Below are 53875 nucleotides of genomic sequence, written 5' to 3' on the forward strand. Positions count from 1 at the left end.
AGGCAAGCCGCCCTGTGAGCACGTTCTGGAGTGCGGTGTGCCGTTCGATGAGTTGGTGATGCTGGAACACCATTGCGGTTCTGCACCGGTGTTGGCGTACCATCCTGGAGGTATTGAGAGTGCCGAATTCGGCCGAGATCACCTTGCCGGTGGTGGGCAGCACCAGATGATTGAGCGAGCGCAGCAGTGTGGATTTACCCGCACCGGAAAGGCCGAGTAAAACCGTAAACTCGCCCTTGTGGAACTCAACGGTGGTGGGCCGGAGTGCGAGGACGTTCCGGGGGTAGGTCACCCCCATATCCTCTATGCGAAGCATCATGTCACGGGATTGCACAGACGCCATGGAATCACCTTTTGCAATAAATAAGCGCGCTTGATTGCGACTTACAATGCAACGGTAATCCGTGTGAGTGACAAAACCGTGTCAACCAGGTGACAAGTTAATGACCTGGCCTGTAGGCCAAGTTTACAGGTATCCGTTCATCTTCTAGTCTTAAAGGTGAGAACCTGAACTATCTGGAGGGTAGTCCGATGAGCAAAGCGCTGAATGGAAACTTCACCTCGAAGGATCAGGCCAGGAACGTTCGGGACGACCTTATCGCGACGGGCATTCCTCAGGATAATATTTATATTGAGGATGAACTGCAGGTGATCAGGGTTATGATCCCGATGGAAGAACGCAGGGAAATTGAGGAAATCTTTGATCGCCACGGGGTGACATACTAGCTTCTGCCCGTAACTGTGGAGCTATAAAAAAAGGCAGCCGAAGCTGCCTTTTTCAAACGTGCTGACTGTTATTTAAACAGCAACTACGTTTTCAGCCTGCGGGCCTTTCTGGCCGTCGGTCACGGTGAACTCAACCTGCTGGCCTTCTGCCAGGGTCTTGAAACCGCCACCTTGAATTGCGCTGTAGTGAACGAAGACGTCCGGGCCGCTTTCGCGAGTGATAAAGCCGAAACCTTTTGCTTCGTTGAAAAACTTAACAGTACCGGTAGTTGTAGACATAATCATAATCCTGAAATCGATAATTTAATGTGCCGCCAGACCATCTGAAACGATGACTGGTCAGCGTTGTGCGGAAACAAAAAACGCGCGGAATCAAAAACAGGACGGACAACTACCAAAAAACAGAGATGCGTCTTATTCGTGAACTGCTGTGCTAAATCTTTCCTACGAAACGCACTGTACTCTTAAGTGCTTGGGATTGCCAAGTATATTTTCATACGCACTTACCGATGCGGTCCCGAATCAGAACAACTACTCTGAAGGCAATGGGATCGTAATTCGGCAACACAGAGGTTTGAAAGGGTGGGTTGATGAAATACATCTTTGAGGTTCGCATCCGGGAAGGACACACGGCAGAGGAATACGCCGACGCCTGGGTGCGTGCCAGCGAGATTATCCAGCAGGCCCCGGGAGCGCGGGGAACGGAGCTGCATCGGAAGATTGGCGACCCGAATGTGTTGATTGCCATTGCCAGTTGGGACAGCAAGGCGGACCGGGATGCAATGGAAGGGCAGCACAATCCGGAGGTTGCCCGCATCATCCGCAGTGCCGCACCGTTCTGCGATATTACGCCGCTGGGCGAATTTGAAGACCCCGAGTGGGTGGTCATGCCGCCAGGCAAGAGCGATAGCTGAGTGGATACCGCTGGCAGGCGCCCGCAGATTTCGTCCCGTGCGGCGTTGATGTTCCAGGGCGGCATCGGCGTGGTAGGGCTGGTGGCGATTGTTTTGTTCGGGATTCCCGTCCGGTACGACGGGGTGGGCCCGGGTGTTGCCGTTTTCTGGGGCATAGCCGGCAGTGTGGCGACCTACGTCGTGATCATGATGCTGGCCCGGCTGCCAGGCCTGTTCCGTGACTCCCTGGGAGTCCAGTTGGAGCAATTGCATCGGTTTGCGTGTGATTATTCATGGCCTGTTCTGATTGCCCTTTCAGTTTTCGCCGGTGTGGGAGAGGAGTTGCTGTTCCGGGGCGCGATTCAGGGCTGGCTGGCCCAGCATGTGCACGACGCGGTCGCGATTGTGGCGGCTTCGGTGTTGTTCGGGTTGGTGCACTATCTTTCTTTTAGCTATTTCATACTGGCGACCGGGCTGGGGTTGGTGCTGGGAACCGCCTATGCGCTGACAGACAGTCTGGTGTTGGTGATGATCTGGCATGGCGTGTACGACATGATTGCACTGTATTGCCTGCGCCGGTTTCCGCGACTGTTCGGGGTGCATGTTGGATAGGGCAGAAACGCTTCGCCTTTTCTTCGGGCTGGAAATTCCGGAATCGGTCAAACAACAATTGTTGTTGATTCAACGCCCGGTGGCCGGAGCACGCTGGCAGCGAGCGGATCAGTTGCACCTTACCCTGGTGTTTCTCGGCAATGTGGAAGTGCAGCAGCTTCCCGGCGTTCGTGATGCAGCCCGGAATTTGCCAGTCACACCGTTTGATCTGGCTATTAGTGGCATCGGCTGCTTTGGCGAGCCAGATCACCCACGGAATCTCTGGGCCGGGGTTCAGCCGGTGGAAGAACTGGCTGAATTGCATGATGCGCTCAATCAAAGGCTGGCATCCTGCGGATTCGGGCAGGTGAGACGCACTTTTCGGCCACATATCACACTGGCCCGTTTCAAGAAGGGACCGGGTTCGGTTGCCGATCTGCTTGAGGCCCATGAAAGGCAGCCTACAGGTACGTTTTTAGTGGATAGACTTGCCTTGTTTAAAAGCGTTCAGGGCGAGCACGGCTCGGTCTATCACATAATCGAACGGTATCCTCTGGCCGGGTCAGGTTAATATCGATCACGCATACAGAGAGAATTTTCGGTACGATTTCGATTCAATACGTTGAATGAGTCTCCCGAATGTTCCACTACGAAGTTGAGCCGCGATTCAGTGATACCGATGCGCTGGGTCATATCAGTAACACCGTTTACCCGGTCTGGTTCGAGCAGGCAAGAACCCCCGTCTTCCGGATTTTCCATCCCTCGCTGACCCCGAAAGGCTGGCCGCTGATCCTTGCCCGGCTGGAAATAGACCTTAAGGCACAGTGCTACTGGGCTGCACCAGTGGAGATACGTTCCGGGATCGGCAAGATCGGCAACTCATCCTTCGAAGTCATTCAGGAAGCCCGGCAGAATGGTGTACTGGTTGCGCGTGGCGTGACCGTGCTGATTCATTTCGATTATGAGACTCAAAAGTCCGTTTCGATTCCGGAGGGAATTCGCAACGAGCTTACGGGGCATGCCTTTGAGGCCTAGGCCGGATTTCGGGTTGTTATAGAAGCGAGAGAAACCGTGGACAACTTCAATAAAAACGAAGTGGAACGAATATTTTCTTCGGCGCCGTTTATCGCCGATCTTGGTCTTGAGATGGTATCGATCGAATCTGGAGAATGCCGCTCCAGACTGGTACTGGCAAATCGGCATTTGCAGCAGGACGGCTTTGTTCACTTTGGGGTTCAGGCCAGCGTGGCCGACCACACGGCTGGCGCAGCTGGGGCGTCCATGGCAAAGGCAGGGCAGATTGTGCTGACCTCGGATTTCTCGCTGAAGCTGCTGAGATCAGCAAAAGGCACGCATCTTGAGTGTGTTGCCACCGTGCTTAAGGCCGGTTCTTCATTGACCGTGGTAGAGTCCGAGGTGTACTGCGGAACGGCCGATGACATGCGACTTGTCTCCAAGGCAACGATTACACTGGCCGTTGTCAGCCCCCGTGAGGCACCCGGTAACCCATGAGGTTTGCAGCACGTCTGGCGTCGGTGTTTCTGGTAACAGGGCTTGCGTTGCTGGCTGTGCCGGTCTGGGCCGACGAATCTGCCGGTAACAATGTAGTGTTTCCTGGGTTGGCCGAAAGCGCTGCTGAACTTGAGCGGCTCCACAGCCTGGTAATTGCCGTGGACGGCGAACCGGTGTTTTCCCGGGTGTTTCGGGGGCCGGGGCTCGATGATCCGGCCAACATCAAATCCCTGTCCAAGACGGTACTTTCTGTTGTTATTGGCATGGCCGTTGAGCGCGGGGTATTCGCGGGTGTTGATCAGCCCATCGCGGATATTCTGGATGTGCCGGCCAATGCCAGTGACCGGGTCGGTGAGGTGACCATCAGCCACCTGCTGTCCATGCAGGCCGGTCTGCAGCGCACCTCTGGCCGTTATTACGGGGAGTGGGTTAATAGCGATAACTGGGTGGATTATGCCCTCAGCCGCCCGTTTGTGGCGGAGCCAGGCGGTGAAATGCTTTACTCCACCGGCAGCTACCATCTGCTCTCGGCGGCACTCACCGCAAGTACGGGGCGTAGTACCCTTGACGTCACCCGAGACTGGCTGGGTGACCCGCTGGATATCCGGATTCGTCCCTGGTTGAGGGACCCGCAGGGTATCTATTTCGGCGGCAACGAGATGCGACTGTCTCCCATGGCGTTGCTGAAAATCGGCGAACTGTATCGCAACGACGGTGTTCATGGCGGCGAGCAGTTGCTTTCACGGGAGTGGATCGACCTGTCCTGGACGCTGCGTGGCACCTCCCGATATACCGATGACCGCTACGGCTATGGCTGGTTCGTGACCGAACTGGGAGGGCATCGAGCCTATTATGGCCGGGGTTTTGGTGGGCAGATGCTGTACGTCTTTCCCGATCTCGAGATGACGGTGGTGATGACGTCCGACCCACAACCACCGGCGTCCCCTTCTTTCATGCACAAGCAGAATGCACTTCTTGAAGAGTTTGTTATTCCTGCTTTTCCGCTTCCCCCTGCTTCCTCGCCTCAAAGCTCTCAAGCTCAACGTTAATGGCGTTGGTCGAGATCACGATTTCGTACAGCGAGTACAGCAAGGATATCGAAAGCAATATCAGGCTGATTCCGAACGCGATGGCGCCAGCGAGCTGGGCGCCCACGAAGAGTACGAACATGGACATGGTACAGACGAAAAAACTCAGTACACCGTAAGCCTGCATGCGTTTGGTCAGCACAATGCGTTTGCGCAGCATGCTGATCTGCCTTGCGATCAGGGCATGGTCTTCTTCCGTGTCCATCTGTTTGAGCTGCCGGATCAGTTGGGCGAGTACAAGAAACCGATTGGTGTAGGCCAGCAGTAATAGCGAAATGGCGGGGAACAACAGGGCGGGAGTGGTCAGTGTCAACGTCTGCTCCTTGTTTTGCACGGACGGGTTCAGTGATTACCAGTTGCCATCGCCGATACGCTGGCGGCTCTGAACTTGCCGGTTGTAGAGATAGATCCACGCCAGGCCGTGGCAGGTCTGTATCCTTTTGCGCAGGTACAGACTTTTCTTTTCTGCCTCCGGGTCGTATCCCTCCAGTTTATCCAGCATTGCCAGTAAGGAATCGTTTACGGCGTAAACCTCCACCCTCACTCCGTCAGACGGCTTTGGCAGAGCGCCAGGATAGGGCCCAAGGTTGTACAGGGTAAGGCTGGCAAGCGTGTCAGGTCCAATATAGCAGGCTTTGTCGAGCAGGTGGTGATTGCTGTAACCCTGCTTCAGTGTGCCGTAGACCGCAACAAGGTGTTTCATTGGTTCCCTTCAGTTCCAACCGGGCTTACGAGTCTAAAACGTAGGAAGGGTGCTGATCCAGTGGTGCGTTGTAGTGCCGCCTTTGACGTTTTTGGCTATGCCAGTGTCGTATTGATCCCATCCGATAGTTGCAAACACAGTCACATTAAGGCTATCGACAACCCGATAAGGGGGAGATAGCAATGGCCGTTCAATTCGAGCAAGCACTTCAGGATCATCCGCAACAACGGGCGGGTGCCGCGCGCCAGCCTGACAGTGTCGATCAGTCTGATCGTCGTGTTCCCATCAACCTGCGTCAGTCCGGCCCCACGCCGGTCGAGATGCTGATTTCCACACGGGTTCGCAAGTCCCCGTACTGGCACCTGGCTTACGAGGCCGGCTGCTGGCGCGCCACCGTTTACAACCGTATGTATCACCCCCGGGGTTATGTCCGCCCGGAAGACGGTGGTGCCATGGTGGAGTACGAGTCGCTGATCCACGACGTTACCATGTGGAATGTGGCGGTCGAGCGCCAGATCCAGGTCAAGGGCCCGGATGCGGAGCGCTTCGTTAACTATGTGATCACCCGGGACGCCACCAAAATCAAACCCATGCGTGGCAAGTACGTCATCCTCTGTAACGAGGAAGGCGGTATTCTCAATGACCCGGTATTGCTGCGTGTTGCCGAGGATGAGTTCTGGTTCTCCCTCTCGGACAGCGACCTGGAGTTCTGGCTGCGGGGTGTGAACATTGGTATGGGCTTTAACGTCACCATCGCTGAAATCGATGTGGCGCCAGTCCAGATCCAGGGGCCCAAGTCCGAAGCGCTTATGGCGGACCTGTTCGGTGAACGGGTGAAGGACATTCCCTACTACGGGTTGATGGAGGGCCAGGTTGCCGGCCACGACGTGATCATTTCCCAGACCGGTTTTACCGGCGAAAAAGGCTACGAAATCTATCTCAAGGAAGCGACCAAATACGCCGAGGATCTCTGGTACACCGTGCTTGCGGCGGGAGAGCCCCATAATCTGCGGGTGATTGCTCCGGCTCACCATCGCCGGATTGCCGCGGGCATTCTGTCCTGGGGCCAGGATGTGGACCAGGAAACCCTGCCGTTCCAGTGCGCCCTGGCCTACCAGGTGCCGCGCAACAAGGAGGCGGACTACATCGGCAAGCAGAAGCTTGAGAAGGTTCGCGAGCAGCTTGATGCCGGTCGTCCACCGTTCAGCCACATCATGGTGGGCATCCGCTTCGGCGGCGGCCAGGTGACAGACTATGCCAACGATTTCTGGCTGATCAGCGGTCCCGACGGTGGCGAGCCTGAAGGCTATGTCACTTCACCCTGGTATTCACCTGAACTGGAAACCAACATCGCATTGGCTTATGTGCCATTTGATCTGCGCACCATCGGCACACGCCTGACGGTCCACCTGCCAGTGGAATACGCTGCGGCGGATGGTTCGACCGAGGTGGAGGCGGAAGTGGTGGAAGTCCCGTTCCGGCCATCGGTAAACCCTAATGCCCGCGAGCGGGCCCGGGCGAAGGGTATTGACTTCGCCGACTAGCAAGGCCGGCAGGACAGGCGGCAGCGACCGCCTGATGCCTGCCTGGAGAATACGGGCAGCAAGGGGGTGCATGGTTTATGAAACTGGTGAGCGAAAAACAGACGTTCAGTCCCCGTGACGAAGAGGCAACCGTAAGGCTTCGGGCTCTGGTGCGCTCGGCCTCCATTGAGGCGACACCACGCCAGATACTGGCAGCGGAACATCTGCCAGATCTATTACCCGAGGGCACCTGCGTCTATGTGCCGTTCCTGCCAAAGGGGCAGTTCAGCGACACTCTGGAGGCCTGCCAGCGTCTCCTGGAGATGGGGATGCAGCCGATACCCCACGTGCCGGCCCGCATGGCCGAGAGCCGTGGACAACTCCGTGACTGGTTGTCACAACTGGATGAGAGCCGGGTTGACCGGTTGTTGCTGATTGCTGGCGACAGTGATGCCGTCGCTGGGCCGTTTGCGGATACGCTGGCGGTGCTTGAGTCCGGCCTGCTGGCCCAGTTCCGGTTTCACGGTGTCGGTGTTGCCGCCCATCCGGACGGGCATCCCATGGCAGACCGGGCCACCCTGACCCAGGCCCTGAGCATCAAACGTGAGTACGCTCGGACCACCGCCACAAGGCTCTGGGTGGTTACCCAGTTTACCTTCGACGCCAATGTAGTGATCGAATGGCTGCAAAGCCTGGGCAATATTCTGGAAGAAGTGCCTGTCTACATCGGCATGGCCGGACCGACGCGTGTGAAAACCCTCATCGCCTACGCTGCCCAGTGCGGGGTGGGGGCGTCCGCGCGGGTGATGCTGCGCCGCCCCGGCAGCGCCAGACTGCTTCGCGCCTGGACACCGGACGGCATGGTGCGAGCGCTGGTTCAGTACTGTCTGGATAACCCCGATACTCTGCTCCGGGGTATTCACCTTTTCCCATTCGGCGGTCTGCGCCAGTCGGCGCAATGGATTCAAGAGCACAGCGGGTCCGTTGAGGACCAGAGAGGTCAGTTCCATGAGTCTTCAGTACAGTAAGCTGACACCTGAAACACCACCGGCGGCAGAGTTCCCGCCTCCGGGCACTCCTGACATTGAGATTGCCCGCTCGGTCCAGCCCCAGTCCATCCTTCTGCTGGCCCAGCAGCGTTTCGGCCTGCCGGGGGAGAGCCTGGTACCTTTCGGCCACTATAAGGCCAAGCTGGATATGGCGTACGTGGATACCTCTGACACCGCATCCCGGGGCAAGCTGGTGCTGGTGACGGCGATTACGCCCACGCCGGCTGGAGAGGGCAAGACCACCACCAGTGTGGGGCTGAACGATGGTTTTAACCGCCTGGGCGTACGTTCTTCGGTGTGCCTGCGGGAGCCGTCACTGGGCCCCTGTTTTGGCATGAAGGGCGGGGCTGCCGGCGGTGGCCGGGCCCAGGTGATTCCCATGGAAGACATCAACCTGCACTTTAATGGAGATTTCCACGCCATCACCACCGCCCACAACCTGTTGGCATCGCTGATCGACAACCACATTCACTGGGGCAACGAAGCCGGGCTGGATCCGCGGTATGTAAATTGGCGCAGAGTCATGGACCTGACCGACCGCTCCCTGCGCAACATGGTGTGCGGCCTGGGTGGCGCGGCTCACGGCGTGCCCCGGGAAACCGGGTTCGATATCACGGTCTCGTCCGAGATCATGGCGATTCTGTGCCTGGCGGACGGACGTGCGGACCTGAAACAGCGATTGGGTAACATTATTGTTGGCAGGCGCTCCGACATGACCCCGGTCACCGTTCGTGACCTGGGGGTGGAGGGGGCGCTGACCGTACTGCTGAAAGAGGCGCTGCAGCCAAACCTGGTGCAGAGTCTGGAGCACAACCCGGTGTTTATTCACGGCGGGCCCTTTGCCAACATCGCCCATGGCTGCAATTCCGTAACCGCTACCCGCGCCGCCCTGGCCCTGAACGATGTGGTGGTCACCGAGGCCGGGTTCGGCGCCGACCTGGGCGCGGAGAAGTTCATTGACATCAAATGCCGGCATACCGGTTTGCGGCCCGACGCCGCCGTGGTGGTCTGTACCATTCGGGCCCTGAAGATGCAGGGCGGTGTTCCCCGCAGCCAACTGAGTAGTCCCGATCTGGCGGCGCTGCGTGAGGGTGCCGCCAACCTTGAGCGGCACATCCGTAATCTCCAGCAGTTCGGGCTGACTCCGGTGGTGTGCATTAACCGGTTCCCGGACGACACCGAGGACGAACTGGCACTGGTGCAGTCCATCAGTGAGGAGCTGGGTGTGCGGGCGGTGTCCGCAGACCACTGGGCAACCGGTGGCGAGGGTGCCACCGAACTGGCTCAGGCGGTGCTCGACCAGATGGACGAGGGCACGCCGGAAGTGAAATTCCTGTACGAAGACAGCCTGCCACTGGCGGACAAGATCCGTACCATCGCCACTCGCATCTATCACGCGGGAAGCGTGGAGTTTTCAACAGCGGCCAAGAAACAACTGGAGGAATACGAGAGCCTGGGTTTCGGCCACCTGCCGGTGTGTATCGCCAAGACGCAGTACAGTTTTTCCGCGGATTCGTCGGTGAAGGGAGCACCTTCCGGGCACACGCTGCCGGTGAGGGAAGTGCGCCTGGCGGCCGGTGCGGGATTCGTGGTGGCGGTCTGCGGCGACATAATGACCATGCCCGGCCTGCCGCGGCGACCTGCTGCGCTGGATATAGCCCTGGATGAGGATGGTCTGGTGGTGGGGCTAACCTGAGCCGGTACCTTCGAAAATGCCGTAGGTCGGCTCAGTGCGCGCTCGCCTGAGTGCCTGCAGGGAAGAAGAGGGCAGGCTGGCCATGGTATCGGTCAGAACAGTTCCTGCTGGGCTCTGGGAGTAGATTTCTATCCGTTCGTATTTGGGAGCGCGCCCCATGGTTTTGCGATAGCACCGGCTGAAGTGGGTAGCGGAAACAAACCCGCACATGGAGGCTATTTCCACAATGGAACAGGAAGTCTGTTTGAGTAACCGGCGGGCCCGGTTCAGGCGCACCCGCAGGTAATAGCGTGACGGTGTGCAACCCATGTGCTTGAGAAACAGCCGTTCCAGTTGGCGGCGGGATATTCCGGCCAGTGTCGCCAGTTCCTTCAGTTCGATGGGTTCCTCGATATTGGCCTCCATCAACTGGGCGGCTTCCGCCAGCTTTGGTTGAGCGCAGGCGAGTTTGGGATGTAGGGGCATGGGTTGCTGTTCGCTTTCCTCACGCACACGGTCGCAGACAAACATGTGGGAGACTGCATTGCTGAGTTCCTGTCCATGACGCCGTGCCAGGAAACTGAGCATCATGTGCATGGGCACGGTGCCGCCAGTGCAGGTCATCCGTTCCCGCTCTACGGTAAACAGTCGGTTGTTGGTCTGGACGCGGGGAAAGCCTTCCTGCATGGCTTCCAGGCATTCCCAGTGCGCACTGCAGGAGTGGCCATCCAGCAGGCCGGCACTGGCCAGGACATAAGGCCCGGTGCAGACGGCTCCGAGCAGGACATGGCGGCGGGCCATTTGTTTCAGCCAGCTGACTTCCTTGCGGGAGAAGCTCCGGGTGACATCGATACCTGCCACCACGATGACCAGGTCAAAGCTGTGTTCTTCCTGAATGGACGCGTCCGGCAGCATGGTAATGCCGTCACTGGCACGGGCCGCCTCGCCTTCAACGGTCAGCAGTTTCCAGGAGTAGAGCTCGGTGCCGGCCAGTTGGTTGGCCATGCGCAGAGGCTCAACGGCCGTCGCCAGGGCAATCAGGGTGAAGTTTTCGATCAGCAGGAAGCCGACCCGATAGGGCTCATCGGCGGACCTGTTTTGCGAGCCTGTGTCAGTAGTCATGCAACCCCCTTGCCCCACCCGGGCGTGTTGCTGCAGTCAGTGCCCGGAGCATCCGTTCTGACTGCTTCAACCTGAACACTAGTTGTTGCACTTTGCTCATGCAATGCTTAGGCCGTGCAATAAGCGATCAGTTCCAACGTATTTTTATTCTAAGTTGGTGGTTGGGGGTCGAATGGTCCACAAACGACATTTTGCTTTATGGAATGATCCACGTGCGACGGCCTGTTGGCACTTGGGTACTGCTTACCGATCACGACTTGACCCGCTCGTTGTCCGGATCAAACAGCGGCCGGTAACCCACCGACTCGATGCGGATAGGGTAGTGTTCCTGGAAGTATTCCAGCGTCAGCTCCCGACCTTCCTGGGCATACTCCACCGGGATGTAGCCCAGCAGAATGATCTTGCCCACTGAAGGCCCCCAGACCACGCTGGTGTTGTAGGAGCGGCGGCCGTGGCTGTCCACCAGCACCTCGCCGGTTTGCGGGTCCAGGATGGGCCACTGGCCCACCGGATAACGCAGTACGCCGTTGGCGTCCCGGTGCTCGGTCATGGTCATGGTGCAAAGGTATGCCGCCTGTTGGGGCCATTCCCGCTGTTCCAGGTAAGCGGCCTTGCCGTGGAAGTCCGCTTCCTTGACCTTGGGCCGCTGCAATCCAGCTTCGTAGAGGTTGTACTCAGTCTCCAGGTCCACGTTCTGCAGGCGCAGGCTCTTCTCCAGGCGCCGGGTGTTGGCGTAGGTTTCGATGCCAACCGGGGTAACGCCCGCGTCATAGAGCAGGTCCCAGATTCGCAGGCCATAGCTGAACGGGAAGTAAAGCTCCCAACCCTGTTCGCCCACGTAGGATATCCGGAACGCCCAGATCGGAACGCCCTGAACGTTAAGCTCCCGGGCGGTGGCAAAGGGGAAGTTCTCCGCAGACAGCTCGTCCGGATTGGTGACGAACTGTGCCAGGGTTTCCCGCGCCTTCGGTCCCCAGAGTCCCAGGGTGGCCAGTTCGTCGGTACGGTCCTGCAGGTGGATATTCTCCAGGCCTTTCTCCCGGGCGATGCGTTTGATCCAGCAATGATCCCGGTGGCCAGTGTCGCCGCCGCAGACCACCCGGTAATCGTTGTCGCCCCGCCGGATGATGGTCAGGTCCGAGCGGATACCGCCGCGGGCATCGAGGAAGTGGGTGTATACACCTTTGCCATGGGGAATGGTGCCGCCCACCTTGGCGACGGACAGGTATTCCAGCAGCGCTTCCGCGTCGTTGCCGGAGATGTCGAAGATGGCGAAGTGGGAGAGGTTGATCATGCCCACGGATTCACTCATCTCCAACTGCTCGGCGTTGGACACTTCCCAGAAATGCCGGGCGTCCCACTCATGTTCCCGCACCGGGATGCGGTCGCGGTATTTCGCCAACAGTGTGGCCTCGTTGGCGGCGTAGCCGTGGGCCCGTTCCCAGCCGGCGGCTTCCATGAAATAGGCCCCCAGCTCCACCTCTCGCAGGTAAAACGGGCTGGTCCGCATCCTGCGGCCGGTCATGTAGGGCTCACGGGGGTGAACCGCCGGGGTATAGATCTTCTTGGCGGTTTCGTAGCAGCGGTTGTAGACATAGTCCGGCGTTTTCTGCAGCGGATAGTGGCGGGCGATGTCGATGCTGTGTGGGTCCATTTCCGGCGAACCATGGGTCATCCAGTCTGCCAACACCTTGCCCGCGCCGGGGCCGTCCTTGACCCAGACCGCCTCGCAGAACCACAGGTTGCGTACTTCCGGGGATTCCCCGATCAGAGAACCACCATCGGGCGTTACCGAGAGCAGGCCGTTGAAGGAGTGTTTTTCCTCCCAGCCCAGCTCACCGAGGATCGGGGTCATTTCGATGGCTTTTTCGTAGGCGTCCATCACCTGGTCCAATGAAAGGTCCCGCATGGACGGTGACAGCCGCGCCTCGCCGGGCTCGACAATGGCGCCGGGATAGACCAGCCGTGGATTGTTCGTCTCGTAGTAGCCCCATTCAATGCGCCCACCTTCGGTGGTGGTGGGGTCGCCGGTGTCCCGGACATAGGCGGAGTTACCCTGGTCACGGAACAGCGGATAGACAATCTGCTTGCCGGTACCGGCCAGTTCCTCATACGGGCCGAAGAACAGCAGGGGGTGTTCCAGTGGCATCAATGGCAGGGGCGAATTGGCGGTGTTCGCCATCAGTGGCCCCCAGATACCCATGGACAACACCACGTACTCGGTTTCGATGTAGCCCTTGTGGGTTTCAACGCCGCGCACCTGGCCGTCCTGGACGTCGATGCGGATGGCCGGGGTGTAGGCAAAGGCCTTCAGCTTGCCGGTGGCTACGGCTTCCTCCACCAGATCGCCGGCCACGCTCTGGGAGCGGGGCACCACCAGCCCGGCGTCCGGGTCCCACATGGCGCCCTGGATCTGGCTCTCATCCAGTAACGGAAACAGTTCCTTCGCCTGCTGTGGCGAGATCATGCTGACATTGGTGCCAAAGGCTTTCCCGGAGCCCACCTTGCGGCGGAGTTCGTCCATGCGCTCATCGTCGTCAATGCGGGCCACCTCCATGCCGCCGCACTTCTCATAGTTGCCGCGCTTCTCATAGAAAGCCTGGCTGTACTTGGTAGTGTAGGTGGTCAGTTTGTCGTGGGAGGTAGTGAAGCAGAAGTCCGACGCGTGGGAGGTGGAGCCGATGTCTGAGGGAATGGCGGATTTTTCCAGCCCTACGATGTCGTCCCAACCCTGCTCGATCAGGTGGTGGGCTACCGAAGACCCAACGATACCGCCCTGTCCAATGATTACGACTTTTGCACGTTTCGGTAGTTGTGCCATCTTGACCCCCCCTTCTACACGCAATGAACGCCCACATGCACTGCAGCATTTTCCCACAATACTTCGGGCACCGCCTCGGTTCAATGTGGCCCTGATCGCTTGGGGACGCTAAATCCAATACGACACCAAGGCGTCCAAAAGCGGCAAAGCGGGTCTTACCGTTTAAACCAACGCGGTTTTCAACAGAAACATTTGAGTGCATCGCCAATCGGAACTTTACTTGTTCCATGGACAGGAAAGGTATTCAGCAGATCGTGTACCAGATCAGCACAGTGACGGTGTTGGCCATCATAGTGGGCACTGCCGCTTCGCTTGCGGCGATCGGCTTTGTCGATGCGGTGCATTATCTCAACGACCGCCTGTTGATCTCGCCCTACGCCCGCGTGCTGGCGGAAGACCGGCCGGGGTTTGTCGCGGTCGCAACTCTTCTTGTGCCGGCCGCCGGTGGGCTTGTTGTCGGCCTGATAGTTCATTTCCTGGTTCGTGAGAAGCGCGGGCTGGCGCCTCCGGATGCCATTCTGGCGGCGCAGACCAGTGGGCCCGCGCCAGGGTTCGGAAGTGGCCTGGCCTCCACGCTTGCGGCGCTGATTTCGCTCGGCAGCGGGGCGTCGGTAGGCCAGTATGGCCCACTGGTGTATCTGGGCGCGATGTTCGGCAACCTGGCCGGGCGGCTGCGGCTCAACCTGCGTCATCAACGTTCGATCGCCATTGCCTGTGGGGTGGCGGCCGCCATTTCCACCGCCTTTAACGCTCCGATTGCGGGCCTGGTGTTTGCCCACGAAGTCATCCTGCGCCACTACTCGTTACGGGCCTTTGCGCCGGTGACGGTTGCAGCGGCGACGGGGTATATCATTGCCAATGTCATTTTCGATCGCCCTGCGCTGTTCCTGGTGAGTTTCGATCGCGTGGAGCACAGCTACGAATTCGTGTTCTTTGCCCTGGAAGGTGTGCTTTGCGCAGGTCTGGCCTGGGTGTTCATGGTTTTGCTGAAAGTCAGTGCCAACGTCGCCCGGCGTCACATTGCGCTGCCCTGGGCACGGCCGGCGATAGCAGGGTTGACGGTGGGGCTGGTGGCCCTGTGGATACCGGAGGTGCTTGGTATCGGGCAGGAAACCCTGCGCTTTGCCACCATCGAGGGCGCGTTCGGAATTGGCGAGCTGGGGCTGATCATTGTCGCCAAACTGGTGCTGACCGCGCTGTGTGTGGGGTTCGGCTTTGTTGGCGGAGTCTTCAGCCCAGCCCTGCTGATCGGCATTCTCTTCGGTGCTTTCTACGGCCTGGTTCTGCCTTACGTGGCGCCGGTGCCACACTCCGGCCTGGTGGTTTACGCCATATGCGGCATGATGGCCCTGGCCAGTTCCGTCATCGGTGCGCCGCTGACCACCATACTGATTGTTTTCGAGTTAACCCGCAGTTACGACCTGACCATCGCAGCCATGGTGTCTGTAGTGTTTGCCAACCTGATTTCCTACCGGGTGATCGGGCGTTCGCTGTTTGATCTGCAACTGCGTGCCCGGGGGTTCGATCTTTCCCTGGGGCGCGATAAGGCGATCCTGGAAACCCACAGGATCCGGGACTACCTATCCAGCGTCTTCACCACGGCCAGCGACCAGGACACGGTGGGCACTGTTCGCCAGCGCCTGGTGGATGACCATCGTTCCGAGGCCATGGTCCTGAACCGGAAGGGCAAACTGCTGGGCGTGGTCAGGTTGCAGGGAATTGTAAACAGCAACGCGGAAACCCCCGTGATGGATGCAGCCATTCGTTCCTTCACCACCTTCGGTGAAGATACTTCCGTGTGGCAGTCCATGGAAATGCTGCGTGGTTTCCTGGGCGAAGCGGTTCCGTTGGTGGACAGGAGCGGCCGGCTGATGGGGGTGGTTCCGGAGGAGGCAGTGATTCGGGCGTACCTGGAAATCGTGCACGACCTGCGAGAGGAAGAAAATGAAGCAGCGTAGCCCAGCGGTTTTCCAATGGTTGGTCATCGTCGTTCTGATGTTTCCGGCTGCCTCCCAAGCGCAGAGCGGGAGCCAGGAGCCTGAGGTGCTCACGGTGGTAACCTGGGGAGGCGCTTATGAAGACAGCCAGCGGCGGGCCTATTTTGAGCCGTTTACGGAAGCAACCGGGATAGACATCGAAACGGTCCATTACGATGGTGGCGTGAAAGTACTGCGGGAGCATCTTGCCAGTGGCGACGTGGAGTGGGACGTCATCGACATGATCCAGTCCGACGCCAGTGCCGCCTGTGAGGAAGGTCTGCTGGATACCATTGATTCGACGATCCTGGCGCCGGCGCCCGATGGCACACCGGCACGGGAGGACTTCATGGAAGGCGCCATTCACCGATGTTTTATCACCCAGATCGTGTTTTCCACCGTGATTGCCTTTGACGACAGGGCTTTTCCCGGCGTTAAGCCCGACAGCGTGGAAGACTTTTTCAACCTTGAGGCGTTTCCCGGAAAGCGGGCGCTGCGGAAATCACCGGTGGGACTGTTCGAGTGGGCGTTGCTGTCCCTGTCGGTACCCCGGGAGCAGCTCTATGACCTGCTCAGCACCCGGCGCGGGCTGGAGCTTGCCTCCCGGCGGCTGGACGATATACGCGATGCCATTATCTGGTGGACCCGCGGTGACGAGCCGGTGGAACTGCTGACCAGCGGCCAGGCGACCATGGCAACGGGCTACAACGGTCGCTTTTTTCACGCCAGGGCCATGGAAGGCGCCCCCCTCTCGGTGATATGGGACGGACAACTGATCGGCTTTAACAGTTGGACCATTCTTCGTGGTACGAGCCAGGCGGACCTGGCTGCGGACTTTATTGCCTTCGCAACCCGGGCGGAAAATATGGCGGCCCAGGCCAACCTGATCAGCTATGGGCCAGCGCGAAAGTCGGCCCAGCGACGGGTAGGGCTGCATACCGATGCCGGCGTACCCATGCGCCCCTACATGCCAACGGCGCCCTCCCACATGGACAGCGCTGTTATCCGCGACCACCACTGGTATTCCCAGACGGTCGAGCTGCGTGAGCAGTGGTTCCGGGAATGGCTGGAGCGCTGACAGGGCGCTCAGGTGAGTTCGCAGGCTTCCGTAATAACCCGGTTGCGGCCCGCCGCCTTGGCCTGGTAGAGCATCGCGTCAGCGCGGCATATGGCATCACTGACGCCCTTGCCGGGTATGTACTCAGCGATGCCGACAGTTACGGTGACGGGGACGCCGGCAATAGCTGCTCTTTCAATCGCCCTTCGGCAACGCTGGGCGGCATGGCGTGCACTGCGAAGGTCCACGCCGGGGGTTGCCACCAGAAATTCGTCACCGCCCCATCTTGCGGCGAGATCCACCTCGCGAACAGTGTTGGACAGAATCTCCGCGAACCCGCAAATCACCGCGTCACCAACTTCATGGCCATGGTCATCATTGATGCTCTTGAACTCGTCAATATCAATAAGAATGATCGTCAGTGGGCGTTGATAGCGGTCGGCCAGAGCGGCTTCGGCAGACAGGAACTGATCAGCGCCCCGACGATTTGCCAGACCACAGAGCGGGTCCGTATGGGCCCAGTGCTGCAGGGCTTCGGCCCGCGAGAAAGCGCTCCAGGTACGGTCACGCAGTAGGGTTCCCGCGCTGGTCAGGGCCAGCAGCACGGCAAGGAAAAGATGGATGCGCACCAGGTATACCCAGTTATGGCAGTACTCGCCTGCCGCCTGGAAACAACCGAAGACCTCGTGGGTTGCCAGGATTCCTGAAAACAGGAAGGTCGCTATCCCGATGATCATGCCGCCCCGATAGCCCAGGGTGATGAAACCGCCGACAATCAGTATGCCCACGGCCCAGTAATGCCCGCCGGCCAGCAACAGAAGGTGTTCGTTCAGCGGGTCGCTGAAGGTGAAATGCCAGGCGAGACGGCTCAGAATCATGGTTCCCACCGCTGCTACGAGGGTGATTTCCATTGTTCTGAGAGGGGAAGACTTGCGCCAGAAAGCGACGCTCAAGAGGGCGAGAATCGCTGAAAAAGCGGGGTAGGCCACGGCAATAAACGGATCGCCCTCTTCCCGGAATGCCCAGCTAAGCATCATGATGGCTATGGTGAGGGTGAGTACGCCGAGATAGGTGCGCCGCCGGTAGATTTCAAGACGGTTCAGTTCTGTTCTGACGGCGTGGAGATGGTTTCCGGGTGCTGGATCCATAGCGTTTTTAAAATCCGTTTATAGCGGGAGGCCGTGCGTTCCCCGCGTGCCAACAGAAAATAGTAGATAGACACTACAGATATTATCGTGCAATCCGTCCCCAAGTCCATGATTGCCAATCAATGTCTTGAGGCGGGATCATGGGGGCCTGTCAACTGGTAGGGTAGATAACAGGCATGGCTGATCTTTACCAGATACTTGCCGATATCGTTCTCGCCATTCACGTGCTGGTGGTGGCGTTTGTTGTTCTTGGGCTGATCCTGGTATTGGCCGGGAATCGCCTGGGCTGGCGCTGGGTCAATAACGTCTGGTTTCGTCTGGCTCATCTGGGCGCCATCGGGGTAGTGGTCGCGGAAGCCTGGCTGGGTATTGTCTGCCCGCTGACTACCCTGGAAATGTGGTTAAGGTCGAAAGCCGGCCTGGAGGGGTACGCCGGGAGCTTTATCGAGCACTGGCTGCAGCAGATCCTCTACTACGATGCACCAGCATGGGTATTTATTGCCGCCTATACAATTTTTGGGCTGCTGGTAGTGGCGAGTTGGTGGCGGTTCCCGCCCCGTTGGCGTAGACCGAAATGACCCTTTTACCAAAGGAGCTCGATTGGCGTGGAGTTACCTTCTCCTGAAAACTGGACCCTATTGCAGGGCGGCCTTGTTTTCTGTGCATGTGCTGTGGTCATAGCGTTGGCAGGCACGCGGATTACCCGGGTTGTGGATCAACTGGCTGATCGCACCGGCATAGGTGAAGCCGCGGCTGGTGCGGTGTTGTTGGGTGCATCCACATCGCTGGGCGGCTCCGTGCTTTCGGTCACTGCGGCATGGCATGGTCATGCCGAACTGGCGGTAAGTAACGCCCTGGGCGGTATTGCCGTACAGACTTTCTTCCTCGCCGTCGCAGACATGGTGTATCGCCGCGCCAACCTGGAGCATGCCGCTGCCTCTGTACCGAACATGATGCAGAACGGACTACTGATCTGCCTGCTATCGCTGATCCTGTTCGCTCCCTATTTACCGGACGTGACGGTCCTTGGCGTTCATCCGGTGACACCAGTCCTGCTGGGGGCCTACATCTATGGCATCTACCTGGTGCGCAATGCGTCGGAATCCCCCATGTGGCGGCCTTCCATTACCAGGGAGACGCGGGAGGACAAGCCGGACGACGTAACAACCATGCCACCGCTGTTTCAGTTGTGGGCGGAGTTTCTGGTGCTGATGGGAGTGCTGGGTATTGCGGGTTGGACGCTGGAGCCAGCCGCAACGGTGATTGCCGAAAAGACCAATCTGACCCAGACGTTTGTCGGGGTTATGCTCACGGCCGTCAGCACTTCGATCCCGGAGCTGGTGACCTCCATAGCCGCCGTTCGCCGTGGGGCGCTGACCCTGGCCGTCGGCGGTATTATCGGGGGCAACGCCTTTGACACTCTGTTTACCGCAGCTTCCGACATCAGCTATCGTGAGGGGTCGATCTACCATGCCATGCCCGAGGATTCGAAATTCTGGGCAGTGCTGACCCTGTTGATGTCCGGTGTACTTATGATGGGGCTGATTCGCCGCGAGCGCCATGGTATCGGCCAGATTGGTATGGAAAGCGTGGTTATTCTGGTTCTCTACGTGCTGGGGGTGGTGTTGTTGCTGGTAAACGGCGGCTAATCAAACCGCCGTGCCTGGCTGAACCGGCCACGCCAGTAGTAACCGTTGAGAGATGAGCGGGTAACGCCGATAGATGTTGATGAGTGAATAAAGCTGTCATCGCCCATGTAGATGCCGGCATGCTGATCCTTGCCCTTGATGCGGAAAAACACCAGGTCGCCGGCCCGGAGCTGGTCGCGCCCGACAACATCACCAGCGGCTAGCATTTGGGAGGTGGTGCGGGGTAACCGGCGCCCGAGGGCTTCGTCAAAGGCCGTGGTGATAAAACCGGAGCAGTCAAAGCCACTGGCGGAAGTGCCACCATAACGGTAGGGCGTGCCTTCGTAGCGCTCGAAAACCTGCCATAGACGATCAGCCTTTGCCGAGTCGCTGGCCGTAGGGGCTTCCGTGGCAGGCTGCCAGGTGGTGCCGTCGGTTGAACGCAGGTTCTGATTGCTGGCACAGCCTGCCAGGCCGAGTGCAATAATGATCGTGAGAAGCGGGAGTATTGGTCGCCGATTCATTGGGTGTAACCTCAAACCATTCAACATGGGGCTACTCTAAAAGGCCCGGCATTGGTTTGTCAGGTTAAAGTTTGCTTTGATTTGTGTTCCCACACACGCCACTTGACGGCTTGAGGCCGTTTTGCCAACTATGGGTAACCGCTTTCAGCCCCGAGGTGTCAATGAGTCCTCCGTTCTCCGACAAGATCCGACGCCCTTTATGACACTACGCCGTTTTCTGTTTTGGCTGCTGGCCCTGCTTGTGCTGCTGGTGCTTGCCGGCGCCTGGTATGCCCGCGTTGCCTGGGAGGAGTGGCGGCAGTTGAACAATGTCCGGAATTTCCAATGGCAGGGCGTTGCGCTGTCGCTGTCCGGTGTTCAGATTGAACGTTTTTCCGTAAGCCAGATCCGGGATGGTCAGCCCTATGTTGCCGAGGGCAAAGATTTGTCGTTGGGCTGGAGTTGGCACTGGTATGGGCCGATGCCGAATGTGGTCCGGGTGGGCCGATTGACCGTGGATATCCCGGCGTGGCCCGGCTCCGGGGAGCAGGGCGACTCCACAGGGTTTGCCCGTGATCTGCCGCTCTGGTTGCCTGACGCAATTTCTGTAGAGCAACTTGTGCTTTCGCTTCCGGAAGGTATACGCGTGGAGGGGGATCTGGCTGTTACTCGCCTATCCGTGCCTGACGAACGTGAAGTGGTCACGGATTCGATGAACATAGAGGCTCCGATTGGCGGGGTGACCCTCGCCGGATGGCAGTTCAATGAGGGGAGGGCAAACTTGCTGTTTGCCGGTAGGGCCAGTGAGGAATCCGCGACTCTGGATTTCAGGGAAAACACCCATCTCGAATTTGCCGGGGTGGATGCCCCGGACGACACCGTGCGGTTGGACAAGCTCAACGTTAAGCTGGCTGGAGGGGAACTGACGGCCGGGTATAGCCTGCAACCAATGATGCTGGAGAGCCTGGATTACGTGGGCCGTGCAAGCGCAACCACGGCAGCTATCCACCACTCACAGTTGCATTCCCAACCCTGGCGTCTTGACGGTCGGGTGGATGGCACCCTGGAAAGTCTGGGTCTTGACGGCAGGCTGTCTTCCGATGCCGGTGCCGCAGCCGATATTGATCTCAGCTTCCCGTTCAATGGTGTTCCCGAACTGGATGTTGAAATGACTGCCACGGGTGAACCGGGAGGGCAGGCACTGGCGGATACATTCACCGCCTGGCCGGAGGAACTTGAGATCGGAGAGGGGAACATCAAAGCAACCCTGGGCCTGAGTTTTCCACCCGAAGAAACCCAGGTTAAGGGGGAGATTGATTTTGAGGGCCTTGGCGGGCTGTATGCCCGGACAGCCTGGGCAGGTCTCAATGGCAAGACAACCATTGACCTCGCCGGCAACCAACTGGGTATACGGTTGCCCAGCCTTGCACTGGATACAGTCAATCCGGGCATTGCCCTCAACAACATCCAGGTTGCCGGTCGCTATCGCTCGACCACGGGGCAGCTTACCGCCGGTGCGCTGACGTTGGACCGGGCGACCGCGGAGCTTCTGGGCGGCCGTGTTCGGGTCGACCCCGGAGAATGGCAACTCTCGCAAATGCCCCTGCGGGTTCCTCTTGAACTTTCCGGCATTGAACTTTCGCAACTGATGCAGGTGTACCCTGCGGAGGGTCTTGCAGGCAGTGGTGTGCTTCAGGGAACAGTTCCGCTGCGAATCAGCGGGCAGGGGGTCAGCATTGATTCCGGGCAGGTAGAGGCGGTGGCCCCCGGCGGCACACTGAAGCTGCCGGCAGACCGGTTGAAGGGCATGGCACAGGGTAACGAGGCGATGACACTGGTGGTCCGTGCCATGCAAAACTTTAACTACTCCGTTCTCACCAGCACGATAGACTATGCTCAGGATGGTACGCTGGTTCTGGGGTTGCGCCTTGAGGGCAGCAGCCCCGATGTGCGCGACGGGCACCCGATCGTACTCAACATCAACCTGGAAGAGGACATACCGGCGTTGCTGACCAGCCTGCAGCTCAGTGGCCGGGTCAATGAAGCCGTGACGGAAAAAGTGCGCAACCTGATGCAGAAACGGGGTACGGAGCGCCAGTCAACCGAATCGGGGAATTAATCAGGAGTGAGGCAGATGGACGAATACAGGCCGGGCGGTTCGCCCGGGAAGGGTCGTAATACACTGGTGATACTCGCGCTTGCTCTGGGTGTGGCAGCATGCACACCCACCGTGCGGATGGAGGCACCCAAGGAGCCCATCACCGTGAACCTGAACGTCAAGATCCAGCACGAAATTTACGTGAAGGTGGATAAAGACGTGGAAGAACTTTTCGGCGAGAAGGGCTTGTTCTGATGGTCAATTCTGAATCCAGGGGGTCACTCATGAAACGGTTTGCACAACTCAGTGCGTTCATCCTTGTGCTTTGCCTGGCCGCGCCCGCCTTTTCGATGGGGCTGGAAGAAGCTAAAAGTCGGTTGGATGCGGCAAAACAGCAGGGGCTGGTGGGCGAAACCCCAACCGGTTATCTGGAGGTGGTCAAGGCTGACGGTAATGCCCGCGGTATTGTCGAGGCCATCAACAAGGCCAGGCGTGACGAATACGCCCGCATTGCAGAAAAACACGACATTCCCGTAACCCAGGTGGAAACAGTGGCCGGCCAGAAAGCACTGGATAAGACACCGTCGGGGCAGTACATCCTGAAGGATGGGGAGTGGGTCAAAAAATAGATAGCAGTGCCCCGGGACGCCTGCAGCGCACTAGTGATCGCCCTCGCCCCACCAGCGGAACCTGAGCGGCATGGATGCACCGATCTGTACGTCTGGTGAGTCTTCGGTGACGCCAATGCCCAATGAAATGTCTGCAGTTTGTGAGTTGCTGATGGCAAAGGACCCGCCCACCGAAAAGGTTCCGGTTGTCAGGTAGGAGCCCGGAACGGCTTCGCCATCCAGACGGCTGCGTTCGGTAAACTGCTGGTCGTAGGCAAACGACAGCGAACTGGTCAGGTTCAGGGCAATAGCCGTACCGAGGGAGAAGCCTATGCTGTTTCCCGGCTCAAAGCGGCCCGCGTCTTCCCGCGTGGAGAGGTTCCAGCTGTAATTGGCGCCGCCAAAATACACCAGCGGGTCCACCACCTTTACGCCGGTTAGGCCCAGGTTGATAGAATCATAGCCGCTTCCAAGGGCAATCGGGTTGCGTTCTGTTACATCAAACGGGCTGCGCCCACTGGTGGATTTCCAGCGCAGGCTGGCAAGAATATCCGGCCAACTACCTTCGCCATAAAGCAGCTGATGGCTGATGCCCAGGGAAATGTCACCCAGCCCATCGGCACTGCTGATTGTTTCTTCATTGTCAGCACTAAATCTGCGTTCTTCGCTGTAACCATAGGGAATGCGAACATCCAGTTGTGAATCCCAGGGCAGGCCAATGCGGGTGGTCAGTGCGGCGGTCGTCTGGTTGCGCTTGACCCGTTCAGACACGATATCACCCACGACAAGTACCGGCAGGATGGTGAATCCGTCGATGACGATATTGTCGGCAGAACTGTGAGCGTATGACAGTGAAGGTTCGACATCGACTGTGCCGGGTGGCAGCAACAGTCCGCTGCGTTCAATCAGCGTTTGCTGGAAGGCGGTGCGCACCAGACGTTCCTGTTCACGTTGCTCTTCTTGGCTCAGTTCTGGCAGAGGCGGCGCTTGTGCTGGCGTCCCATCGCTCTGGCCGACAGCTGCATCCGGCCTGGATTGTTCGATATCCGAAACGCGCTGCTCCAGCAACAGAATTTTCCGGTTGAGCTGCTCGATCAGCCGGTTTTGCTGCTCAATAACACGGCGCAAGGTGTCTGTCTGTTCCGGTGGTATCAGATCTGTCTGTGCATTGAGGACACTGAAGGGCATCAGGCATACAGCCAGCACTGCCGTGAAGGACAACCGGCGATGCATGATTATCGCCTCGTGGCCGGCACCGGGCCGGCGCCGCGGCTTAGTCGGTAAACATAGTTGAGATCAGGCACACTCAGATGCATGGCCTCCGATGCCAGCGCAGCACGTCGTTTGTCGCTGGCATCGGCCGGTTCCACCACGAAGCCGATACCGCTGGTCCAGAACTGACGGAACTGGTGTTGTGAGAGTGTCAGGTTGCCGAAGGCCGGGTCGCCGATAAGCACCTTGCCTGCGGCAACTCCCCGGAAAACCACGAAGTGGTCCAGCCCCCGTATCCGAACCGGTAATATCATCGGAGCGTCAAAATCCGCCAGATCTTCCAGGGCCAGTTCACCGTAACCATTTGCGGAGTACCCCACGGCTTCTGCGAAGCGTTTCAGGTCCAGCAGGGAAAATCCGCCACGCCTGCGCACCAGGGCGGGGTCGGTATTCGCGAGAATGCTGACCGCTATGGTCGCCTCACTGTATGGTTCGTTGTAGTCGTAGGTCAGTATGGTGCTGAGGGCCGCGGCGCCACAGCTGATGTCCCAGCCCTGACGCACAAGGTTACGTTCACGCAGTTCCAGAAACGAGCGGACCGGTGCCTGGAAGCGCGCGGCGTTGCTGTCAACGGAAACGCTGGCCGCATAAAGTGGGGCAGTCAGCCCGACACCCATGATCAGCATTGCCACCTGATAAAACCGGCAGATAAAGCGGACAGTCATTTCAGACCGCCAATGCCCGTTATGCCAGATGGCAAACCGTTCAGGTTTGCCTGGTTAATGGCCCCGATACGGGAATCGATCGAGATGTTCAGGTTCAGCAGCACGTTTACCGCTGAATTCACCGCGTTGATGTTAATCACCGAACCAAGGCCGCTTTGCGCACCGCCACTGAGGTTCAGGTAACCCGGCGCAATGCCTGGGCTGAACCCGGCCGCATACAGGCTTCCGTCGGCGGTAATAACCCGGCCGGAGCGGGTGGTTCTGACCACATCGAATGTCAGTATTTCCGTCCTGTCACTACCGGCGGCACCTGCTGTGATGGTGTGAAGTGTGGCATCATCCAGGGGTTGACGTTTTTCCGCCATAGCCTGCAAAGGCCAGCAGGCAACCAGGGCGACGAATACAGCCTTTTTCCATTGTCTGATCATGACGAACTGCTCCTTTTGCGTCACGGTTACAGTCCGCCGATCTGGGTGAACTGGTTTTGTTGGTTCATTCTGTGTAGCGGCATTGCCGTGCCCTGGTGCGTTGTGGAAATGGCCGTGACATTAAGCCCGTTGCCTACCAGGGCTGATGCCGCATTCACACCGTTGATTACCCGGGCACCCCGTTGGGACTGTCCACGAATCACCACCAGGTTGTAGCGCCGCTCCCTGGCAGAGGATTGCCTGATCACCGTCACACGTGATTGCCTGGTGCGCAGGCGTAGCTCGCCGCGTTCGCGTTTAACGTCATACGTCAGCAGGGATTCGTTGCTGGCGGATTGATGCTCGCGGGTCTGCGTGATGGAGTGATTGTTGTATTCTACTCGGGTTGTTGTTGTGTCTATGGGGGCGCACTGGTTTTGTGTCTGACTGAACTGGCAGGTTTCACCAGCGCCAATCTGGCGATTGAAGCCGTCGGGTTCGGGGAAATCGATGCTTTCGTCCACCGGTATCTCGAACCCGGGCAGGTCGAGACTGTTAATGGCCGAGCCAACGTCCCCCAGTTCCGGCAGCAGGATGCCGAAAGTGAAATCGGCGAGGGTGCCCAGGTCGAGGGGAATGGCGCCCGAGAATTCAATACCACCGCTGTCAAAGGCAATGCTGCCATCGCCGGCGATGGCGTAGCCCAGTTCGACCCCGAGATCCCCCGCCGGGTTAACCCCTTCCAGAATGATATCGTCCAGTTGGACAGTGGCCCCCGTGAGCGTGACCTGAACGCCGTCACCCTCACCACAGGGCGGAATCAGACAGGCTGTGAATGTGACGTCGGGAATGCTCAGGCGAGGTCCTGAAAACTTAACGTCGCTGCCTTCCAGAGTCACATTGCCCGGGAAAAACTCGGCCCCTGAAACAGTCAGGGTGGCGGGCAGCGGGAGATCGTAACCCAATACCTCCCAGCTACCACCTATGGTGAAATCCGGCAGGGAAACGGGAGACACGCCGAGAGACACCGGCTCGTCAAAGAATCCTATCCGCCGGGGCGTAACGGTGGCATCGAGCCGTGTTGTGATGATTTCGGAGGACACCCGTTGATCAAACTGTGTCATCGATTCATGGATGTTTGAAGTGCTGCCAGCGTTGAAAACCACACGGGAGATCTTCTCGGTTACAGGGGCGCCGGCTTCAAAGTGTGCCAGGCGGGCAAGGTTGCCTGTTGTCTGGAATAAGCGATTTTCCTGGCTTAGCCGGGCGTCCAGAGGTGGTGAATCACGGCCTGAATGATAGAAATTCAGTGCCTGGATGCTGTCGGCACCACTGACATTGAGCAGGTTCATGGCCCGAACATCGGATTGAGCCCCGTTTTCCAGGGTTACCTGTTGCTGCTGTTTGTTATCGAGCGTGCCTTCCACAACCAGGCCGCTAGCCGGGTTGCCTGGCCGCATCGCCGCTGCGCTGGAGGCTGTGATGGCAGATAACCCCCGGTCATCGAGCGCAGCGGCCTCTGCCGGCTGACCCTGCAAAGCCAGGGTGATGATCAGTGTGAGGGCGGGCAACATGCCCACCCTGATCATGAGAGCCGCCATGGGATTGTTCCCTCTTCAGTATCAGCGGCTGTGGTTGATTACATTGGTTTGATTGAGTGAGTATTGTGGTCCACTGGCCTTCATTGCCACGCCTGTTCCGGCACCCCGGCTGGTGGCAATGTTCACGCCATTGGCGACGGCACTGCCGGCGGCGTTGACCAGGTTCATCGCACGTAATCCGGATTGTGCACCGCCGGACAGACTCACCAGGTAGGCCGTATTAACGTCAATGCTGGATTCATCCACCACAATGTACTCTGCCTGGGCGTCCTTCAGGGTGAAAGGTGCGCTGACGATCTCGTGTTCCACCTTGTCCCATGTTTTGCTGGTACTGCTGCTTTCATCCAGGGTATAGAGGGTAGAGTGGTCGCTGATCTGCTCGTCAGTCGTGGTTCGGCTGCCGTTAATGGTGCAACTGCCGTTCAGGGCAACACAGCCCATGGCGTCGAAGTCCAGATCCAGTTGAGGCAGGCCTATATCAACAGTAATGCCGGCATCGCCGGTATCTACCAGAATATTGCCCGCGTCTACACCGATATTCAGTTCACCGTTAAAGACCACTCCCACGGCCTTACTCGCACTGGGCGCATTGAACTCGACAGCGTAGGACCCGTTGCCGTCGAAAACCGGGTCGCCGGCCCCGAGTTCCAGGTCGCCATCCAGTTCCAGGCTGAATGTGGAGGCTTCCGAGAGGCTGAAGCCACCTTCTGTGGTGATTTGTTCCGAGGTGGTGTGTTGTTCAAGATTGGTTACTTGATCATACAGAGACGACGAAGTCTCGCTGCTATAGGATCCGGTGTTGGTTCTCAGGGTTTCGGTATTGGCGCCGCGCTCATAGGAGGGCAAAGACGAGAGTCGGCGCTGGTCCTGGGTAACGACATTGCTTTGGGAAATCTCATACCCGGCAGCGGAAATCTCTGGGGTGCTGCCCCCATCGAACAAGTTGACTCCGTTGGCAACAGTGCTTTCGCTACTGTTGATAAAGTTCAGCGCGCGCACACCTGACTGGGATTCCTGTTCAATCCGGACTTCACCGGCAGACAGCAGGTTGGCCGTTGAACCATTACCCACGATAGCACCGCCATTGGGTGCAGGAGTGCTGCCGGCGGCAGTGATTCTGTCAAGATCCTGACTATTCAGCGGAGTAGGGCCGGCAAGTGAAGTGCCTACGAAGGCAATAGACATTGCCCCGGACAGGGCGAGGTAATAAAGATTCATGATGGACCCCCAACAGGCTTCTTTTCAGAGCCTCAGAGGAGAGAACGTCATCACCTTACAGCATGTGTCTGGCGCTCAGACCTTTCACCCGAATGCATCTCTGGGACGAGGCGGTGGTTTCAGGTGCTCAAAAAATAGCCTAGGCTTGATAGCTATAACTGTCAATAAAATAGGCAGACCTTTGTGGGGGCAATAGGTCTGATAAACATTGCATGATGGCGTTGGCAGGTTAATATGCTGGTCCGTATCGTCCACCCGGAACGCTAAATGGCTCGCTTCAACGAAATTGGTACCGCAACCATTCCCGGTAATGGGACCCGGTTGCGCCTGCTGCAACGCAATGATGAATTCTCCATCAAGATTGCCGGCACAACCGGTGAGCTGATGAACAGCCGCTTGCACGGCTCGGAGGATGCCCTGGCCACGCTTGCCTGTGAGCGTATTGCCGGGCTGGGTGCGCCACGCGTTTTGATTGGTGGGCTGGGAATGGGGTTTACACTGGCAGCGGCGTTGTCCGCCCTGGGGGAAGATGCCCGCGTAACGGTGGCCGAACTGGTTCCCGAAGTGGAGGCGTGGAACCGGGGGCCGCTGGGGGCTGCGGCCGGGCACCCGTTGAGCGACGCCAGGGCCAGCGTTCACATTGGCGATGTGGCGGAGCTGCTGCGGGAGGGCGATGGCAACTGGGACGCCATCCTGCTGGATGTGGACAACGGCCCGGAGGGGCTTACCCGCAAGGAGAATAACTGGATCTATTCCCCGGCTGGCATCGCCGCCGCACAGAAATCCCTGAGCCCCGACGGCATACTGGCATACTGGTCAGCCGGGCTAGAGCACGCATTTACCGAGAGGCTGCGCCGTGTAGGATTTTCCGTGGAGCCGATCACGGTGCGGGCCCTGCGTCCGGGCAAGGGTGCCCGTCATGTGATTTGGCTGGCCTGGTAGCAGGCGCCTGCTGCACACCCTATTGCCAAATGGTCATTCGAAATACAGGTATCCGGGTTGTATTTTACGATTAAGGGGCAATGTTGGTAGTAAGAGCCTCATTCAATTCTCTGAGACGCTCAGGGAGGTATTTTCATGAAACCCTCAATGAGTCTGACCGGCGAGCAGGAAAGCCATAAGGTGGCCGCAGTCTTTGACACAGAGCCGGACGCCAGGGGAGTTGCGAAAGCGCTTCAGGAAGGAACCAGCCTGACGGATGAACAGGTAACTGTGCTGAGCCCCGTGGACCGGCATCAGGGCAGGGAACTGGAGCCCGAGGACCAGGGTATCTGGCAAACGCTGGTACGTTCCCATGTCGGATTGGGTGCTGGCGGTGCGGTGACGGGGTTTATCGTATTTCTGATACTGAGTGCCCTTGGCATCGGGTTCATAGCCCAGAATGCGGTGGTCGCCGCCTCGGTGCTTGCTGCGCTTGGGTTGGTGTTGGGGCTGTTGCTCGCCGGGGCGGTGACAATCCGTCCGGATCACACGCCCTATCTGATGAAGGCGCAGTCCGCCTTACGCAAAGGCAAATATGTTCTGACGGTTCACGCATCCAGCGCACAGCAGCTACAGGAAGCAAAGTCGCTTCTCGACGCCCGGAATGTTAAAACAGTGCAAACCATCTGATATAACCAGCCGGGATTCTGTCTATGGACGATCTGAAGCGTTCGCGGGTAACCATCATTGCCGTCAGCGCCATTGTTCTTTTTTTTCTCACCAACTATCTGGCGCGTTTCCTGTTTGGGCTGACGGGCGTGTTGGTGTCGGTGGTTATCGCGGCGTTGATTGCAGTCTATATCAGCTGGTCGGTGGCCCGCGTACTGAAGCGGGTGCCGACCGGTGAAGAGCGTGCCCGGGTGCTGTGGTCCTATGGTGGCTTCCTCGGAGCGCTGTTCGTAGCCTGGGCCGCTTACGTTGGACTGTCCACCGGGCTGGACATGGGGGCCGTGATATTCCTGCTCAGTCATTACCTGCCATACCCGGCACTCGCCCACCTGATGCTGTCTGATCGCATGGTGGGCAGGTTTGTGGGTGAGCCCGGCTAGTCGTCGCCTTCCTCGGCATCCCGGAGGCGTTCCTGGCGTTCCCGCTCCTCTTCCTTGGCGGCGTCAATAACCGCCATGAGCTCGTCCACATCGGCGCTTTCGGTGTCGTGCTCGAAGCAACCGGTCAGCTTGCTGTCGGGGTGCAGGTCGCCTGATTCGTAGAGCGCCCAGATTTCCTTGCCGTAGTCGGTGTTCAGCAGTTCCGGCGCGAAACGCCCGAAATACCGGCGCATATTGTCCACATCCCGTTCCAGCATTCGCTCGGCGCTGTTGTTGCCGGAGGCGTTGACGGCCTGGGGCAGGTCGATAATGACCGGGCCAGTAGGATCCACCAGAACGTTGAATTCCGACAGGTCGCCGTGAATCAGGCCGGCGCTGAGCATGCGAACCACATCAGCAATCACCTTGCTGTGGTAATCCCGAGCCTGCTCCGGCGTCAGGGTGACATCGTCCAGCCGGGGCGCGGCTTTGCCGTCTTCATCGGTAATCATTTCCATCAGCAGTACGCCATCCACGAACCCGAAAGGTTCCGGTACACGTACATCGGCGCTTGCCAATCGGTACAGGGCATCCACTTCGGCGTTCAGCCAGGCATCTTCCTGTTCCTTCTGGCCATAGCGGGTTTTCTTGCCCATGGCTCGGGCCCGGCGGCTATTGCGAACCTTGCGGCCTTCCTGGTATTGCACGGCCTGCTTGAAGCTGCGTTTCTGCGCCTCTTTGTAGACCTTGGCACAGCGTACACTGTCGCCACAGCGTACAACGAATACCTGGGCTTCCTTGCCGCTCATCAACTGGTACAACACTTCGTCCACCATGCCATCGTCGACAAGTGGCTGTAATCGTTTTGGTATCTTCATAGATCCTTTCGGTGGGCTGGTTGGGCCTGGCGGGTCATCGGGTGTTTCGACCGGCACGTATGGGGGCATCTTACCTGAAATTGGTAAAAGACCCCTCATTTAGTGCGTGGCTTCGCTGGGGGGCTTCTGGTCCATGTTCCTGGCGAGGATTTTGTCGGCATCCAGTGAGGCAATGGGTACCTGGGTGTCGCGGGGGATATCGCCGCTGAGTTGCAGAGCGAGGTAACGCATGGCGCAGACCCGCAGGAACGAGGTGAAGTTGCCAAGATCGTGTCCGGCGTCGATGGATTCATGGTACAGCTTTGTGATCATCTGGGGCAGGTTCATGCCGTCCCGGGCGGCGATTTCCGTGAGGGCGTTCCAAAAGGCGTTTTCCATGCGAATGCTGGTCACCATGCCGTCGATGCGCAGGGAATGGGTGCGGCTGACCCAAAGATCGGAATCCGCGTGGACGAAGAGTTTGCACATGGCGCTATCCTCATGAATCCGGGGCCGCCGTAACGGCCCCGTTTCCGTCACTTGTCCAGCAGTTTGAAAAACTGTGCCAGCCATTGGGGGTGCGCTGGCCATGCCGGTGCTGTCACCAGATTACCATCGGTCACCGCGGCGTCAACGTCGATGGCGGCAAAGCGGCCCCCGGCCAGTTCCACTTCCGGCTGGCAGGCCGGGTAGGCGGAACACTCGCGGCCCTCAAGCACGCCGGCGGCGGCCAGTAGCTGCGCTCCGTGGCAGATGGCAGCCACCGGTTTTTCCGTTTCGAAAAAGTGGCGCACCAGGTTCTTTACGTCTTCGTTCAGGCGCAGATATTCCGGTGCCCGGCCGCCGGGGACCACCAGGGCGTCGTAGTCGGCGGGATTGAGCCCGGCGAAGTCCGCATTCAGGGCAAACCGGTGGCCCGGCTTTTCGGTGTAGGTCTGGTCGCCCTCGAAGTCGTGAATGGCCGTGGCTACGGTGTCCCCTGACTTCTTGTCCGGGCATACCGCATGAACCGTGTGGCCAACAGCCTGCAGTGCCTGGAAGGGCACCATGGTTTCGTAGTCTTCGGTGAAATCACCGGTGATCATCAGAATCTTCTTACCGCTCATACCCTGCTCCTTGTGCTTGTTAGTGGTAGCCTGTTTACAGTAACAAGGGCGGAACAACAGCGGGTATTAGGGGAATACTACAGTGTTATGTTATAACACGCGGCTGTACCGATTCTTCCATTTTCCAACACGGGCGACCCATGACTTCACCGATACCGACCAACCTGGTGCTTGGCTTTCTGGGGGTAGGGAAAACCACCACCATACTGGACCTGCTGAAGAAAAAGCCGGAGAACGAAGCCTGGGCGGTGCTGGTGAACGAGTTCGGTGAAGTGGGCATTGACGGCGCCATGCTGGAAACCGAAGGTGCTTTTGTAAGGGAAGTGCCCGGTGGGTGTATGTGCTGTGTGGCCGGTCTGCCGATGCAGATTGGCCTCAACCAGTTGATCCATAAAGCCAAACCTGACCGGCTGCTGATTGAACCCACGGGGCTGGGGCACCCCTCCCAGATTATCGAGACCCTGACGGGAGAGCACTACCAGGATGTGCTGAAACTGGGGCCGGTGCTTTGCCTGGTTGACCCGAGACGGCTTGAGGAGCCCAGGGTTGTGGAGAATGTACAGTTCCGGGACCAGGTTGCCGCGGCCGATATTGTCGTGGCCAACAAGACGGACTTGTGCCAGCCGGAGCAGCTTGCCCGGTTTGATGAATGGGTGGGCAGCCTGCAGCCGGCGAAAACCGCTGTGTTCCATACCCGACAGGGCCGGATGGATATTGGCTGGCTTGATGGCGAAACCGGGTTGTCAGAGGTGGGTTCGCCCCATGCCCACCACCATCATCATGGTTCGGCGGAGCCGCTGCCTGTTCCCGACATCCGGGATGAACCCTGGCAGCAGGTCAGTAACCAGGGGCAGGGCCATTTCAGCCTGGGCTGGCGGGTACATTCGGATACGGTATTTTTGGAAACCGGGCTGCTGGTGTTGGCCATGGATAGCCGCTTTGTCAGGTTCAAGGCGGTGGTGCACACCAGTGAAGGCTGGCGGACCATCAATATGGCGGACGGCGCCCTCTCGGTGTCTGAATGCGAACCAAGGGATCTGTCCCGTATTGAGCTCATAAGCGAGCAGAGCCTGGATGCGGATGAGCTGGATGCCAGCCTGCGAGAAGCAATAGGGCAAACGGAATAATCATGCTGAAAATTTCCAACGCTGTGGAGTTGGGTGACTGGGAGATAGAGCTGACCCAGATCCGCGCCCAGGGCGCAGGAGGGCAGAACGTCAACAAGGTAGCGTCGGCGGTCCATCTGCGCTTCGATATTCCCAACTCCAGCCTGCCGCCGTTTTACAAGGAGCGGCTGATGAGCCTGTCTGACCAGCGCATCAGCAAGGAAGGCATCATTGTTATCAAGGCGCAGAAGTTCCGCACCCTTGAGCTGAACAAGGAAGACGCCCTTGAGCGCCTGAAGGAACTGATTCAGGAGGCGGTGAAACAGCAGAAAGCACGCCGGCCTACCCGCCCCACCAAAGGCTCCCAACGCCGGCGTGTCGATAAAAAGACCAAGAAAGGCAAAACCAAGGCCTTACGGGGCAAGGTGCCGCTTTAATTCAGTACAGCAGGTAAGTTGCATAACCGGCGCTTACCGCCATGCCAATAACCACGATCAGGAACACGGCCACCAGCGTCGAGCGAAACAGGGACTTCAGAAGAATCAGCTCTGTCAGGCTGGCGCCCGCACTGCCAATAATCAACGCCATGACGGCTCCCGCACTGACACCCTTGCTCAGCAGAGCCGCAGCGAGTGGGATGACCGCTTCTGCGCGAATATAGAGCGGAGCCCCGATGACGGCGGCGACAGGTATGGCGAAAGGATTATCGGCACCGGCATATTCAGTCAGTAAACCGGTAGGAACGAAACCATAGATAACGCTTCCAATGGTAATGCCCAGTATCAGATAGGGGAGCACTTTCCGGAAATCTGCCCAGGTCTCGCTCCAGAGACCCTCGAATTTCCCTGACCGGATATCCCAGAGGAGCGATTCGTAGTATGACACGATTGGTGCTGCGTACCCCTGGCCATAGGCGATAGAACCACTTCCCACAGAGCCTCCACCCGAACCAGTGGGCTTCGTATCCTTCGCTGGCTGGCTCTTGCCGGTCGCCGCTTTGCAGCTGCCCTGAACGGCATTGACGTTCAGAACATAGCGTTCAAATCCCAGCGTCTGTAGCGACCATCCGGCGATTACGGATACCAGGAAGGCGAAGGTAACGTATATGCCCGTCAGTGCCAGGCCGAAGGTTGCGGCAAGCAGTACCACAATAATCGGGTTCAGCAGGGGGGAGGCAAACAGAAAAACCATCATCGGACCGAACCCGGCACGGGCCCGGATGAGTCCTTTGAGTAGCGGGATTGTCGAGCAGCTGCAAAAGGGGGTGATGGCACCCAACAACGCAGCAAGCAGATAACTGCGCCCACGCTGGGCACTGAGCAGCGCTGCAATTTTCTCCTGTGGCACATACCGCTGTAATACGCCAACCAGCAGGCTGATCAACAGGAACAGGAAGGATAATTCTATGGCGAGAAAAGCGAACATACCCAGGGTGTCTTGCATTTCCTGTGACATGATAACCTCTATATTTCTAGATATATGGAAATATAAAGTTAAATTGCGCTCTGTGTGCGTGTCAAGTAAATTTCTAGAACTATCGAATTAAAGGTGGTGGCGATGACGAATGAAGAAGCGGCCACGTGTCTGGCTGAACTTGGAAACACCCACAGGCTGACGATTTTCAGGTATCTCGTGAAGGCGGGTCACGACGGCGCATCCGTTGGTGAGGTGCAGCGCCAGCTTGATATCCCGGGGTCGACCCTGTCTCATCACCTGTCACGCATGGCCAATGCCGGCCTTATTCGGCAGGTGAAACGTAGCCGCGTTATTACGTGCCTGCCCAACTTCCAATTGCTGGAGGAGTTGACGGGGTTCCTTCAGGATGAGTGTTGCATGGGGCATGAGGCCGCCAGTGGCACTTCCGGCAACGGGGCATAGCCTCCGAGCCATCTGTATTCAGGTGTGACTCCGGCTTCCCAATCCAAGACGTGCGGCTTCCTCCCGTCGGCGCAGGTACAGATCCCGGGCCGCTGCTCCGACCAGAAGCACGAACCCGGCCAATTCCGTTATCACGCTGTAGTCGACAAACAGGGCATAAAGGACAAACCCGGAGCCGATAGCGGCGAAGGCAGCTGGCATAGCTGAACGGTGACGACGAAATCCGGCGGCTATGAACACGGTGGCAAGGATTGTGAACAGGGCGATCGCGCCGCCCCAGAGCCGGGGATTAAGGGTTATCCCGGCCCCCAGGGCAGCGAGTATGCCCACGGCGGCCAGAGCTCCGTAGCAACTGATCAGCGCCATCACCAGGGCGGCCACGCCGAGAAAGCCCCTGCGATGAAGGTCCGCGAGCCAGCGCTTGGGACTGGCGCGTCGCAGCCACTGGTTCCACCAGGCAGGTGCCTGGCCGGCCCTTTTCGCGGTCAACTCGATCGAGTGGGCACCGAAGCTTTGGGCAATCTCGCGGGTTTGCTGACTGGGGCTATGGGCAAAGTAGTCCAGCCGGCGCAGAATGCGGATGTCCTCAAATCCCACATCACCCAGCATGGCCAGCAGGCTGTCCTCCACAGTGGCACCGACCACGCACTCAACCCACAGGCGCGGATCGGAATCGCAGTTGACGTTCACCGGCCTGTCTATCACCACATCGGCCAGTTGCAGCCGCCCCCCGGGCCTCAGTACCCGGAACATCTCGCGGATGGCCCGGCGTTTGTCTGGTACCAGGTTGAGGGCGCCGTTGCTGGTGATGCAGTCGATACTTTCATCCGCCAGGGGCAGGTGTTCCGCAGAGGCCTGGATGACTTCCAGGTTGGGATGACGGCCATGGCTGTGATGTTTCAGTTTTCGGGTCATGGCGGCGGTCAGGTCCAGCGCAATCACTCTGCCGTCCGGCCCTACCTTTGAGGCTGCGATCAGGGAGTCGTTACCGGCGCCCGCTCCTATGTCCAGGGCGGTGTCTCCGACCTTCATGGACTGCGCAGTGAAGGGGTTACCGACACCGGCAAAAGACTCCGCAACGCCTGCGGGCAGCAGTTCCATATCACTGGCGGCGTAGTCAAGAACACGCAGGGCTTCTCTGCCAACCGGAAAATGGAAGTGGGCATCGGGCGTATCCGCCACGGCGCTGTACATATCCTGAACCGCGGCGGTGATTTGCTGGGGTGAGTATCCAAGGATAGCGACCATCGGATTGCCCTCCTGATAGGTCCTGCCGGGTCAGAAGTGGTCTATCATTTCCCGGATCCGGCGGCGCAGCCTTTCCGGTGCTTCCTGTTGTCCGCTTCGAGCGATCCGTTCCCTGAGTCTGCGCTCAAATTCCGCCCGGCTGAAACAGTCGTGGCACCGCTCCAGATGCCGTTCTATTTCCGCACTGGTGTGGTTGTCCAGCTCTTGGTGGAGGTAGTCGACCAGGCGCTCGACCACCTCTTCACAGGAAATCCAGGACTCCGTCATACATCACCTCCTCTGGTTCCCGGTGGTTGGCTGCAGCAGTTCGCCAGCCCGGCGTCATGGGCCTGCTGCCAGAGTGCCTTTTGCAGACGGCAGCGGCCCCGGCTTATACGGGACCGTATTGTGCCCAGCGGCAGGCCGAGCAGACGGGAGGCCTCTTCATAGCTGTAGCCCTCCACTTCGACCAGTACGATCGCCACTCGATAGGCATCCGGCAGGTGATCGATGGCTTTTCCGATGTCTTCCTGCAACAGCGTATTAATAAACTCCTTTTCCGGCGCCCCCCACCAGAGCAGGAAGGGCTGATGCAGTTTCTCGAACAGGGAGAAACGGTCATCGCCGCTCTCCGGCTCGAGTTCTACTTCCTTGTCCTGACGACATTGCCGGCGGCGCCATTGAGATATGAATGTGCGATGAAGAATCCTGAACAACCAGCCTTCCATATGCGCGCAGTCGTCCAGTTGATCCAGTTTCTTCCAGGCGTTCGAAATTGTCTCGGCAACCACGTCCTCGGCGTCGTCCGGGTTTCTTGCCAGGCGCAAAGCGGTTCCATACAGGCGATCCATCAGGTGTGCTACCTGCTTCTCGAACTGATCTTTTCGTTCCTGTGGGCTGGCCACGGGAAGGTCGTGCCGGGTGCTGGTTGCCATGTGTTCTCCCGCCTTTCACCGCAAGGACGCGCCGGGCAGCGAAAGAGTTCCCGCCAGATACCAATGCCCGCTGCGGGAACAAGTCAGGTTGTTGCTGCGTCCTTGCGGCCGACCGGGAGGGTTCCCGGCCAACAACCCCATTAATAAGGAGGATAGGACCCATGGCAGGCAACACAAACATTTGTTCACCCCGTACACCCCGAACTGGTGGCCGGTGCCTGGCGCTGGCGACATTGTTGGTTTCATCTTCCCTGGCATTGGCGGCGACGCCTTATCAGGGCGAAGGGCACATGATGGTGACGCCTTCGGAACTGGAGTGGGGGCCGGTAGGCTCCATGGCTCCCGGAGCGCAAATATCGATTATTGAAGGGGATCTGGCAAAGGAAGAGCCGTTCACCATGCGGTTACGGTTGCCGGCAGACTATGTGATCGCGCCACACATACATCCCGCTTATGAGCGGGTGACGGTGTTATCCGGCACTTTTCACTTCGCCCATGGTGAAAAGATCGAACGTGACAAGGCGAAAGCCCTGCCTGAGGGCAGTGTCGCGATCATGTCGCCCGGCGACCCGATGTTTGGCTACACCGAAGAAGAGGTTGTCATCCAGTTGCACGGTACCGGCCCCTGGGGTATTGAGTACCTCAACCCGGAAGACGATCCCCGGAACTGACTGGATATCAGTGGTGCCGGGATCTGGCACCACTGATATTAACGCCACTTCTGTCCCAATAACCTGCTGACTCCGGGGATATTTAATCCGTTTCCAACAACCGTGCTCCGGGGCCCTCGCTGCCTAGCTCGTCCCATGGGTTGCGCAGCCTGCAGGAGTCTATGGAAAGGCATCCGCAACCAATACAACTGCTGAGTTGGTCCCTTAGCCCGATGAGCATCTCGATACGCCGGTTCAGGTCGGCCTTCCAGGTCTCCGATAGCTGTTGCCAGTCTCCGGCGGTAACAGTGCGACCGGTGGGAAGGGTTGCCAGTGCCTCGCCAATCTCCGAAAGCGGGATGCCCAGTCGTTGAGCCACCTTGATGATGGCAATGCGCCGTAATACATCCCGGTGGAAGCGTCGCTGGTTGCCGGCGTTGCGCCAGCTTTCGATCAGCCCTTTTTTCTCGTAGAAGTGTATGGCGGAAACGGCGACCCCACTGCGTTCCGCGACTTCGCCCACGCTCAGAGCCCTCCTGATTTCTCCGTCGCCGATGCTTGCCATAGCAAACTCCAGTCATACCTGTGATTGACCTAAATCGTACTTGAGGTCTTAAGCTCAGCAGAGGGAGCTTTTCCTCTGCTGAAGATGTTCTCACAGCCTTCTACTCATCCACGACCGTTTCAAAACCACCGTAAATCAGCCGCTTACCGTCGAACGGCATTGGATTCACATTGGGCTGGATGCGGGGATCCTCCATAACTTTCGGCATGCCCTTGTTCCTGGCCTCGCGGGACGGCCAGAGGATCCATGAAAACACCACCGTTTCGTCCGGTTTACACTTCACGGCCATGGGGAAGGAGGTCACTTCACCATCGGGGACATCATCACCCCAGCATTCCACCAACTTAAGGGCGCCGTGGTCCTTGAAAACCACCGCAGCATCGCTGGCATGTTTTATGTATTTCTCCTTGTTGGCGGTTGGGACCGCTGCAACAAATCCGTCGACATAAGTCATCGTAATTCTCCTTGTCTCAGTCTTTTGGGGGGAGCTCCCGCACCGGCCTGACTTCAATGCTGCCGAAACGTGCGGGTGGAATTCGGCCGGCCAGTTGCAGGGCCTCGTTCAGGTCGTTGGCATCCAGCAGGTAGAAGCCGGCCAGTTGTTCCTTGGTTTCGGCAAACGGGCCGTCGGATATCAGCACTTCGCCGTCCCTGACCCTTACCGTGGTGGCCGTCTCAATCGGCTGTAGCGGTTGACCTGTCACGAACTTGCCCTGATCAGTGAGTCTCTCCACCCCGGCAATGCATTCCTGGTTGAGGTCATGCCATTCTTTTTCAGTCATGCTGTTGATGATGCTTTCCTGGTAGTACACCAGTGCTACGTATTTCATGCAGTTCTCCCTGTAGGCTCAGTTGCAGCCATCGATTTCGTTACTGATCATCCACTGTGTTCCGAAACGATCCGTTACCATGCCGAAGCGATGGGCCCAGAAGGTTTCTTCAAAGGGCATGAAGATATTGCCTCCCTCCGCCAACTGGTTGAAAACCTGTTCCGCCTGTTTCACGTCGCTGTACTCGAGATGTACCTGGACACCCTGGGGTTTTGTGTAGCAGTCACCCGACATGTCGGCCCCCATAATCCGGCGGCCTCCCAGGTTCAGGGACCCGTGGAGGATCTTGTCGTGCCATTCTGCCGGTGTTTCCTCGGCGACGGGTGTTTCGCCGTGGGTGACCATGGCTTCGATCCGGCCATCCAGTACCTCAGCATAGTAGGTCATCGCTTCCCTGCAGTTACCCGGAAAGGCGAGGTGTATGTTTATTTGTGCAGGCATTTTCTGAAGCCGCTCACCCATCTGCCTGTGCTGGTCGAGAGCCGCACTGGGCTCGAAGTCCTCCAGCGCGAAGAAAGGACGCAGTTCCAGGCAGGCATTGCCGTCCGCGTCTGATTTTGGCCACCGGGTGGCCCAGGCAATGGCTTCCTCTTTTGAGGCCACCTCCAGAATGGTATAGCCGGCCAGAAGTTCCTTGGTTTCGGCGAAGGGCCCATCGGTGACGAGTGGTTCGCCGTTCCTGAACTCGATACGGCAACCGTCCCGGCTGGGGCGAAGGCCATCTCCAGAGACAAACACGCCGGCATCGAGCATTTCCTCGTTGTAATTGGCCATGTCCTGTAGCAAGCCCTCTGAAGGCATCACTTCCTGTTCGGTGTCTTTATCAGCCTTGCGCATAAGCATGAATTTCATGATTTCTGTTCTCCCTTTTTAACGATGTGTATAACCAAGTCGCCCGGGAGCACGCTGGATCGACAGCCAGGGAAAACTTTTTTTATCGGGCGTTATCCAGATCCGTCAGCCGCTGGTTCAGGAATCGTTGTTCAGGACCCTGCTGGGTCAGGGCAAGGGCCCGCTGATAGGCTGTCTTTGCCGCCGGCAGATCGCCGGACCGACGAAACAGGTCGGCCCTCGCCGCATGGAACAGGTAATAGTTCTGGATGGCCTTGTGGCCTGTCAGTTGGTCAAGGAGCTTCAGGCCTTCCTCGGGGGTGTCCCGCATGGCGACAGCCACTGCGTGGTTCAGGGCGATGACCGGGGAGGGCGTTTGCCGATAGAGTGCCTCGTAAAGCCTCGCGATGCGTGCCCAGTCCGTATTGTCGGTGCTGGTGGCTTCGGCGTGGGCGGCGGCAATGGATGCCTGGAGTGTATAGGCGCCTGTCGGAGCCAGTTGCAGCGCCTGTTCCAGCCATGCCAGCCCTGAACGGATCTGGCCGTGGTCCCAGAGCTTTCGGTCTTGTTCCTCCAGTGTGATCAGATCGCCGTTTGCGTCCTGCCTGGCGTTGCGGCGTGAATCGTGAAGCAGCATAAGCGCCAGTAGGCCGAATACTTCCCCTTCGGGCAAAAGCTCGGCAAGGAGGCGGGCGAGACGGATCGCCTCACTGGCGAGGCTGACATTGACAACCGTATCGCCCCTACTGGAGGAATAGCCCTCATTGAAAATCAGATAGATGACTTTCAGCACACTTTCGAGCCGTTCAGGCAATTCCCGATGTTCCGGCACCTCATAAGGAATGCCTGCATCCCGTATCTTGCGTTTGGCGCGGACTATCCGCTGCGCCGTGGTGGCGGGTTTCTGGAGCAGAGCGCTGGCGACCTGCTCTGTGGTCAGGCCGCATATTTCACGTAGTGTCAGCGCCAGTTGCGCCTCGACAGCAAGGCCGGGGTGGCAACAGGTGAAGATCAGCCGCAACAGGTCATCATCAATATGGTCTGTATCCGGCTCGGAAGTGTAGGGCTCGTCTTCGGCGACACGGGACAGGTTGTGGCTGGCGGTCTGGCGCCGGCGGATATGGTCGATGCCCCGCCGGTGGCCGGTCTTTATCAACCAGGCAGCAGGGTTGTCCGGAATACCCTGTTCCGGCCACTGTTTTATGGCTGCGGTGAAGGCTTCCTGCATGGCTTCTTCCGCCAGGTCGAAGTCACCAAGCAAACGGATGAGCGTCGCCTGCACCCTGCGGGATTGCTGTCGGTAGATGTTGTTGAGGTGCTTGTCTATATTCATTGTCGCTACACTCGGTCCCTTGCGGCGATTGGCTTGGCCATTTGCTAACAGTACTCATTGTTTTATCGTGTAAGCAAGTGAATGCAATGCAAGAAATGGAGAGCGCTATGACATCACCAGAAGATCGACTTCGTGTGTTCTACGATGGCGCCTGTCCAAGCTGCGTCAAGGACCGCAAACTCTACGAGCGCCTGGCGGGCAGAACCGGCGAATCGGTGGAGTGGGTCGATATCACTGGCCGTGATGAGGAGTTGAAGCAACGGGGTATTGAACCGGACGCTGCGCTTCAGGAGCTGCACGTTGAGGACGGCCAGGGCAGGATTCACCGTGAGCTCGACGCCTATATCCTGCTGATGTCACGGGTGTGGTTGCTCAAGCCACTGGCATGGCTGATCGGTTTGCCGGTGATTCGTCCGGCGCTGGCAAAGCTCTACCACCGCTGGGTTGGTGAACGGCTGGAAAGAACCGGTCGCTTGCCAAAATAACCAGGCACAATCGACGAACCGTCAGATGCGAGCTAGGGTTCAGGAAGACACCCTCGGAAGTGACCGGAGCCTGCCAATGCAAATAGCCTATCGTGCCCGCGACCTGGCGGAAGCCCATATCGTCGCCGGCCTTCTGCAATCCAGAGGTATTGAGTGCCACGTGGGTGGCCACTATCTGCAGGGGGCCATGGGGGAAATCGGTGCTGCGGGGTTTACCAATGTCCACGTTGAAGATGAAGACTACACGCGGGCCCGCTCGCTGGTGGCCGAATACGAGTCAGCCAGGCCACCGGAGACCAATCCCGGGCAGATCGAAGACCGGGCCAATCGCTATGCGACCTGGTTTTTGTTGTTCCTGGCGGTTCTGATGGTGGTGCTTTTCGGCGCGCTCTGAGCGATGCACATGTGCAGGGTGCTCTCCGGGCCCATGCCCGGAGAGCTTGGGCCATCAGTGGCCGTAGACCCGCATGGAGGTGTTGCGGATGGCGAGGTTGTCCAGCCCCACCGAACCGATGGATGTGCCTCCTACCAGGACCTGGCCGATGGACATGTCGGCTTCGAAGGTATTGATGTCGATTGCCAGGCTGTCGACGCCGGCTGCATTGGCATCCTTGTAGATATCCATATCGACAAGGGTAAACAGTGGCAGCAGCGAGGGATTGTCCGGATCGTAACCGGCGCCAGTGATACGCATGTCACGAATACCCAGGGCCATAAATGGCACATCCAGTTCCAGTTCGTCGATCGCAAAGCGGGTGGTCAGGTTGAGGGTGTCTGTATCGGTGTCCACCGTTGCCTGGGCCTGGAGAATGAGACCTTCGGCAGAGAAGTTGTCCGCCAGCAGGGTGCTCTCGCCCCCATTGCCCCTCAGTTCCCAGGCGCCGGTGCGAACCGCGAAGTCCACGGGCCGCGCGGTGATTGGGAATACGTTAATAATGGCGTCACCATCATCGGCGACATCCAGTTCAATCTTGATGTTGTCGATCAGGTCCGTGCTGCTGGTGCCGAAGATGGCATCGCGACCGGCCGTGAATTCCTCGAACATGTCGATGCGGTTGGCACCGCCGATAAAGATGTCGCTGATACCCAGCGTGCCTTCATCGGTGTAGGTGAACTCGTCCATGGTGACCTGGGTTTCCAGCTCAATGGTGACACCGGCCTGACCGGTGATCTGCCCCATGTCGGAGTCATGCAGTGGTTTGAGTTCGGCATACCCGCTGAGGGGCAGGCCGGCTATGGCTAACACTAACGCTGATTGCTTCAGGCTTGTCATTGTTATCATCCTTCCTGGTGTTGTTATTGTGCCGGGAGGCCCTTTTCAGGACCTCCCGTATTTCCCTCAGAGGTTCGGGGTCAATGTCAGGTCAATGCCATTGTCCGGACCGGCGAGGAACTGGTTCAGAACGTCGGTCAGCGGACCGCAGTTCTGCAGGGGTGGCAGGTCATAGTTGCCGGTAACGTCACCACCTTCGGAGAGTGAGAAGTTGGTGCCCTCAACCGATGCCAGCTCAATGTTGACCGGGTCGGCAGTGCGGCAGTCACGTCCGCCACCAACGGGGATCCTCAGGCCGAACAGGCGCACGGTGACCTTGGGCACTTCCACGTAGAGTGAAGAGTTGGCGGTCAGGTTTCCGTCGATCAGTGTGCCGGTGGTCACATCGGCCTGCTCGAACGTCACCCTGGCGTTGGCTGTCAGGCTCTTGAACAGCAGCGGAATCTTGAACTGACCCTGGGTCGGATCAAGAGCGAGATCAGCCTCGAACATGCCGGTAGCCAGCTCCAGTTGGGTCGCAATGCTGCCGGACAGCGGCAGTGAACTGCCAGAGGCCTTGATGTCGGTCTGTCCTTCCAGGTCCAGGAGAACCTCAAGTACATCATCAGTGCCATCATTGCCCTGACCACTCAGGGATACTGAGACATCCGGGGTTTCCGGGTCATCAGAGGCAATGTTGAGGGTTGCGCTGCGTCCGCCGGCTGCGGAAGGCATGAAGCTGAGCTCAACCGTACAGCTTTCATCCTGCGCGACGGTTGTGCAGTCGTTGGTCTGGGTGAAGTCGCTGCTGTTGGTACCAGCAATCTCAATGGCGTTGATCATCAATGATGCACTGCCTTCATTGGCAATAGTGACCTGCGCGGTGGCTGTCTCACCCAGCATCACGGAGCCAAAGCTGACGTCCTCGGGCGTAATGGTCATTTCCGGCACGGGCGCGAGCACGCTTGTGCCTGTCAACGGTACGTCCACTACTGGGGTTTCGGCATCGCCGGACTCAATGGTCAGAGTGGCATTCTGATCGCCTTCGCCATCCGGTATATAGGTGACGGTTACATCACAGCTCTCACCAGCGGCAACCGTTGTGCAACTGTTGGTCTGTGTATAGGCGGAGGCGTTATCGCCGCCAAGGCTGATGTTGTTAATGCCAAGCTCGGCCTGGCCGGTGTTGGAGATGGTAACCACCTCTTCCGACGTGGTACCGGCCTGCACGTTTCCGAAGTCGATACTTTCCGGACTGACCGCGATACGGGGTTCAAACTGCTCGTCGGGAACCACCTGGATGGTTTGCAGGATGTTGTCCTGGCCAGCGTTCTGAACACACGCTGATGTGAATTCGCCGATGGGCGCAGGCGCAATGTCGCCGTTCTCAACACGCGCAATCATGTCGAGGGTAAGGCCGCCAATCGTTATAACCGCCTCACCAACATCGTCCTCGTTAAAGGTGATAGACGGAGAGGTGCCCTGGGCCGGTACGGTAAATTCGCCGGTTTCATCGGGAATCGGCGACTGGGGAATGGTCAGCGGTACCGTCAGGTCGATTTCGCGATTCGGCGTGACAACCGTTGTTTCATTGGTGGCGGTGCCCTCAATGGTGGCGGAACCCACCAGTTTAAGGCCCAGTCGCGAATCTTCGTTCACCGTGGTAATGGCGTCTACGGTGAATTCCGGGGTTGGCTCACCCACCGTTGCCTGGGTAGGCACGTCGGCACTGATCTGGGCCCGAATGGGCTGTTCGCCAATCAATGGGAAAGGGCAGGTGAATTCCAGTTCCAGTGACACCGGTTCGGCAAACGCGTTGCTCCCGCCGGTCATAAGCGCCGCGGCTGCTATTGCAGTACCGAGCGTGCGGACGCTTTTGTTGGGATTCCTGAGTTTCATGAGTTCGTCCTCTAGGGTTTCAATCTTTGTTGTATGGGTATGCAGAAATCACCGATGAGGACTGCTGTATCGGTCTTGCAATGATTCCCTTTATGGCTGCGCGGCGGTTAAACCCGTGCGCAGTCTCATTAGGCCGCCGGTGAGCGGTTCGGGTCATTGCTAAGGCCGGCAAGGTTTTTGTTCAAAGCGGAGAGGGGGCCGGGGAAATTCCAGTTTCGTGACGCTCTTCAAATCCTGACGACACCGGGGAAGGGGGTTATTTACGATCGCGTGCCTGTCGGCGAATATCACCCGGCGTGTGGCCTGTCCAGGAACGGTAGGCTTTGGTAAATCCGGCCTGGTCGCTGAACCCCAGTTTTTCGGCAATGGATTCCAGGGGGATGGCGGTATCGGTGAGATACAGGGTAGCGAAGTTCTGGCGGATCTCGTTTCTCAGTTCCCTGAAAGAGGTTCCGGCCGTGGACAGGTGCTGGCGCAGGGTGCGGGGGCTCATGTCGAGCCTGCGGGCAAGGTTGTCCATGGTACAGGGGCGCCCGGGCTGGCTCATGATCATTTCCCGTACCTGCATGACCGTTTCATCAGCCTGTTCGGAAGGTTCCCGCTCCCGCGAGCGGGCATTGGCCAGGATGAATTCCAGGCCGGTCTCGTCCTTACGGATCGGGCGCCCGGACAGCGGCATGGTGACCTGGCTTGCTGGCGCGTTGAAACGAAACTCGCAGTACGGGGCGATGGCACTCCACTGGTCGGGAGACAGGCTGGAATCAAAATCGAATTCGAAGCAGAAGTGGTTACAGACCTGGGAGGATATCCGGTGGATGCTGCCCATGTAGATCTTGGTCAGGCAGGGGAGAAGGTGTTCCAGGCCCCAGGTATCGATCAGTCGTATCCGGAAAGTGGAACCCGTTGAGCTCAGGTCCATGTCCATCAGTGGAAGGCCTACCCGCAGGTACTGCACGATCATGCTGATCAGCCGACGGGGGTTTTCCTGGCCGAGCACGGCGAAACCAAGCAAGCCATGGGCGGGCAGGTCCAGTTGCTGGCCGAACTGGAAAGCGGCCCGTTCATCCCCCATCAGCCATTCCGCCTTGCCCAGGAGTTCACGGACCTGGCTCATGGACAGGCAGGCATCAGGGTCGTCCAGCATGTCGCCGGAGATACCGGTATCTCCAAGGATGGCATGCCGCCGAACCCCTTTACGCTCCATAAACCGTATAAACTGCCGGGCATATCGAGCTGAAATGATGGGGACCTCGAGAGCCATCCGGCTGGAAGTTTCCACCGTTCGTTCCATGATAGGTAGCCTTCTGTACGTGGAACTGTCGCTTTCGGCGTACAGTTGTTCACCTTGATTTCGGGCCAGTATAGGCAGGGTTCCGCAGTTTGATTTTGCTCATCGGTCACGGTTCTGGCGTGATGGCCGGAAATGACAATGAAAGATTCGTTAGTTTTTGCAGGAGGTTGCCCGTTGAAAGCCCGTTGTCCGGTTTGTGAAACGCCCGCACTGGTGCCGTTTCAAACAATTAACGAAACACCGTATTACCGTTGTGAATATTGCGAGGCAACGGTGATGGATTCGTTGTGTTGGCTGGATAAACGTCAGGAAAGGGAAGTCTACGACCTTCACGACAATAACCCGGAGGATGAGGGATACCGACGCTTTCTTTCCAGATTAACCAGCCCGTTGCTGGAACGATTGGAACCAGGTGCCAGTGGACTGGATTTTGGTTGCGGGCCCGGGCCGGCGCTGGCCGGAATTCTGGAGGAGGCAGGCATGGATATGGCGCTCTATGATCCGTTCTTTTACCCGGAAGCCTCTGTTCTGGAATGCCAGTACGACTTTATTACCTGCACGGAGGTGGTGGAGCACCTGCATCACCCGGCAGAGACGTTCCGGCGGCTGGACAAACTGCTGAGGCCCGGTGGCTGGCTGGGTATCATGACCTGCTTCCAGACCGACGACCACCGGTTTGCCAACTGGCATTACCGCCGTGACCCGACCCACATTGTGTTTTACCGGCAATCCACAATGGCCTGGATGGCAAGCGCATACGGGTGGACACTTGATGTTCCTGCCAAGGATGTGGCGCTGTTCCGGAAAAATTAGAACGAAGGGGTGGGGCAATCCAGCACAGGGCATTCCGCCGGAGCGGTCGCGTTGCTGTCCTGTCCGGCCGGGACTGCCCCATCAAAACGTTCCGGATCAATGGCCATGGCGCAGCTGGCGGCGGTTTTGGAGGCAGAGGCGCAGCCCTGTGCCGCCAGGGAGTGGGCCAGGTTGTTCCAGCCCGCGGCCAGGCCCGGAAATTTCCCGGTCAGGCGCAGATAATGCTGCGTGGCCAGTTCAGGTTTGCCCAGCCCCCAGGCAATGTTGCCCTGGCCCATAATTGCTGCCGGCTGGTCCGGCCAGGTCTGTTCAGCCGTCTGGTAGGCGGTCATGGCGGCTGTGGTCCTGCCGGTGGTTTCCAGGTCGTTGGCGGACATCAGGTAACGCAGGGGCTGGGCAGTCGCAGGCAACTGCTCGGGAGGCAGCATGACGGTGGCCCAGTTATCTGCGCGACCCCAGGTCGCCATGAACACTTCCAGTGTTTCTTCGTGGCGTTCCCGGGTGTCCGTGTGCAGGATGATGTTTTTCTCCCTGGCGTCGTAGCCAATCACAACGGCGAAATGCCATTGCGGCCACCAACCAAACCTCAGGTTCTGCATAACCAGCACGGGATGGCCGGCGGCCACTTCCTCCAGCAGGCTTTCCAGTGAGCCATCCAGTGGGTAGACAAGCAGGCCATGGGCACGGGCTGCTGCCACGAGTTCAACCTTCAGGCTGCCCTGGCGTTCAGGGAGATAGACCAGCTCTTTCAACACGTCGGGATTGGTGTCCAGGCCCTGGCTGTTCAGCATCATCGCCAGGGAGGCCGGGCCGCACTGGTAGCGCTCCTGGGCAAAGAAGGGCACACGGTTAAGCACCGTCCGCTGATCAGTGTCGGAAGTGATATCCAGAGTGTCTGGATCGGGCCATTGGGTACGGCTGGCGCAACCCGCCAGAATCGTTGCCAACACAAGGCTGGCAACGATTCGCAGCAAGTGCGGATGGGTGGAGATAGTCACGAAGTCTGTTTGCTACCGGATACAGTTAATGAACGGGAAGATATTGGTAGCGCACAGCATGTCGGTAATGATAAAGACCAGCAGGAACAGCACGATGATCCCGACAACGTCTTCACCGACCGGCGCTTCTGCCAGTTGTTGCTCAAACGACGACAGTTCTTCCGGCGTCAGGTTCTGTATGCGTTGTTCCACCTGATCCTGGCTGACGCCCATTTCCGCCAGCTTTTCCTTCACCTCGTCCCGCTCCAGCATATCAAGAAGCGACTGTCGATCGAGGTCGGCGCGCTGCTCGGTCAGCAGCTCACCGGTTCCAACCACACCTGCCGTGGCGGACGATGCCCAGACGGTGCCGAATGCCATCATGATGGCCATGAAAAACGATACGTATCGCAGGTGCTTTCTGATGGTCTGCATTCCAGTCTCCTTGCTTTCGTTGTTGAAACACGCTTTCCGGTCACGGCTTTATTGACTGTACTTCAAGGCGTCGCTCTGGCCAGTTCAGAATAGCGGAACGGGTGACCATTCGCTCTGCCAACTCGGGAAAATCCTGTTCAATAACGTTGGCCGCAAATCCCGATAAAAATGCGGACTTTAGAGTAGCACGCGCTTTTTGGGTTCCGGGTTCCTGATAGGGGGCAGAAGACAGTAACAGAAATCCGTCATCCGGTATCCTGCCACTGTCCATATTGGCCTTGATAATGCCTGCTGCCTGGCGGATGGGATGGGACAGGTCCGGGCTGTAGGGGCCGATAATCAGAGCGATGTTGGGCACGTGGAGGAAGTCGAATCCCCGGCCGATGCATATCACCCACTCCCTGTGTTCGATGTCCAGTTCGCGGTCGCTTTTGCGGATATCCGTGATATGGCGGATGTTGCCCTGGACCAGCGGCAACAGGTCCCGTTGGACGGGTACTGGCATGTCCGGGTAGAGGGACCCAATCCGCGAACCGATTTCCGTGGCTTCCGCAGGCGCTACCGTGGCCAGGTCCAGTGCCTGATTGTCGCGGCCATGGAGGATCAGGGCATCCTCGTCGGTTTCAAAGCCGCACACCAGGGGATAAACAGTCTGGTGGCCACTGCCGAACAGCGCTTCCAACTGGTAGCGAATGCTGAAGGCATGCGCCCGTGCTGCCTCCTGATCGCAGTTGAACCCCGCACACCCTCTCTCCTTTACGCCTTTGGAAAAGTGATAGGTGATAATAATCAGTACCCGTCTTCCTGCGCTTACGGCCTCCTGGACCGTGTCTGCCAGCATGTCCCCGAGGTAGGGCCAGCCCAGGTCGAAGATGCCGCCCAGATTGCGGAAGGGATGGATAATCCCCAAAGGAGTGCGGGTGACGTAGGGCAGGTGGATGCGACCGTCCATACACTTCATGGCAATGATCAGGGTGTTGTGTTCCGCCAGGTAGCGCTGGCGGGCCAGATGGCTTTCGGGGCTGCAGAAGCTGGCTGAGTGGCTGAGGCTCAGTTCCATCAGCCAGTCGATACGGTCGTTGATTGGCCGGGAGTGCACGGATGTGTTCATTGTTTTATACCTCTTCAAGATTAAAACGTAGACAGTCCCGTCGCCTCCATCAACCTGTATTGCCAGTATCGTAACCGGGACTCATCTGCCCAGGCCTTGTAAGGAAGGCTCATGACCGGTGTTTCACCCGGCCCATGGTCCCATTGTTCGTCGAAAAAGCCGGCTGCCTTGCGCACGATTTCCGACCGGACGTCAGAGCGCACACGCACACTGGTTTCAAGGTTCAGGTCATCAAGGTTCCGCCGGGTGAAGTTGGCGGAGCCCAGAAGCAGTTGCGCTCTTCCGTCTGTATCCCGTCTGACAAGCAGCTTGCTGTGGCACTGTTCACCTTCGGTATTACACCAACGTACGGTAATGCCGACACCATTGAGCTCCATTGCAGCCTGACGGTTCGGTATTCCGTTTTTCTTCATGCCGAAGGCATCGTTGTTGGCGTCCAGTAATACGCGTACACGCACGCCTCTTTGATGGGCATGTTTAAGCGCCTGCAACAGGGTTCGGTGAGACAGGTAGAACATGGCCAGGTCCAGTTGGTCTCCCGGCTCTGCGGTTTCAATCATCTCCCTGGCGGAAGCCAGGATGGCTGACTCGGTGACGATACTGACGGTGGCTCCGGAATCAGGAGTGAAATCAGATTCGGGTTGCGGCAGGTTGCTGATCATCTCATCCACCACGTCGGTATTAGCGCCGGACATGGCCAGCACGGCACGTTCACTCTGCAGGAGATCGGCCACAGCCGGGCCGCCAAAACGCAGGCCTACATTGCTGTGCCGGCTGCTTCCGTCATGCGGATTGGCAGAGGTCACCAGGGCACTGAAGCCGTCTTCACTGTCCACCACCACGGTTTTGCGATGGTTAGCCTTGAAGTTGGGGAGTGCCAGGTAACTGCGCAGGGTGATGGGTTGCTCTCCCAGCGCGTTCGGCAGCCAGCCTCCGGTGGCCGAATTGCCCATCCACTGGCAGCAGAACCGCCACAGTCCGGACCACAAGGGGTTGCTGTCACGAAGGCGCTCCAGTCTGGTCTCCACCACCGGAATGCCTGCTTTCCTGAGTTGCTGGAAATAGGGCGAGACGGTACCGCCATAGACCGTGTTGATGGGGTCGGAGATAACCATGATGCGCATCCCCGGATTCGCCTCGCGGCGTTTGATCAGGGCTTCGGTGAGTTCCCGGGCCAGCGGCCGCTGTCGGCTGCCTTCGGCACGTGTATCGTTGAAAAGGAACATGTCCACGAGGATGAAACGACGGGCGCCCGAAATCATATCGAGGACTTCGTCGAATATCTCATGATCCAGCCGCGGTTCCTCGTTACCGAAGTGCAGAGTCCTGTCCGTGAGCAGCCTGGCATTGACCAGGGGGTGCTCAGCGCCCTGGTAGCTGATTCCGGGCGGCAGAGGCTTCAGTATATGGTAGAGGCTGGTTGTGGTGATGGTCAGAATAATCAGACCAATCAGTAACTTCACTGTCATTGTCATGCTTCCAGGCAACGTCTTCCAGAGACAGAACTATACTGCACCCGGCCGGGTACAGTCCTTACACCAATGTCATCCTGGGTTAATTATGATTGCGACGTGATCATGGTCCCAGGTAAACAAACACTTACAAAAATTGTCCCTTGTGAGCTATCGCAGTTGGCATACACTTTCTAAACTAGCAGGATCAATCATTTACGATAACGATTCCCGTGAATTCACTGGCTTTTATTGGTTCCCGTCTTTTCAGTCTGCGCCTGCTCGTTGTTGTGTTGGCGCTGGCTTTCGTGTTTGTGGGCGACGCTCTCCCGATGCTGGGATGGCTGGACCGCGTGCTGTTCAGTGCGCTTGGAAACCCCGCGGGCATAGGGGATGCGGTTCGGGTTGTTGATATGTCGCCCGATGTATTCGCCACCGCACTGCAGGCCCGGGGGCTCGTGGAACCCGAGTGGTCCGCGCTGGCCATCCGCACCGGGCTGATGACCTCGGCCCTGTTTCTGGTACTGGCGGTCCCCAGGCTGGGTGGTGCGGTGGCCCTGCCTGTACTGCTGCTGATCGCTGGCTCACTGGTGGTGTTGCAGGCGGCTTTCATGTTCTATCAGAGTGCCTGGCTCCCCCTGGGTGAGGTGGTTACCCTGCTGGTGGCCGGGTACATCATCATGCTGTTCTGGCTACAGCCAAGGCGCGATATAGTGGCTCTTTCAGAGAATGCCCGTGTCGCCCGCACCCGGCTTGGCCGTCTGCTGCTGCAACAGGGGCAGCCGGATGAAGCGCTGGAGGTGCTGGCGGATTGCCCGCCCACGGAAGACACCCTTGCGCTGCAATACGACATCGCCATCCAGCAGGAGCGCAAGCGCCAGTACGACAAGGCATCGGCCACCTATCAGCAGATTCTCAGCCAGAAGCGCAGGTACCGGGATGCGGATAAACGCCTCGCAGCACTGGAAAATCTGAACACCGAGGGAACAGTGGTTTCCTCCGGCGGTTTCGACAGTACGCGAACTCTGGTACTTCCGGAGCAGAACGTCAGCCGGCCCACATTGGGACGGTATGAAATCGAGCGCGAGATCGGGCGTGGTGCGATGGGGGTGGTGTACCTTGGCAAGGACCCGAAGATAGCCCGTACGGTAGCGATCAAGACACTCAGTTACCAGGCTTTCGATGACAACGAACTCCGGGACCTGAAATCGCGATTCTTTCGTGAAGCAGAAGCGGCGGGTCGCCTCAGCCATCCGGCGATTGTCACTGTGTATGACGTGGGAGAGGAGGCCGACCTGGCATTTATAGCCATGGATTACGCCAAGGGCAGGCCGCTCAGTGAATTTGGCAAGCCAGGCCGGTTGTTGCCACTGCCGACGGTGCTGGACATCGTCGCCCGAGTGGCGGACGCTCTCGATTACGCGCATCGCCAGAAGATCATCCACCGCGATATCAAGCCTGGCAATATCATCTTCAATCCGGACAACGGTGAGATAAAGATTACCGATTTCGGTATTGCCAAGATTTCGGATGATTCACGAACCCGCACCGGTAATGTCATGGGCAGCCCGCTGTACATGTCACCGGAGCAGCTCAAGGGGCAGAAAGTCACCGGCGCCTCGGACACCTACAGCCTGGGGATCACGCTTTACAAGCTGGTATCCGGGGAGACGCCCTATCAGGGGGATACGCTGGCCAATCTGACGTACCAGATCCTGAACAAGCGCCCACGCAGCGTTCGTGAATTCAATCCGGAACTACCCAACGGTGTTGTCCGTCTGATCAATAAAGCCATACAACGGGAGCCTGATAAACGCTTCCTCAGCGCCGCGACCATGGCGGAAGCGTTGCGACGTCAGGCGAGCCGTGAGGCCAGGGAGGAAGCATCGTGACGAATCTCGTGGCGCACGGCGTCACTGACGTAGGCGCCGTGCGCAAAGCCAATCAGGACGCCATTGACTGGCGTGTCAGTGAGGATAACCGGCAAGCGCTACTGGTTGTCGCCGACGGTATGGGCGGTTACCAGGGCGGGGAAATTGCCAGCCGGATTGCGGTAGATACGGTGATGGAAGTGCTGGCGCCCTGGCTGTCTTCGGGCGCGGGCCAGCCGGATGAACCTGATGACGCCATCCAACTCGCCATTAACCTGGCCAGCGAGCGAATTTCAGAGCGCAGGGCGGGGGACCCGGAGCTCGCCAAAATGGGCACCACGCTGGTGATGGCCTGGGTGATTGATGACGAAGCACACATTGCCCATCTGGGGGATTCCCGCTGCTACCTTATCCACAAGGGTGAACTGCAGTGCCAGACCCGGGACGATACGGTGGTCCAGAATATGCTGGAGGACGGCAGTATCCGCCCGGATGACGTGCCCCATGTGCCATTCCGGAATGTGCTGACCCGAGCCCTTGGCGCTTCCTCGGCCATAGCCAGTTTTCGTCGCGTACGAATGGAGGTGGGTGATTCCCTGCTGCTGTGTTCTGATGGTCTAACCGGGGCATTGGCCGAGGATGAATGGCTGCCGCTGATGTCGGCGCATGAACTACCCGAAGACAAGGCCCGGTCGCTGGTGGACGCGAGCCTGGATAACGAGGCGGCCGATAATGTGTCCGTTGTACTGTTGATTCTCAATTAATGGAGGAGGCCTGTATGGCGTCACTTTCCCAACTGGTGGACAACGTTGTAGTGACCACCTTTGAACTGGACCAGCCGGAGATTCATGTTGGCAGGCGCGGCGACAACGATATCCGCATCGACGAGATTTCCGTCAGCGGTCACCATGCGGTGATCGAATCGGTGCCCAACGCCTATCTGGAAGGTACGGTGGACTATTACATCACCGACAACAACAGCACCAACGGTACGTTTGTGAACGACATTCGAATTGACGGTCGCCAGCGCCTGAACAGCAGCGACCTGGTTCGTATCGGCTGGAACGAGTTCCGGTTTA

At 58.4% G+C, this 53875-nt stretch carries 62 protein-coding genes (2 of these 62 running past the window's edge); 30 read left to right on the forward strand and 32 right to left on the reverse strand.

The window, feature by feature from the left end; genetic code table 11:
- Positions 1 to 343 carry the 5' portion of a phosphonate ABC transporter ATP-binding protein gene (phnC, locus tag NLU14_RS12200; protein WP_275706877.1) on the reverse strand. 503 nt of this gene lie to the left of the window's left edge, so only the first 343 of its 846 coding nucleotides appear in the window; the start codon lies at positions 341 to 343; its stop codon lies off the left edge, out of view.
- Between the two features lie 188 nt (positions 344 to 531).
- On the opposite strand from phnC, the gene NLU14_RS12205 reads away from it, so the two are divergent.
- On the forward strand, positions 532 to 726 hold the full coding sequence (locus NLU14_RS12205) for a hypothetical protein (protein WP_275706879.1): 195 nt from the start codon (positions 532 to 534) through the stop codon (positions 724 to 726).
- Positions 727 to 798: 72 nt separating this feature from the next.
- On the opposite strand, the gene NLU14_RS12210 is transcribed toward NLU14_RS12205, so the two are convergent.
- Positions 799 to 1005, reverse strand: coding sequence for a cold-shock protein (locus NLU14_RS12210; protein WP_007151952.1), 207 nt, complete (start codon positions 1003 to 1005; stop codon positions 799 to 801).
- A gap of 311 nt (positions 1006 to 1316) precedes the next feature.
- Here NLU14_RS12210 and NLU14_RS12215 point away from each other — a divergent pair, with 311 nt between their 5' ends.
- From NLU14_RS12215 to NLU14_RS12240, 6 genes are all read left to right on the forward strand, one after another.
- On the forward strand, positions 1317 to 1640 hold the full coding sequence (locus NLU14_RS12215) for an antibiotic biosynthesis monooxygenase family protein (RefSeq protein WP_275706881.1): 324 nt from the start codon (positions 1317 to 1319) through the stop codon (positions 1638 to 1640).
- The gene (locus tag NLU14_RS12220) at positions 1641 to 2231 is read left to right on the forward strand and encodes a CPBP family intramembrane glutamic endopeptidase (RefSeq protein WP_275706883.1); all 591 of its coding nucleotides are present in this window, start codon (positions 1641 to 1643) and stop codon (positions 2229 to 2231) included.
- The gene (thpR, locus tag NLU14_RS12225; protein WP_275706885.1) at positions 2221 to 2781 is read left to right on the forward strand and encodes an RNA 2',3'-cyclic phosphodiesterase; all 561 of its coding nucleotides are present in this window, start codon (positions 2221 to 2223) and stop codon (positions 2779 to 2781) included. The genes NLU14_RS12220 and thpR overlap by 11 nt, the downstream gene beginning before the upstream one ends.
- Before the next feature lie 68 nt (positions 2782 to 2849).
- A complete protein-coding gene (locus tag NLU14_RS12230; RefSeq protein WP_275706887.1) occupies positions 2850 to 3245 on the forward strand; it encodes an acyl-CoA thioesterase in 396 nt (131 codons plus the stop codon).
- A gap of 36 nt (positions 3246 to 3281) precedes the next feature.
- Entirely contained in the window at positions 3282 to 3722 is a 441-nt protein-coding gene (locus tag NLU14_RS12235) for a PaaI family thioesterase (RefSeq protein ID WP_275706889.1), read from the forward strand.
- Positions 3719 to 4771, forward strand: coding sequence for a serine hydrolase domain-containing protein (locus NLU14_RS12240; RefSeq protein WP_275706891.1), 1053 nt, complete (start codon positions 3719 to 3721; stop codon positions 4769 to 4771). The genes NLU14_RS12235 and NLU14_RS12240 overlap by 4 nt, the downstream gene beginning before the upstream one ends.
- Here the strand turns inward: NLU14_RS12240 and NLU14_RS12245 are convergent.
- Positions 4710 to 5123, reverse strand: a complete 414-nt coding sequence (locus NLU14_RS12245; RefSeq protein ID WP_275706893.1) for a DUF2721 domain-containing protein — start codon at positions 5121 to 5123, stop codon at positions 4710 to 4712. The genes NLU14_RS12240 and NLU14_RS12245 overlap by 62 nt on opposite strands.
- A gap of 36 nt (positions 5124 to 5159) precedes the next feature.
- Positions 5160 to 5513, reverse strand: a complete 354-nt coding sequence (locus NLU14_RS12250; RefSeq protein WP_275706895.1) for a gamma-glutamylcyclotransferase family protein — start codon at positions 5511 to 5513, stop codon at positions 5160 to 5162.
- A 182-nt stretch (positions 5514 to 5695) separates the two neighbouring features.
- On the opposite strand from NLU14_RS12250, the gene NLU14_RS12255 reads away from it, so the two are divergent.
- The 3 genes from NLU14_RS12255 to NLU14_RS12265 all read left to right on the forward strand — a co-directional run bounded on the left by NLU14_RS12255 (position 5696) and on the right by NLU14_RS12265 (position 9781).
- On the forward strand, positions 5696 to 7057 hold the full coding sequence (locus NLU14_RS12255; protein ID WP_275706896.1) for a glycine cleavage T C-terminal barrel domain-containing protein: 1362 nt from the start codon (positions 5696 to 5698) through the stop codon (positions 7055 to 7057).
- 77 nt (positions 7058 to 7134) lie between these two features.
- Complete coding sequence (locus NLU14_RS12260) at positions 7135 to 8064, forward strand: methylenetetrahydrofolate reductase (protein WP_275706899.1); 930 nt, start codon at positions 7135 to 7137, stop codon at positions 8062 to 8064.
- The gene (locus tag NLU14_RS12265) at positions 8045 to 9781 is read left to right on the forward strand and encodes a formate--tetrahydrofolate ligase (protein ID WP_275706901.1); all 1737 of its coding nucleotides are present in this window, start codon (positions 8045 to 8047) and stop codon (positions 9779 to 9781) included. Before NLU14_RS12260 ends, NLU14_RS12265 begins: the two co-directional genes overlap by 20 nt.
- Here the strand turns inward: NLU14_RS12265 and gbdR are convergent.
- On the reverse strand, positions 9773 to 10882 hold the full coding sequence (gene gbdR / locus NLU14_RS12270; protein ID WP_275706903.1) for a choline metabolism transcriptional regulator GbdR: 1110 nt from the start codon (positions 10880 to 10882) through the stop codon (positions 9773 to 9775). The two genes, NLU14_RS12265 and gbdR, sit on opposite strands and share 9 nt — an antisense overlap.
- Positions 10883 to 11132: 250 nt before the next feature.
- Positions 11133 to 13703, reverse strand: coding sequence for a GcvT family protein (locus NLU14_RS12275; protein WP_275706905.1), 2571 nt, complete (start codon positions 13701 to 13703; stop codon positions 11133 to 11135).
- A gap of 227 nt (positions 13704 to 13930) precedes the next feature.
- On the opposite strand from NLU14_RS12275, the gene NLU14_RS12280 reads away from it, so the two are divergent.
- Both NLU14_RS12280 and NLU14_RS12285 read left to right on the forward strand, forming a co-directional pair.
- A complete protein-coding gene (locus NLU14_RS12280) occupies positions 13931 to 15661 on the forward strand; it encodes a chloride channel protein (protein WP_275706907.1) in 1731 nt (576 codons plus the stop codon).
- Positions 15648 to 16757 (forward strand): ABC transporter substrate-binding protein, encoded by a 1110-nt coding sequence (locus NLU14_RS12285; protein WP_275706909.1) that lies wholly within the window; start codon positions 15648 to 15650, stop codon positions 16755 to 16757. The genes NLU14_RS12280 and NLU14_RS12285 overlap by 14 nt, the downstream gene beginning before the upstream one ends.
- A gap of 8 nt (positions 16758 to 16765) precedes the next feature.
- On the opposite strand, the gene NLU14_RS12290 is transcribed toward NLU14_RS12285, so the two are convergent.
- Positions 16766 to 17884 (reverse strand): GGDEF domain-containing protein, encoded by a 1119-nt coding sequence (locus tag NLU14_RS12290; RefSeq protein ID WP_275706910.1) that lies wholly within the window; start codon positions 17882 to 17884, stop codon positions 16766 to 16768.
- Between the two features lie 176 nt (positions 17885 to 18060).
- Between NLU14_RS12290 and NLU14_RS12295 the strand changes: the two genes are divergently transcribed.
- Both NLU14_RS12295 and NLU14_RS12300 read left to right on the forward strand, forming a co-directional pair.
- Complete coding sequence (locus NLU14_RS12295) at positions 18061 to 18462, forward strand: DUF2784 domain-containing protein (RefSeq protein WP_275706912.1); 402 nt, start codon at positions 18061 to 18063, stop codon at positions 18460 to 18462.
- A gap of 27 nt (positions 18463 to 18489) precedes the next feature.
- Positions 18490 to 19533: a sodium:calcium antiporter gene (locus NLU14_RS12300; RefSeq protein WP_275706914.1), complete on the forward strand. Its 1044-nt coding sequence runs from the start codon at positions 18490 to 18492 to the stop codon at positions 19531 to 19533.
- Here NLU14_RS12300 and NLU14_RS12305 read toward each other — a convergent pair.
- Positions 19530 to 20036: an NlpC/P60 family protein gene (locus tag NLU14_RS12305; protein ID WP_275706916.1), complete on the reverse strand. Its 507-nt coding sequence runs from the start codon at positions 20034 to 20036 to the stop codon at positions 19530 to 19532. The genes NLU14_RS12300 and NLU14_RS12305 overlap by 4 nt on opposite strands.
- A 199-nt stretch (positions 20037 to 20235) precedes the next feature.
- On the opposite strand from NLU14_RS12305, the gene NLU14_RS12310 reads away from it, so the two are divergent.
- The 3 genes from NLU14_RS12310 to NLU14_RS12320 are packed head-to-tail and all read left to right on the forward strand — an operon-like array spanning position 20236 to position 22742.
- Positions 20236 to 22134: an intermembrane phospholipid transport YdbH family protein gene (locus NLU14_RS12310; RefSeq protein ID WP_275706918.1), complete on the forward strand. Its 1899-nt coding sequence runs from the start codon at positions 20236 to 20238 to the stop codon at positions 22132 to 22134.
- Between the two features lie 15 nt (positions 22135 to 22149).
- Entirely contained in the window at positions 22150 to 22368 is a 219-nt protein-coding gene (locus NLU14_RS12315) for a YnbE family lipoprotein (protein ID WP_275706920.1), read from the forward strand.
- Positions 22369 to 22397: 29 nt separating this feature from the next.
- Positions 22398 to 22742, forward strand: a complete 345-nt coding sequence (locus tag NLU14_RS12320; RefSeq protein ID WP_275706922.1) for a YdbL family probable chaperone protein — start codon at positions 22398 to 22400, stop codon at positions 22740 to 22742.
- Between the two features lie 30 nt (positions 22743 to 22772).
- Here NLU14_RS12320 and NLU14_RS12325 read toward each other — a convergent pair whose 3' ends face one another.
- From NLU14_RS12325 to NLU14_RS12345, 5 genes are read right to left on the reverse strand one after another with little or no spacing between them, the layout of a single operon-like run.
- Complete coding sequence (locus NLU14_RS12325) at positions 22773 to 23954, reverse strand: transporter family protein (RefSeq protein WP_275706924.1); 1182 nt, start codon at positions 23952 to 23954, stop codon at positions 22773 to 22775.
- A 2-nt stretch (positions 23955 to 23956) separates the two neighbouring features.
- Positions 23957 to 24658 (reverse strand): C39 family peptidase, encoded by a 702-nt coding sequence (locus tag NLU14_RS12330; RefSeq protein WP_275706926.1) that lies wholly within the window; start codon positions 24656 to 24658, stop codon positions 23957 to 23959.
- Positions 24655 to 25086, reverse strand: coding sequence for a hypothetical protein (locus NLU14_RS12335; protein WP_275706928.1), 432 nt, complete (start codon positions 25084 to 25086; stop codon positions 24655 to 24657). Before NLU14_RS12335 ends, NLU14_RS12330 begins: the two co-directional genes overlap by 4 nt.
- 26 nt (positions 25087 to 25112) lie before the next feature.
- Positions 25113 to 26666, reverse strand: coding sequence for a hypothetical protein (locus tag NLU14_RS12340; RefSeq protein ID WP_275706929.1), 1554 nt, complete (start codon positions 26664 to 26666; stop codon positions 25113 to 25115).
- A gap of 21 nt (positions 26667 to 26687) precedes the next feature.
- On the reverse strand, positions 26688 to 27884 hold the full coding sequence (locus NLU14_RS12345) for a hypothetical protein (protein ID WP_275706931.1): 1197 nt from the start codon (positions 27882 to 27884) through the stop codon (positions 26688 to 26690).
- Between the two features lie 267 nt (positions 27885 to 28151).
- Here NLU14_RS12345 and NLU14_RS12350 point away from each other — a divergent pair, with 267 nt between their 5' ends.
- From NLU14_RS12350 to NLU14_RS12360, 3 genes are all read left to right on the forward strand, one after another.
- Positions 28152 to 28826 carry a spermidine synthase gene (locus NLU14_RS12350; RefSeq protein ID WP_275706933.1) on the forward strand — a complete coding sequence of 225 codons (675 nt, stop codon included), beginning with the start codon at positions 28152 to 28154 and terminating at the stop codon, positions 28824 to 28826.
- A 135-nt stretch (positions 28827 to 28961) separates the two neighbouring features.
- On the forward strand, positions 28962 to 29495 hold the full coding sequence (locus tag NLU14_RS12355) for a hypothetical protein (RefSeq protein ID WP_275706935.1): 534 nt from the start codon (positions 28962 to 28964) through the stop codon (positions 29493 to 29495).
- Between the two features lie 23 nt (positions 29496 to 29518).
- Positions 29519 to 29914 (forward strand): hypothetical protein, encoded by a 396-nt coding sequence (locus NLU14_RS12360; RefSeq protein ID WP_275706937.1) that lies wholly within the window; start codon positions 29519 to 29521, stop codon positions 29912 to 29914.
- On the opposite strand, the gene NLU14_RS12365 is transcribed toward NLU14_RS12360, so the two are convergent.
- The 3 genes from NLU14_RS12365 to NLU14_RS12375 form a co-directional block, all read right to left on the reverse strand.
- Entirely contained in the window at positions 29911 to 30771 is an 861-nt protein-coding gene (locus tag NLU14_RS12365; RefSeq protein ID WP_275706939.1) for a PA4780 family RIO1-like protein kinase, read from the reverse strand. The two genes, NLU14_RS12360 and NLU14_RS12365, sit on opposite strands and share 4 nt — an antisense overlap.
- A 99-nt stretch (positions 30772 to 30870) precedes the next feature.
- Positions 30871 to 31239 (reverse strand): ribbon-helix-helix domain-containing protein, encoded by a 369-nt coding sequence (locus tag NLU14_RS12370; protein ID WP_275706941.1) that lies wholly within the window; start codon positions 31237 to 31239, stop codon positions 30871 to 30873.
- A 47-nt stretch (positions 31240 to 31286) separates the two neighbouring features.
- A complete protein-coding gene (locus NLU14_RS12375) occupies positions 31287 to 31856 on the reverse strand; it encodes a DJ-1/PfpI family protein (protein ID WP_275706944.1) in 570 nt (189 codons plus the stop codon).
- A 140-nt stretch (positions 31857 to 31996) separates the two neighbouring features.
- Here NLU14_RS12375 and NLU14_RS12380 point away from each other — a divergent pair, with 140 nt between their 5' ends.
- Positions 31997 to 32983 (forward strand): CobW family GTP-binding protein, encoded by a 987-nt coding sequence (locus NLU14_RS12380; protein ID WP_275706946.1) that lies wholly within the window; start codon positions 31997 to 31999, stop codon positions 32981 to 32983.
- 2 nt (positions 32984 to 32985) lie between these two features.
- Entirely contained in the window at positions 32986 to 33399 is a 414-nt protein-coding gene (gene arfB / locus NLU14_RS12385; protein ID WP_275706947.1) for an alternative ribosome rescue aminoacyl-tRNA hydrolase ArfB, read from the forward strand.
- A gap of 1 nt (position 33400) precedes the next feature.
- Here the strand turns inward: arfB and NLU14_RS12390 are convergent, their stop codons facing one another.
- Positions 33401 to 34417 carry a permease gene (locus NLU14_RS12390; protein ID WP_275706949.1) on the reverse strand — a complete coding sequence of 339 codons (1017 nt, stop codon included), beginning with the start codon at positions 34415 to 34417 and terminating at the stop codon, positions 33401 to 33403.
- Between the two features lie 102 nt (positions 34418 to 34519).
- On the opposite strand from NLU14_RS12390, the gene NLU14_RS12395 reads away from it, so the two are divergent.
- Entirely contained in the window at positions 34520 to 34840 is a 321-nt protein-coding gene (locus NLU14_RS12395) for an ArsR/SmtB family transcription factor (protein WP_275706951.1), read from the forward strand.
- Between the two features lie 18 nt (positions 34841 to 34858).
- Here NLU14_RS12395 and NLU14_RS12400 read toward each other — a convergent pair whose 3' ends face one another.
- From NLU14_RS12400 to NLU14_RS12410, 3 genes are read right to left on the reverse strand one after another with little or no spacing between them, the layout of a single operon-like run.
- Entirely contained in the window at positions 34859 to 36088 is a 1230-nt protein-coding gene (locus NLU14_RS12400; protein ID WP_275706953.1) for a MerC family mercury resistance protein, read from the reverse strand.
- A 30-nt stretch (positions 36089 to 36118) separates the two neighbouring features.
- Complete coding sequence (locus tag NLU14_RS12405) at positions 36119 to 36355, reverse strand: anti-sigma factor family protein (protein WP_275706955.1); 237 nt, start codon at positions 36353 to 36355, stop codon at positions 36119 to 36121.
- Positions 36352 to 37002 carry an RNA polymerase sigma factor gene (locus tag NLU14_RS12410; RefSeq protein WP_275706957.1) on the reverse strand — a complete coding sequence of 217 codons (651 nt, stop codon included), beginning with the start codon at positions 37000 to 37002 and terminating at the stop codon, positions 36352 to 36354. Before NLU14_RS12410 ends, NLU14_RS12405 begins: the two co-directional genes overlap by 4 nt.
- 161 nt (positions 37003 to 37163) lie before the next feature.
- On the opposite strand from NLU14_RS12410, the gene NLU14_RS12415 reads away from it, so the two are divergent.
- Positions 37164 to 37673 (forward strand): cupin domain-containing protein, encoded by a 510-nt coding sequence (locus NLU14_RS12415; protein ID WP_275706959.1) that lies wholly within the window; start codon positions 37164 to 37166, stop codon positions 37671 to 37673.
- An 82-nt stretch (positions 37674 to 37755) separates the two neighbouring features.
- Here the strand turns inward: NLU14_RS12415 and soxR are convergent, their stop codons facing one another.
- From soxR to NLU14_RS12440, 5 genes are all read right to left on the reverse strand, one after another.
- Positions 37756 to 38217: a redox-sensitive transcriptional activator SoxR gene (soxR, locus tag NLU14_RS12420; protein WP_275706961.1), complete on the reverse strand. Its 462-nt coding sequence runs from the start codon at positions 38215 to 38217 to the stop codon at positions 37756 to 37758.
- Between the two features lie 100 nt (positions 38218 to 38317).
- The gene (locus NLU14_RS12425) at positions 38318 to 38671 is read right to left on the reverse strand and encodes a DUF1428 domain-containing protein (RefSeq protein ID WP_275706963.1); all 354 of its coding nucleotides are present in this window, start codon (positions 38669 to 38671) and stop codon (positions 38318 to 38320) included.
- A 16-nt stretch (positions 38672 to 38687) separates the two neighbouring features.
- Positions 38688 to 39047 carry a YciI family protein gene (locus NLU14_RS12430; protein ID WP_275706965.1) on the reverse strand — a complete coding sequence of 120 codons (360 nt, stop codon included), beginning with the start codon at positions 39045 to 39047 and terminating at the stop codon, positions 38688 to 38690.
- Between the two features lie 18 nt (positions 39048 to 39065).
- Positions 39066 to 39899, reverse strand: coding sequence for a YciI family protein (locus tag NLU14_RS12435; RefSeq protein ID WP_275706966.1), 834 nt, complete (start codon positions 39897 to 39899; stop codon positions 39066 to 39068).
- Positions 39900 to 39981: 82 nt separating this feature from the next.
- Positions 39982 to 41211, reverse strand: a complete 1230-nt coding sequence (locus NLU14_RS12440; protein WP_275706968.1) for an RNA polymerase sigma factor — start codon at positions 41209 to 41211, stop codon at positions 39982 to 39984.
- Positions 41212 to 41318: 107 nt separating this feature from the next.
- Here NLU14_RS12440 and NLU14_RS12445 point away from each other — a divergent pair, with 107 nt between their 5' ends.
- Together NLU14_RS12445 and NLU14_RS12450 are read left to right on the forward strand one after the other, a co-directional pair.
- Positions 41319 to 41696 carry a thiol-disulfide oxidoreductase DCC family protein gene (locus NLU14_RS12445; protein ID WP_275706970.1) on the forward strand — a complete coding sequence of 126 codons (378 nt, stop codon included), beginning with the start codon at positions 41319 to 41321 and terminating at the stop codon, positions 41694 to 41696.
- A 76-nt stretch (positions 41697 to 41772) separates the two neighbouring features.
- The gene (locus NLU14_RS12450; RefSeq protein WP_275706972.1) at positions 41773 to 42090 is read left to right on the forward strand and encodes a putative signal transducing protein; all 318 of its coding nucleotides are present in this window, start codon (positions 41773 to 41775) and stop codon (positions 42088 to 42090) included.
- Positions 42091 to 42144: 54 nt separating this feature from the next.
- On the opposite strand, the gene NLU14_RS12455 is transcribed toward NLU14_RS12450, so the two are convergent.
- From NLU14_RS12455 to NLU14_RS12465, 3 genes are all read right to left on the reverse strand, one after another.
- The gene (locus NLU14_RS12455) at positions 42145 to 42969 is read right to left on the reverse strand and encodes a DUF6160 family protein (RefSeq protein ID WP_275706974.1); all 825 of its coding nucleotides are present in this window, start codon (positions 42967 to 42969) and stop codon (positions 42145 to 42147) included.
- Between the two features lie 66 nt (positions 42970 to 43035).
- The gene (locus NLU14_RS12460; protein ID WP_275706976.1) at positions 43036 to 44847 is read right to left on the reverse strand and encodes a choice-of-anchor D domain-containing protein; all 1812 of its coding nucleotides are present in this window, start codon (positions 44845 to 44847) and stop codon (positions 43036 to 43038) included.
- 256 nt (positions 44848 to 45103) lie between these two features.
- Positions 45104 to 46138, reverse strand: a complete 1035-nt coding sequence (locus NLU14_RS12465; RefSeq protein ID WP_275706978.1) for an AraC family transcriptional regulator — start codon at positions 46136 to 46138, stop codon at positions 45104 to 45106.
- 276 nt (positions 46139 to 46414) lie between these two features.
- Between NLU14_RS12465 and NLU14_RS12470 the strand changes: the two genes are divergently transcribed.
- A complete protein-coding gene (locus tag NLU14_RS12470; protein WP_275706981.1) occupies positions 46415 to 46951 on the forward strand; it encodes a class I SAM-dependent methyltransferase in 537 nt (178 codons plus the stop codon).
- On the opposite strand, the gene NLU14_RS12475 is transcribed toward NLU14_RS12470, so the two are convergent.
- From NLU14_RS12475 to NLU14_RS12490, 4 genes are read right to left on the reverse strand one after another with little or no spacing between them, the layout of a single operon-like run.
- Positions 46948 to 47949: a PA2778 family cysteine peptidase gene (locus NLU14_RS12475; RefSeq protein WP_275706982.1), complete on the reverse strand. Its 1002-nt coding sequence runs from the start codon at positions 47947 to 47949 to the stop codon at positions 46948 to 46950. The genes NLU14_RS12470 and NLU14_RS12475 overlap by 4 nt on opposite strands.
- A 12-nt stretch (positions 47950 to 47961) precedes the next feature.
- Positions 47962 to 48363 carry a PA2779 family protein gene (locus NLU14_RS12480; protein ID WP_275706984.1) on the reverse strand — a complete coding sequence of 134 codons (402 nt, stop codon included), beginning with the start codon at positions 48361 to 48363 and terminating at the stop codon, positions 47962 to 47964.
- A 40-nt stretch (positions 48364 to 48403) separates the two neighbouring features.
- Positions 48404 to 49474 carry a carboxysome shell carbonic anhydrase domain-containg protein gene (locus NLU14_RS12485; protein ID WP_275706986.1) on the reverse strand — a complete coding sequence of 357 codons (1071 nt, stop codon included), beginning with the start codon at positions 49472 to 49474 and terminating at the stop codon, positions 48404 to 48406.
- A gap of 20 nt (positions 49475 to 49494) precedes the next feature.
- Positions 49495 to 50943: a phospholipase D family protein gene (locus NLU14_RS12490; protein WP_275706988.1), complete on the reverse strand. Its 1449-nt coding sequence runs from the start codon at positions 50941 to 50943 to the stop codon at positions 49495 to 49497.
- Positions 50944 to 51158: 215 nt separating this feature from the next.
- On the opposite strand from NLU14_RS12490, the gene NLU14_RS12495 reads away from it, so the two are divergent.
- The 3 genes in view from NLU14_RS12495 to NLU14_RS12505 are tightly spaced (at most 14 nt apart) and all read left to right on the forward strand, a layout consistent with a single transcriptional unit that may run on beyond the window.
- A complete protein-coding gene (locus NLU14_RS12495; protein ID WP_275706990.1) occupies positions 51159 to 52817 on the forward strand; it encodes a serine/threonine-protein kinase in 1659 nt (552 codons plus the stop codon).
- Positions 52814 to 53560: a PP2C family protein-serine/threonine phosphatase gene (locus NLU14_RS12500; protein WP_275706992.1), complete on the forward strand. Its 747-nt coding sequence runs from the start codon at positions 52814 to 52816 to the stop codon at positions 53558 to 53560. The genes NLU14_RS12495 and NLU14_RS12500 overlap by 4 nt, the downstream gene beginning before the upstream one ends.
- A gap of 14 nt (positions 53561 to 53574) precedes the next feature.
- Positions 53575 to 53875, forward strand: the 5' portion of a protein-coding gene (locus NLU14_RS12505) for an FHA domain-containing protein (protein ID WP_275706994.1). Its footprint extends 50 nt past the window's final position; the window shows 301 of its 351 coding nt (coding positions 1-301); the start codon lies at positions 53575 to 53577; the stop codon falls past the right edge of the window.

The organism is Marinobacter iranensis, from assembly GCF_029207565.1.
Lineage (GTDB): Bacteria > Pseudomonadota > Gammaproteobacteria > Pseudomonadales > Oleiphilaceae > Marinobacter > Marinobacter iranensis.

Excerpts from the sequence above, each read along its gene's own strand:
- NLU14_RS12260 (WP_275706899.1), top strand. The coding sequence starts at position 7,135 with ATGAAACTGGTGAGCGAAAAACAGACGTTCAGTCCCCGTGACGAAGAG.
- NLU14_RS12265 (WP_275706901.1), top strand. The coding sequence starts at position 8,045 with ATGAGTCTTCAGTACAGTAAGCTGACACCTGAAACACCACCGGCGGCA.
- NLU14_RS12380 (WP_275706946.1), top strand. The coding sequence starts at position 31,997 with ATGACTTCACCGATACCGACCAACCTGGTGCTTGGCTTTCTGGGGGTA.
- NLU14_RS12215 (WP_275706881.1), top strand. The coding sequence starts at position 1,317 with ATGAAATACATCTTTGAGGTTCGCATCCGGGAAGGACACACGGCAGAG.
- NLU14_RS12310 (WP_275706918.1), top strand. The coding sequence starts at position 20,236 with ATGACACTACGCCGTTTTCTGTTTTGGCTGCTGGCCCTGCTTGTGCTG.
- NLU14_RS12305 (WP_275706916.1), bottom strand. The coding sequence starts at position 20,036 with ATGAATCGGCGACCAATACTCCCGCTTCTCACGATCATTATTGCACTC.
- NLU14_RS12285 (WP_275706909.1), top strand. The coding sequence starts at position 15,648 with ATGAAGCAGCGTAGCCCAGCGGTTTTCCAATGGTTGGTCATCGTCGTT.
- NLU14_RS12250 (WP_275706895.1), bottom strand. The coding sequence starts at position 5,513 with ATGAAACACCTTGTTGCGGTCTACGGCACACTGAAGCAGGGTTACAGC.
- NLU14_RS12395 (WP_275706951.1), top strand. The coding sequence starts at position 34,520 with ATGACGAATGAAGAAGCGGCCACGTGTCTGGCTGAACTTGGAAACACC.
- NLU14_RS12455 (WP_275706974.1), bottom strand. The coding sequence starts at position 42,969 with ATGACAAGCCTGAAGCAATCAGCGTTAGTGTTAGCCATAGCCGGCCTG.
- soxR (WP_275706961.1), bottom strand. The coding sequence starts at position 38,217 with ATGGCAAGCATCGGCGACGGAGAAATCAGGAGGGCTCTGAGCGTGGGC.
- NLU14_RS12345 (WP_275706931.1), bottom strand. The coding sequence starts at position 27,884 with ATGAATCTTTATTACCTCGCCCTGTCCGGGGCAATGTCTATTGCCTTC.
- NLU14_RS12405 (WP_275706955.1), bottom strand. The coding sequence starts at position 36,355 with ATGACGGAGTCCTGGATTTCCTGTGAAGAGGTGGTCGAGCGCCTGGTC.
- NLU14_RS12445 (WP_275706970.1), top strand. The coding sequence starts at position 41,319 with ATGACATCACCAGAAGATCGACTTCGTGTGTTCTACGATGGCGCCTGT.
- NLU14_RS12440 (WP_275706968.1), bottom strand. The coding sequence starts at position 41,211 with ATGAATATAGACAAGCACCTCAACAACATCTACCGACAGCAATCCCGC.
- NLU14_RS12490 (WP_275706988.1), bottom strand. The coding sequence starts at position 50,943 with ATGACAGTGAAGTTACTGATTGGTCTGATTATTCTGACCATCACCACA.
- NLU14_RS12210 (WP_007151952.1), bottom strand. The coding sequence starts at position 1,005 with ATGTCTACAACTACCGGTACTGTTAAGTTTTTCAACGAAGCAAAAGGT.
- NLU14_RS12340 (WP_275706929.1), bottom strand. The coding sequence starts at position 26,666 with ATGGCGGCTCTCATGATCAGGGTGGGCATGTTGCCCGCCCTCACACTG.
- NLU14_RS12350 (WP_275706933.1), top strand. The coding sequence starts at position 28,152 with ATGGCTCGCTTCAACGAAATTGGTACCGCAACCATTCCCGGTAATGGG.
- NLU14_RS12370 (WP_275706941.1), bottom strand. The coding sequence starts at position 31,239 with ATGTGCAAACTCTTCGTCCACGCGGATTCCGATCTTTGGGTCAGCCGC.
- NLU14_RS12415 (WP_275706959.1), top strand. The coding sequence starts at position 37,164 with ATGGCAGGCAACACAAACATTTGTTCACCCCGTACACCCCGAACTGGT.
- NLU14_RS12435 (WP_275706966.1), bottom strand. The coding sequence starts at position 39,899 with ATGAAATTCATGCTTATGCGCAAGGCTGATAAAGACACCGAACAGGAA.
- NLU14_RS12465 (WP_275706978.1), bottom strand. The coding sequence starts at position 46,138 with ATGGAACGAACGGTGGAAACTTCCAGCCGGATGGCTCTCGAGGTCCCC.
- NLU14_RS12295 (WP_275706912.1), top strand. The coding sequence starts at position 18,061 with ATGGCTGATCTTTACCAGATACTTGCCGATATCGTTCTCGCCATTCAC.
- NLU14_RS12460 (WP_275706976.1), bottom strand. The coding sequence starts at position 44,847 with ATGAAACTCAGGAATCCCAACAAAAGCGTCCGCACGCTCGGTACTGCA.
- NLU14_RS12325 (WP_275706924.1), bottom strand. The coding sequence starts at position 23,954 with ATGCATCGCCGGTTGTCCTTCACGGCAGTGCTGGCTGTATGCCTGATG.
- NLU14_RS12280 (WP_275706907.1), top strand. The coding sequence starts at position 13,931 with ATGGACAGGAAAGGTATTCAGCAGATCGTGTACCAGATCAGCACAGTG.
- NLU14_RS12485 (WP_275706986.1), bottom strand. The coding sequence starts at position 49,474 with ATGAACACATCCGTGCACTCCCGGCCAATCAACGACCGTATCGACTGG.
- NLU14_RS12360 (WP_275706937.1), top strand. The coding sequence starts at position 29,519 with ATGGACGATCTGAAGCGTTCGCGGGTAACCATCATTGCCGTCAGCGCC.
- NLU14_RS12450 (WP_275706972.1), top strand. The coding sequence starts at position 41,773 with ATGCAAATAGCCTATCGTGCCCGCGACCTGGCGGAAGCCCATATCGTC.
- NLU14_RS12255 (WP_275706896.1), top strand. The coding sequence starts at position 5,696 with ATGGCCGTTCAATTCGAGCAAGCACTTCAGGATCATCCGCAACAACGG.
- NLU14_RS12335 (WP_275706928.1), bottom strand. The coding sequence starts at position 25,086 with ATGATCAGACAATGGAAAAAGGCTGTATTCGTCGCCCTGGTTGCCTGC.
- NLU14_RS12230 (WP_275706887.1), top strand. The coding sequence starts at position 2,850 with ATGTTCCACTACGAAGTTGAGCCGCGATTCAGTGATACCGATGCGCTG.
- NLU14_RS12390 (WP_275706949.1), bottom strand. The coding sequence starts at position 34,417 with ATGTCACAGGAAATGCAAGACACCCTGGGTATGTTCGCTTTTCTCGCC.
- NLU14_RS12240 (WP_275706891.1), top strand. The coding sequence starts at position 3,719 with ATGAGGTTTGCAGCACGTCTGGCGTCGGTGTTTCTGGTAACAGGGCTT.
- NLU14_RS12400 (WP_275706953.1), bottom strand. The coding sequence starts at position 36,088 with ATGGTCGCTATCCTTGGATACTCACCCCAGCAAATCACCGCCGCGGTT.
- NLU14_RS12410 (WP_275706957.1), bottom strand. The coding sequence starts at position 37,002 with ATGGCAACCAGCACCCGGCACGACCTTCCCGTGGCCAGCCCACAGGAA.
- thpR (WP_275706885.1), top strand. The coding sequence starts at position 2,221 with ATGTTGGATAGGGCAGAAACGCTTCGCCTTTTCTTCGGGCTGGAAATT.
- arfB (WP_275706947.1), top strand. The coding sequence starts at position 32,986 with ATGCTGAAAATTTCCAACGCTGTGGAGTTGGGTGACTGGGAGATAGAG.
- NLU14_RS12205 (WP_275706879.1), top strand. The coding sequence starts at position 532 with ATGAGCAAAGCGCTGAATGGAAACTTCACCTCGAAGGATCAGGCCAGG.
- NLU14_RS12320 (WP_275706922.1), top strand. The coding sequence starts at position 22,398 with ATGAAACGGTTTGCACAACTCAGTGCGTTCATCCTTGTGCTTTGCCTG.
- gbdR (WP_275706903.1), bottom strand. The coding sequence starts at position 10,882 with ATGACTACTGACACAGGCTCGCAAAACAGGTCCGCCGATGAGCCCTAT.
- NLU14_RS12355 (WP_275706935.1), top strand. The coding sequence starts at position 28,962 with ATGAAACCCTCAATGAGTCTGACCGGCGAGCAGGAAAGCCATAAGGTG.
- NLU14_RS12470 (WP_275706981.1), top strand. The coding sequence starts at position 46,415 with ATGGATTCGTTGTGTTGGCTGGATAAACGTCAGGAAAGGGAAGTCTAC.
- NLU14_RS12480 (WP_275706984.1), bottom strand. The coding sequence starts at position 48,363 with ATGCAGACCATCAGAAAGCACCTGCGATACGTATCGTTTTTCATGGCC.
- NLU14_RS12425 (WP_275706963.1), bottom strand. The coding sequence starts at position 38,671 with ATGACTTATGTCGACGGATTTGTTGCAGCGGTCCCAACCGCCAACAAG.
- NLU14_RS12275 (WP_275706905.1), bottom strand. The coding sequence starts at position 13,703 with ATGGCACAACTACCGAAACGTGCAAAAGTCGTAATCATTGGACAGGGC.
- NLU14_RS12315 (WP_275706920.1), top strand. The coding sequence starts at position 22,150 with ATGGACGAATACAGGCCGGGCGGTTCGCCCGGGAAGGGTCGTAATACA.
- NLU14_RS12290 (WP_275706910.1), bottom strand. The coding sequence starts at position 17,884 with ATGGATCCAGCACCCGGAAACCATCTCCACGCCGTCAGAACAGAACTG.
- NLU14_RS12365 (WP_275706939.1), bottom strand. The coding sequence starts at position 30,771 with ATGAAGATACCAAAACGATTACAGCCACTTGTCGACGATGGCATGGTG.
- NLU14_RS12330 (WP_275706926.1), bottom strand. The coding sequence starts at position 24,658 with ATGACTGTCCGCTTTATCTGCCGGTTTTATCAGGTGGCAATGCTGATC.
- NLU14_RS12375 (WP_275706944.1), bottom strand. The coding sequence starts at position 31,856 with ATGAGCGGTAAGAAGATTCTGATGATCACCGGTGATTTCACCGAAGAC.
- NLU14_RS12430 (WP_275706965.1), bottom strand. The coding sequence starts at position 39,047 with ATGAAATACGTAGCACTGGTGTACTACCAGGAAAGCATCATCAACAGC.